45 protein-coding genes and 2 tRNA genes (2 of these 47 only partly in view) are annotated in these 57671 nt (G+C 41.3%); 31 read left to right on the top strand and 16 right to left on the bottom strand.

Annotation, left to right across the window (positions count from 1 at the left end):
- A protein-coding gene (locus EZ437_RS01000; protein ID WP_131592289.1) for a hypothetical protein crosses the window boundary here: on the bottom strand, window positions 1-473 show its 5' portion. Its footprint begins 97 nt before the window's first position; only the first 473 of its 570 coding nucleotides appear in the window; its start codon is at window positions 471-473; its stop codon lies off the left edge, out of view.
- A 10-nt stretch (window positions 474-483) separates the two neighbouring features.
- Window positions 484-1290, bottom strand: coding sequence for an N-acetylmuramic acid 6-phosphate etherase (gene murQ, locus EZ437_RS00995; protein WP_131592287.1), 807 nt, complete (start codon window positions 1288-1290; stop codon window positions 484-486).
- 184 nt (window positions 1291-1474) lie between these two features.
- On the opposite strand from murQ, the gene EZ437_RS00990 reads away from it, so the two are divergent.
- Window positions 1475-3052 (top strand): S41 family peptidase, encoded by a 1578-nt coding sequence (locus EZ437_RS00990; protein WP_131592285.1) that lies wholly within the window; start codon window positions 1475-1477, stop codon window positions 3050-3052.
- Window positions 3053-3072: 20 nt separating this feature from the next.
- Here EZ437_RS00990 and der read toward each other — a convergent pair whose 3' ends face one another.
- Window positions 3073-4374, bottom strand: a complete 1302-nt coding sequence (gene der / locus EZ437_RS00985; protein ID WP_131592283.1) for a ribosome biogenesis GTPase Der — start codon at window positions 4372-4374, stop codon at window positions 3073-3075.
- A gap of 108 nt (window positions 4375-4482) precedes the next feature.
- The gene (gene era / locus EZ437_RS00980) at window positions 4483-5373 is read right to left on the bottom strand and encodes a GTPase Era (RefSeq protein ID WP_131592281.1); all 891 of its coding nucleotides are present in this window, start codon (window positions 5371-5373) and stop codon (window positions 4483-4485) included.
- 111 nt (window positions 5374-5484) lie between these two features.
- Here era and EZ437_RS00975 point away from each other — a divergent pair.
- The 10 genes from EZ437_RS00975 (at window position 5485) to EZ437_RS00930 (ending at window position 16334) form a co-directional block, all read left to right on the top strand.
- A tRNA-Met gene (locus tag EZ437_RS00975) sits at window positions 5485-5560 on the top strand.
- A gap of 42 nt (window positions 5561-5602) precedes the next feature.
- A tRNA-Glu gene (locus EZ437_RS00970) sits at window positions 5603-5674 on the top strand.
- A 391-nt stretch (window positions 5675-6065) separates the two neighbouring features.
- Entirely contained in the window at window positions 6066-6983 is a 918-nt protein-coding gene (locus EZ437_RS00965; protein WP_131592279.1) for a dihydrodipicolinate synthase family protein, read from the top strand.
- A 14-nt stretch (window positions 6984-6997) separates the two neighbouring features.
- The gene (locus tag EZ437_RS00960) at window positions 6998-8584 is read left to right on the top strand and encodes an aldehyde dehydrogenase (NADP(+)) (protein ID WP_131592277.1); all 1587 of its coding nucleotides are present in this window, start codon (window positions 6998-7000) and stop codon (window positions 8582-8584) included.
- Window positions 8577-9578 carry a 4-hydroxyproline epimerase gene (locus EZ437_RS00955; protein ID WP_131592275.1) on the top strand — a complete coding sequence of 334 codons (1002 nt, stop codon included), beginning with the start codon at window positions 8577-8579 and terminating at the stop codon, window positions 9576-9578. Before EZ437_RS00960 ends, EZ437_RS00955 begins: the two co-directional genes overlap by 8 nt.
- Before the next feature lie 18 nt (window positions 9579-9596).
- A complete protein-coding gene (locus tag EZ437_RS00950; RefSeq protein WP_131592273.1) occupies window positions 9597-10841 on the top strand; it encodes an NAD(P)/FAD-dependent oxidoreductase in 1245 nt (414 codons plus the stop codon).
- 134 nt (window positions 10842-10975) lie between these two features.
- Window positions 10976-11860 carry an AraC family transcriptional regulator gene (locus EZ437_RS00945; RefSeq protein WP_131592271.1) on the top strand — a complete coding sequence of 295 codons (885 nt, stop codon included), beginning with the start codon at window positions 10976-10978 and terminating at the stop codon, window positions 11858-11860.
- Between the two features lie 165 nt (window positions 11861-12025).
- Window positions 12026-12835: an acetolactate decarboxylase gene (budA, locus tag EZ437_RS00940; RefSeq protein ID WP_131592269.1), complete on the top strand. Its 810-nt coding sequence runs from the start codon at window positions 12026-12028 to the stop codon at window positions 12833-12835.
- A gap of 8 nt (window positions 12836-12843) precedes the next feature.
- Window positions 12844-13821: a GlxA family transcriptional regulator gene (locus EZ437_RS00935; RefSeq protein WP_131592267.1), complete on the top strand. Its 978-nt coding sequence runs from the start codon at window positions 12844-12846 to the stop codon at window positions 13819-13821.
- Window positions 13822-13829: 8 nt separating this feature from the next.
- Window positions 13830-16334, top strand: a complete 2505-nt coding sequence (locus tag EZ437_RS00930) for an ATP-binding protein (protein WP_131592265.1) — start codon at window positions 13830-13832, stop codon at window positions 16332-16334.
- Here EZ437_RS00930 and EZ437_RS00925 read toward each other — a convergent pair.
- Window positions 16319-17647 (bottom strand): sigma-54-dependent transcriptional regulator, encoded by a 1329-nt coding sequence (locus EZ437_RS00925; RefSeq protein ID WP_131592263.1) that lies wholly within the window; start codon window positions 17645-17647, stop codon window positions 16319-16321. The genes EZ437_RS00930 and EZ437_RS00925 overlap by 16 nt on opposite strands.
- A gap of 85 nt (window positions 17648-17732) precedes the next feature.
- Between EZ437_RS00925 and EZ437_RS00920 the strand changes: the two genes are divergently transcribed.
- From EZ437_RS00920 to EZ437_RS00905, 4 genes are all read left to right on the top strand, one after another.
- Complete coding sequence (locus EZ437_RS00920; protein WP_131592261.1) at window positions 17733-18170, top strand: RrF2 family transcriptional regulator; 438 nt, start codon at window positions 17733-17735, stop codon at window positions 18168-18170.
- Window positions 18171-18265: 95 nt separating this feature from the next.
- A complete protein-coding gene (locus EZ437_RS00915; protein WP_131592259.1) occupies window positions 18266-19867 on the top strand; it encodes a S8 family peptidase in 1602 nt (533 codons plus the stop codon).
- Between the two features lie 168 nt (window positions 19868-20035).
- Window positions 20036-20623 (top strand): GAF domain-containing protein, encoded by a 588-nt coding sequence (locus tag EZ437_RS00910; RefSeq protein WP_225869462.1) that lies wholly within the window; start codon window positions 20036-20038, stop codon window positions 20621-20623.
- 61 nt (window positions 20624-20684) lie between these two features.
- On the top strand, window positions 20685-21056 hold the full coding sequence (locus EZ437_RS00905; RefSeq protein ID WP_131592257.1) for a hypothetical protein: 372 nt from the start codon (window positions 20685-20687) through the stop codon (window positions 21054-21056).
- 1 nt (window position 21057) lies between these two features.
- Here the strand turns inward: EZ437_RS00905 and EZ437_RS00900 are convergent, their stop codons facing one another.
- Window positions 21058-21834: a T9SS type A sorting domain-containing protein gene (locus EZ437_RS00900; protein ID WP_131592255.1), complete on the bottom strand. Its 777-nt coding sequence runs from the start codon at window positions 21832-21834 to the stop codon at window positions 21058-21060.
- 125 nt (window positions 21835-21959) lie between these two features.
- Between EZ437_RS00900 and EZ437_RS00895 the strand changes: the two genes are divergently transcribed.
- Window positions 21960-22139 carry a PID-CTERM protein-sorting domain-containing protein gene (locus EZ437_RS00895; protein WP_131592252.1) on the top strand — a complete coding sequence of 60 codons (180 nt, stop codon included), beginning with the start codon at window positions 21960-21962 and terminating at the stop codon, window positions 22137-22139.
- On the opposite strand, the gene EZ437_RS00890 is transcribed toward EZ437_RS00895, so the two are convergent.
- Genes EZ437_RS00890 through EZ437_RS00875 form a run of 4 tightly spaced genes read right to left on the bottom strand, consistent with a single transcriptional unit; the run spans window position 22129 to window position 28534 of the window.
- Window positions 22129-22983: an N-acetylglucosamine kinase gene (locus tag EZ437_RS00890; RefSeq protein ID WP_131592250.1), complete on the bottom strand. Its 855-nt coding sequence runs from the start codon at window positions 22981-22983 to the stop codon at window positions 22129-22131. The two genes, EZ437_RS00895 and EZ437_RS00890, sit on opposite strands and share 11 nt — an antisense overlap.
- Before the next feature lie 18 nt (window positions 22984-23001).
- A complete protein-coding gene (locus EZ437_RS00885) occupies window positions 23002-24342 on the bottom strand; it encodes a TolC family protein (protein ID WP_225869461.1) in 1341 nt (446 codons plus the stop codon).
- Window positions 24326-27442: an efflux RND transporter permease subunit gene (locus EZ437_RS00880; RefSeq protein WP_131592248.1), complete on the bottom strand. Its 3117-nt coding sequence runs from the start codon at window positions 27440-27442 to the stop codon at window positions 24326-24328. Before EZ437_RS00880 ends, EZ437_RS00885 begins: the two co-directional genes overlap by 17 nt.
- Before the next feature lie 9 nt (window positions 27443-27451).
- Window positions 27452-28534, bottom strand: coding sequence for an efflux RND transporter periplasmic adaptor subunit (locus EZ437_RS00875; RefSeq protein WP_131592246.1), 1083 nt, complete (start codon window positions 28532-28534; stop codon window positions 27452-27454).
- 207 nt (window positions 28535-28741) lie between these two features.
- On the opposite strand from EZ437_RS00875, the gene EZ437_RS00870 reads away from it, so the two are divergent.
- Window positions 28742-30484 (top strand): M61 family metallopeptidase, encoded by a 1743-nt coding sequence (locus EZ437_RS00870; RefSeq protein WP_225869460.1) that lies wholly within the window; start codon window positions 28742-28744, stop codon window positions 30482-30484.
- 118 nt (window positions 30485-30602) lie between these two features.
- Here the strand turns inward: EZ437_RS00870 and EZ437_RS00865 are convergent, their stop codons facing one another.
- Window positions 30603-31079, bottom strand: coding sequence for a hypothetical protein (locus EZ437_RS00865; protein ID WP_131592242.1), 477 nt, complete (start codon window positions 31077-31079; stop codon window positions 30603-30605).
- 131 nt (window positions 31080-31210) lie between these two features.
- Here EZ437_RS00865 and EZ437_RS00860 point away from each other — a divergent pair, with 131 nt between their 5' ends.
- The 9 genes from EZ437_RS00860 to EZ437_RS00820 all read left to right on the top strand — a co-directional run bounded on the left by EZ437_RS00860 (window position 31211) and on the right by EZ437_RS00820 (window position 42014).
- The gene (locus EZ437_RS00860) at window positions 31211-31912 is read left to right on the top strand and encodes a 3-keto-disaccharide hydrolase (protein ID WP_131592240.1); all 702 of its coding nucleotides are present in this window, start codon (window positions 31211-31213) and stop codon (window positions 31910-31912) included.
- A gap of 173 nt (window positions 31913-32085) precedes the next feature.
- Window positions 32086-32694, top strand: coding sequence for a GIN domain-containing protein (locus EZ437_RS00855; protein ID WP_131592238.1), 609 nt, complete (start codon window positions 32086-32088; stop codon window positions 32692-32694).
- Window positions 32695-32800: 106 nt separating this feature from the next.
- Entirely contained in the window at window positions 32801-34570 is a 1770-nt protein-coding gene (locus EZ437_RS00850) for an AMP-dependent synthetase/ligase (protein WP_131592236.1), read from the top strand.
- A gap of 137 nt (window positions 34571-34707) precedes the next feature.
- Window positions 34708-35166, top strand: coding sequence for a MarR family winged helix-turn-helix transcriptional regulator (locus EZ437_RS00845; protein WP_131592234.1), 459 nt, complete (start codon window positions 34708-34710; stop codon window positions 35164-35166).
- Window positions 35144-37507, top strand: coding sequence for a 3-hydroxyacyl-CoA dehydrogenase/enoyl-CoA hydratase family protein (locus EZ437_RS00840; protein WP_131592232.1), 2364 nt, complete (start codon window positions 35144-35146; stop codon window positions 37505-37507). The genes EZ437_RS00845 and EZ437_RS00840 overlap by 23 nt, the downstream gene beginning before the upstream one ends.
- A gap of 4 nt (window positions 37508-37511) precedes the next feature.
- Entirely contained in the window at window positions 37512-38690 is a 1179-nt protein-coding gene (locus EZ437_RS00835; RefSeq protein ID WP_131592230.1) for an acetyl-CoA C-acyltransferase, read from the top strand.
- Between the two features lie 40 nt (window positions 38691-38730).
- Window positions 38731-40521: an acyl-CoA dehydrogenase family protein gene (locus tag EZ437_RS00830; RefSeq protein ID WP_131592228.1), complete on the top strand. Its 1791-nt coding sequence runs from the start codon at window positions 38731-38733 to the stop codon at window positions 40519-40521.
- Between the two features lie 124 nt (window positions 40522-40645).
- Window positions 40646-41131, top strand: coding sequence for an FKBP-type peptidyl-prolyl cis-trans isomerase (locus EZ437_RS00825; RefSeq protein ID WP_131592226.1), 486 nt, complete (start codon window positions 40646-40648; stop codon window positions 41129-41131).
- A gap of 1 nt (window position 41132) precedes the next feature.
- A complete protein-coding gene (locus EZ437_RS00820; RefSeq protein WP_131592224.1) occupies window positions 41133-42014 on the top strand; it encodes an FKBP-type peptidyl-prolyl cis-trans isomerase in 882 nt (293 codons plus the stop codon).
- A gap of 4 nt (window positions 42015-42018) precedes the next feature.
- On the opposite strand, the gene EZ437_RS00815 is transcribed toward EZ437_RS00820, so the two are convergent.
- Together EZ437_RS00815 and EZ437_RS00810 are read right to left on the bottom strand one after the other, a co-directional pair.
- A complete protein-coding gene (locus tag EZ437_RS00815; RefSeq protein WP_131592222.1) occupies window positions 42019-43323 on the bottom strand; it encodes a cryptochrome/photolyase family protein in 1305 nt (434 codons plus the stop codon).
- The gene (locus tag EZ437_RS00810) at window positions 43320-44228 is read right to left on the bottom strand and encodes a TIGR01777 family oxidoreductase (protein ID WP_131592220.1); all 909 of its coding nucleotides are present in this window, start codon (window positions 44226-44228) and stop codon (window positions 43320-43322) included. The genes EZ437_RS00815 and EZ437_RS00810 overlap by 4 nt, the downstream gene beginning before the upstream one ends.
- A 186-nt stretch (window positions 44229-44414) precedes the next feature.
- Here EZ437_RS00810 and EZ437_RS00805 point away from each other — a divergent pair, with 186 nt between their 5' ends.
- From EZ437_RS00805 to odhB, 4 genes are all read left to right on the top strand, one after another.
- On the top strand, window positions 44415-45704 hold the full coding sequence (locus EZ437_RS00805) for a DASH family cryptochrome (protein ID WP_131592218.1): 1290 nt from the start codon (window positions 44415-44417) through the stop codon (window positions 45702-45704).
- A gap of 97 nt (window positions 45705-45801) precedes the next feature.
- The gene (locus tag EZ437_RS00800) at window positions 45802-46680 is read left to right on the top strand and encodes a MerR family transcriptional regulator (RefSeq protein ID WP_165500316.1); all 879 of its coding nucleotides are present in this window, start codon (window positions 45802-45804) and stop codon (window positions 46678-46680) included.
- 65 nt (window positions 46681-46745) lie between these two features.
- Window positions 46746-49541: a 2-oxoglutarate dehydrogenase E1 component gene (locus EZ437_RS00795; RefSeq protein ID WP_131592214.1), complete on the top strand. Its 2796-nt coding sequence runs from the start codon at window positions 46746-46748 to the stop codon at window positions 49539-49541.
- A 19-nt stretch (window positions 49542-49560) separates the two neighbouring features.
- The gene (gene odhB, locus EZ437_RS00790; RefSeq protein ID WP_131592212.1) at window positions 49561-50802 is read left to right on the top strand and encodes a 2-oxoglutarate dehydrogenase complex dihydrolipoyllysine-residue succinyltransferase; all 1242 of its coding nucleotides are present in this window, start codon (window positions 49561-49563) and stop codon (window positions 50800-50802) included.
- Between the two features lie 55 nt (window positions 50803-50857).
- Here the strand turns inward: odhB and EZ437_RS00785 are convergent, their stop codons facing one another.
- Window positions 50858-52513, bottom strand: a complete 1656-nt coding sequence (locus tag EZ437_RS00785; protein WP_131595064.1) for a M1 family metallopeptidase — start codon at window positions 52511-52513, stop codon at window positions 50858-50860.
- 74 nt (window positions 52514-52587) lie between these two features.
- Between EZ437_RS00785 and lpdA the strand changes: the two genes are divergently transcribed.
- Window positions 52588-53994, top strand: coding sequence for a dihydrolipoyl dehydrogenase (gene lpdA, locus EZ437_RS00780; protein WP_131592210.1), 1407 nt, complete (start codon window positions 52588-52590; stop codon window positions 53992-53994).
- Window positions 53995-54064: 70 nt separating this feature from the next.
- On the opposite strand, the gene EZ437_RS00775 is transcribed toward lpdA, so the two are convergent.
- Together EZ437_RS00775 and EZ437_RS00770 are read right to left on the bottom strand one after the other, a co-directional pair.
- On the bottom strand, window positions 54065-57259 hold the full coding sequence (locus tag EZ437_RS00775; protein WP_131592208.1) for an efflux RND transporter permease subunit: 3195 nt from the start codon (window positions 57257-57259) through the stop codon (window positions 54065-54067).
- A 6-nt stretch (window positions 57260-57265) separates the two neighbouring features.
- Window positions 57266-57671: the 3' end of an efflux RND transporter periplasmic adaptor subunit gene (locus EZ437_RS00770; protein ID WP_131592206.1), read on the bottom strand. It continues 662 nt past the right edge of the window; 406 of the gene's 1068 nt are visible here — the last part of the coding sequence; the start codon falls outside the window, past its right edge; its stop codon occupies window positions 57266-57268.

The raw sequence follows: 57671 nt of genomic DNA, 5'->3' as shown, positions 1-57671 counted from the left end.
AAATTGATGTAATAATCAATATTGCTGTTGCGGAATTCGCTGATCACATGCTCCTGGAAATTGATCCCTGTGATCCATCCGTCTTCTACTTCCTGAAACCACTCTTCATAATAGCTGTCTTCATCAGCATGAAAGTTCAGGATATTTTCGCCGATCAGGATGAATTTGTTGATGCCTTCGTCCATCATCAGTTCGAGGATCTCGCGTTTGAGCAGCATGATGTCATTGCCTATGGCATCATTCCATTCGCCGATGAGTTCTATGATGGCATATTTTCTGTCGTAGTCGGCATACAATACTTTTAAGTACATGGTGCCTGAGCCAAAGTCATCCCATTGGGGATGAATGAGAAAGTTGTAAAGCTGCTTGTCGAAGTAAAACTCTGAATACTCGGTATTGTAGAAAGGCGAACGTTCGTCCTCAGCTGCTATATAATCATCCCTCCAGAGGTAGAACGGTTCTATTTCGTGCATGTGCCTGGTGTTATTTGTGACTGGCTTCTACTGCTTTGCGGACACTTCCATAACGTAGTAACAGATCGGCAGCCTGGTTGTAGTCAATATTCAACTCCTCCATTACCATCTGTGTGCCGCGGTCTACCAGTTTATGGTTGGTAAGCTGCATGTCTACCATTTTATTTCCTTTTACTTTGCCTAGTCTAATCATTACAGTGGTACTGAGCATATTTAATACGAGTTTTTGTGCGGTTCCGGATTTCATCCGGGTAGATCCGGTAAGAAATTCCGGGCCTACTACAACTTCCACTGGGAAGTCTGATTCTTTGGCTATGGGGCCACCTTCATTGCATACAATGCAGCCGGTGAGTACACCATTTTTCCGTGCAGTAATTAGCCCGCCTACCACATATGGTGTGGTGCCTGAAGCGGCAAGGCCTACCAGGCAGTCCCTGCTACTGATTTTGTATTGCTGCAGGTCTGTCCATGCCTGTTCTGCGTTGTCCTCTGCATTTTCCACTGCCCTCCTGATCGCTGTATCTCCACCGGCTATTATACCGACCACATAGTCAAATGGTACGCCAAAAGTAGGCGGACATTCTGAGGCATCCACCACCCCCAGACGGCCACTTGTACCTGCGCCTATATAGAACAACCGACCACCGTTTTGCATTCTTTCTGCAATTGCAGCGGCTAGTTTTTCAATTTGCGGAATTACTTTTTCAACGGCAAGCGGTACCAATTTGTCTTCATTGTTTATGCCTTTTAGAATGTCGTATACAGACATCTGGTCTATATTGCTATATGCTGATTCCTGCTCGGTTACTCTGATCATTGATTATATTTATTTGAATTAAAACGCACTGAAATTTAGAATGATTTGCTAAAATTGGTGAATTTCTTTTTGATTTTAGGTGAGGGTGGCGAACTATTTAAATTTTTACTAAACAATTAAAAATGACGGGGGTTATTTTATTAAAAAACGCTGTAAATTTGTAACTTTACGGGGTCATAACCTAATGAAAAAGAATACCCGAAATAATGTCATGATTGCGCTTACTTATTCTGTCACCTTAATAGGCGGCATGTTTGTGGGCTATAAATTTTTAAAGGACCAGGGGTATCAATTTCAAAGGCCGGTTAGTTACGCTGATAACAACGCCGAGAAGGTAGATGAAATTATCCACATCATTAATAAAAAATATGTGGATGATGTAAATGCGGATAGTCTGAACCATTTACCTATTGATAGCCTGCTTCACCGGCTGGATCCCCATAGTGTGTATTTGCCCCCTGCCAAAGCTGATAAATTTGCTGAATCGATGAGTGGAAATTTTGAGGGGATTGGTATAGAATACTATATCCTTAAAGATACATTGCTGGTCACAAATGTGATAAAAGACGGACCTGCATTTCAGGTGGGCATAAGAAGGGGTGATAAGATACTTAAGATAGATACTATTTATGTAAGTGGAAAGGCTTTGCCAAGAGACCAAATGATCGGCAAGATTAAAGGAAAGAAGGGTACTCCGGTGCAGCTGACCATTGTTCATCCTGGCAGTAATGAAGCTGTGCTGCTGACTGTAAAGCGCGATAGGGTAAAAGTGAGTACTATTGATGCAGCTTATATGCTGAATGCAGAGGTCGGTTTTGTACGCATAGGTAAATTTGGTGCCGATACGGATAAAGATTTTGTAGATGCAATCAATGAGCTAAAAACAAAGGGAATGAAGAAGCTTGTGCTGGACCTGCGCGATAACGGAGGTGGATACCTTACGGCTGCTACCGGACTGGCCAATCAGATTCTTGAAGAAAATAAGCTTATCGTATATACAGAGGGCAAGCATCAGCCACGCACGGACTATATAGCAACCGGCGGCGGAGCCTTTGAAAATGGGAAGCTGGCTGTGCTGATCAATGAAAACTCAGCTTCGGCAAGTGAAATACTGGCGGGTGCGGTGCAGGACCTGAACAGAGGGGTGATTATAGGCCGGCGTTCTTTTGGCAAGGGCCTGGTGCAGGAGCAGTTTCCATTTGGCGATGGTTCGGCATTGAACCTGACCATTGCAAGGTACTATACCCCATCGGGCAGGAGCATTCAGAAATCTTATAAAAATGGTTACACCGCGTATCAGGATGAAATAGATAATCGTTTTGACGATGGCGAACTGACTACTAGAAGGAGCCTGAACAAAGACAGTTTGAAAAGGAAGGCATTTTTGGGTGGGGGCATACAGCCTGATATCTATATAAAAATGGATACAACGGGTTATAATAAGCTGTATACTACACTGGCATCGAAAAAGATCTTATTTGATTTTGTATACGATGTGCTTGCCGTTAGGTATACATCGGCATTTATAGAGCAGAACATCAATACTTTTAATATCACCGATACGGATTATAAGGATTTTTTGAGATACGCGCAAAACATGGATGTCGTGCTGGATCCAAGGCAGCTTGCCGCTGCAAAGCCTGTTATATATAACGATATTAAAGTGTTACTGTGCCGGTACCATTTAGGTGATGCTGGGTATTATAGAGCACTTAACCTAAGCGATACCATGGTAAAACAGGCGTTAAACAGCCTGCAATAAGCTGCTTTTTCTTCTGATGGTTATTTTTGTCTGAAATAGATCTGGATCGGCACTCCGCTAAAATCAAAATTCTCTCTCAGCTTGTTTTCTATAAAGCGCTTGTATGGCTCCTTGATATATTGAGGCAGATTGCAAAAGAAAGCAAACATTGGAGAGGTGCCACTGATTTGTGTAATGTACTTAACTTTGATGTACTTACCTTTTAATGCAGGTGGCGGATATTTTTCGATAATCGGCAGCATCACATCATTCAGTTTGGAGGTAGGAATTTTCTTACCCCTGTTTTTATGAACCTCCAAAGCTGTTTCTATAGCCTGGAAGATACGCTGCTTGGTGATCACGGAAGTAAATACGATCGGTACATCGGTAAAGGGCTGCAGTTTATGACGGATCTGGTCTTCAAATGCCTTTACTGTCTTATTGTCCTTTTCTATAAGGTCCCATTTGTTGACAAGGATCACAATACCTTTTTTATTCTTCTCGGCAAGGTGGAATATGTTGACGTCCTGCGACTCCAGGCCTTCGGTGGCATCTACCATTAAGATTACTACATCTGCTTCCTCAAGGGCCTTAATGGTACGCATTACAGAATAAAATTCGATGTTCTCCTTTACCTTGGTCTTTTTTCTTAGACCCGCAGTATCGATGAACATAAATTCATGGCCGAACTGGTTGTAATGGATGTGAATAGAGTCCCGGGTGGTGCCGGCTATGGGCGTAACGATGTTTCTTTCTTTGCCGATCAGTGCATTGATGAGCGATGACTTACCTACATTGGGACGGCCTACGATGGTGATCTTAGGCAAGGCATTTTCTTCTTCCGGAATGTCTTCGAAGTGAGCGATGACCTCATCGAGCAGATCGCCTGTTCCTGAGCCTGTCATTGAAGATATTGGATATATTTCTCCGAGGCCAAATCCGTAAAATACAGCTGCTTCGTTTTGTAGCTGGGTGTTGTCTACTTTGTTTACAACTATAAATACCGGTTTTTTGCTCCTTCTGAGTAATTGAGCTATTTCGTCGTCCAGATCTGTAATCCCTGTGGTTACATCGACCATGAACAACAAAACTGTGGCTTCTTCAATAGCGATGACCACCTGTTCGCGGATGGCCGCTTCAAATACGTCTTCAGAATTGGCAACATAACCACCGGTATCGATTACGGTGAATTGTCTGTTGGTCCACTCTGCTGAGCCGTAATGTCGGTCGCGTGTAACGCCGCTAAAATCATCAACAATGGCTTTACGACTTTCAGTTAAGCGGTTAAAAAGGGTAGATTTGCCTACGTTTGGTCTTCCGACAATTGCGATAATATTACTCATTTTTATTTAAGATTGCAGATGTACGATAGTAGTGCTATCGTAATCAATTTGGGTATCAACTAAATAGCAAAAAGCCATAGAGTTTTATTTCAGTGTGCAAAGGTAAGCTTAATTTTCGTACCCGAAACTTTTTAAGTAGTTCTTTTTACTACGCCAGTCGGGGATCACCTTTACAAAGGTCTCGAGGAAGACCTTTTGATCAAGAAATTTCTCGATATCCTTGCGTGCTTCCATACCAACTTTTTTGAGCATTGCGCCGCCAGTTCCGATCAGGATGTTCTTTTGCGAATCACGTTCTACTACGATCTCGGCGGTAATGCGTACCATTGGTCCGTTTTTGCTTTGTTCTTCTTTAAAGGTGGTAATGATAACCTCGGTACTGTACGGGATTTCTTTTTTGTAGTTGAAGAATATCTTCTCTCTTATAATTTCCGAAATGAAGAAACGCTGACTGCGGTCGGTAAGATCTTCTTTGTCATAAAAAGGCGCATGTTCAGGAAGGTAGTCTAATACGATCGACATGATGCCATCCAGATTGTACTGATGCAATGCGGATATAGCAAAGATGTGTTTAGGATTTAATTTTTCCTGCCAGTATGCTGATTTTTCATCCACTTGTTCCTGGGTTGCATTGTCAATCTTATTGATCAGCACGATCATAGGAATGGTTGTATTGATGATCTTTTCCAGTACATCTTCTTCATCATGCTGCTCGTTAATGTCTGTAACAAAGAGAATTAAATCGGCGTCTGTGAGCGCACCTTTTACGGAGCTCATCATAGAATCCTGCAGTCCGTAGCGCGGTTTTATGATGCCGGGCGTGTCTGAAAAAACAATTTGGTAGCTTTCTTCGTTGACAATTCCTAATATACGGTGACGTGTAGTCTGTGCTTTAGGAGTGATGATGCTGAGCTTTTCACCCACCAGGGCATTCATCAGGGTTGATTTACCAACATTTGGCTTACCTATAATACTTACAAAACCTGCTTTATGGGACATGGAAAATATTTTTTAAAATAAATTTGCACCGCAAAGAAACGAATTATATCTTTGCATTCCAATTCGGAAGAAGAGTTAAGGATTTAACAGAAGCTTTCAAATTGTATAAAGTGCGGGGTGGAGCAGTTGGTAGCTCGTCGGGCTCATAACCCGAAGGTCATCAGTTCGAGTCTGGTCCCCGCTACCAAAAAGGTTCGCAGTTTTGAAAGAAGCTGAGGCAATCTTAAATGGCCCGTTCGTCTAGGGGTGAGGACGCCAGATTTTCATTCTGGAAACAGGGGTTCGATTCCCCTACGGGCTACGATCCCGCTTTACGATAAGTAGAGCGGGATTTTTGTTTTTAGGTAAAATTTAGGCACTCTCGAAAGTATTTTAAGTCGATATTTTGATTCGATTCCCTCCAAAAAACTTATAAAAGAAATTATTGATCAAACAAAGAGTGCCTTAATGTCAGCAAAGTTAATATTGGATAAGTCTTAAATTCGATAAATAATCGTACTGCATCAACATGAAATGTCAATCGGCCTATTTTTAGCTAGTATCGGTTAAAATCGACTAAGGTCTGCTGTAAATGCGAGCCTATCTTTGTATCCGATTGCGATACACACGGATGCTGTTTATAATAATCTGAATGCTGTTGACTGATCTTGAGCAGTCTGGCTGGCTAAAATTTAAATTATAATATATTTAATATGAAAATGAAATGGACCGGGGTTTTTCCTGCTGTTACTACCAAGTTTACGGAAAACGATGAATTGGATTTTGAAACTTTTGATTTAAATCTTGAGGCGCAGCTGGAAGCAGGGGCAGAAGGCATTATTTTGGGTGGATCGCTTGGAGAGGCCAGCGTACTCAGTGACGATGAAAAATTCGAATTGCTATCGCATACGTTAAGTGTAGTAAATGGGCGGGTGCCTGTATTGTTGAACATTGCAGAGAGTACTACTAAAAAGGCAATTGAAGTTGCCAGAAAGGCTGAATCACTTGGAGCAAATGGCCTGATGCTTTTGCCGCCGATGCGTTATTATGCATCACCCGAGGAAACACTTGTTTTTTTTGGCGCTATTGCCGAAAGTACGGATTTGCCCATCATGATCTATAACAATCCGGTTGATTATAAGATCGAGGTAACATTGGATATGTTTGCTGCCTTGACCAAATATGATAATATCCAGGCGATAAAGGAATCGACCAGGGATGTATCAAATGTAACCAGACTGATCAACCGCTTTGGTGACCGGTTTAAGATTTTTACAGGAGTAGATCCACTGGCAATGGAGAGTATTGTGATGGGAGCTGATGGATGGGTAGCAGGTTTGGTTGATGCCTTCCCGAGAGAGACTGTAGCCATTTTCAGATTGATTAAACAAAACCGGATAGCAGAGGCCTTAACTATTTACCGTTGGTTTTTGCCGGTTCTGGAACTTGATGTTCATCCGAAATTGGTACAATATATAAAAATGGCCGAAGCAGCAACAGGGCTTGGAACTGAGAACGTTCGTGCACCGCGTCTGGCTGTTGAAGGTGCTGAAAGGGAAAAAGTATTAAAAATTATCAATGATGCATTAGCTGTTCGTCCAGTATTACCTGTTGGCAGTTGGGGAAAATAGTTTAGAAAATAGATATGAACGGTAGAAATATTGTAGCAAGTGCATATATAGAGGTGAATGAGAAAAGCCTGAAAGCTATAAATCCAGCAACGGGGCTGGAGTTAGACGGAGATTTCTTCAAAGCCAGCAAAAGCGTAGTCGATGATGCTTTGACATCGGCTGCAATAGCTTTTAAAAGCTATAGAATACTGAGTAAGGATCTAAAAGCTAATTTTTTGAATACCATTGCCGATGAGATTACCAATATCGGAGAAGAGCTGGTTAATAGGGCATCTGTAGAAAGTGGTTTGCCTCTGGGCCGGCTGCAAGGCGAATTGGCCAGAACAACCGGGCAATTAAGGTTGTTTGCAAACATGGTGGCTGAAGGCTCATGGGTTGACGCCATTATCGATACAGCAGAAGCTGAAAGAAAGCCTTTTCCAAAGCCAGACATCAGGAGAATGCTAATCCCGATCGGACCAGTTGTTGTTTTTGGTGCGAGTAATTTTCCATTGGCATTTTCTGTAGCAGGTGGTGATACCGCATCGGCATTGGCGTCTGGCTGCCCTGTGGTGGTAAAGGTACATCCCGCACATTATGGTACGAGTGCGCTGGTAGGTGGGGCGGTGATGAAAGCTGTTGAAAAAACAGGTATGCCTAAAGGTGTTTTCTCCTTACTGTATGATGATGGATACACCATTGGTGCAAGTCTGGTACAGCATTTTTTAACTAAGGCAGTAGCTTTTACTGGTTCATTTAAAGGCGGTATGGCCTTGATTGATCTGGCAAAGCAGAGGGAACAACCTATTCCGGTCTTTGCAGAAATGGGTAGCATCAATCCGGTTGTTTTTCTTCCGAAAGCAATAGAGCAGCAAGCAGAGGAACTGGCAAAAAAATATGCTGCATCTATTACCCTGGGAGCAGGGCAGTTTTGTACTAAACCCGGCTTAATGCTGGCTGTTCAATCGCCAGCACTTGAAAAATTTAAAGACCTGTTAAAAGAGATAATTTCCGAGATTCCTTCGGCTACCATGCTCACAGAGGGAATTGCTAATCACTATAGAAAACTTTCTTCAGAACTAATTAACGAAGATGGTGTAGCACTTTTGGCTGTTTCTAAAGTTAAAAACAGCGAATTACAAAGTCAATCTGAAGCAAGAATTGCACAGGTTAGTGCAGTTGATTTTATCACTAATCCAAAGCTTCGTGAAGAAATATTTGGGCCATATTCGCTTTTAGTAGTGGCTAATGATATGTCTGAACTAGAGGCGGCCGTTTCGGTATTAGAAGGGCAACTGACCATAACGCTGATGGCCGAAAAGGATGAGCTTAACGATTATCAATCCCTGTTAAATGAGTTAATTGACAAAACCGGAAGGATCATTTTGAATGGCGTGCCCACCGGGGTAGAAGTTTGTGCAGCAATGCAGCATGGCGGCCCATTTCCTGCAACCAGTGATGGTCGTTTTACTTCTGTAGGTTCTGCTGCCATTTACCGGTTTGTAAGACCTCTGGCCTATCAGGACTGGAGCCAGGAATTATTGCCGGATGAACTGAAGGACGGAAACCCATTGCGCATTTTTAGAACGGTTGACCAAAAATTAACAACAGAACATGAGTAAAACTTTTTTTTGTATCGATGCGCATACCTGCGGAAACCCGGTCAGGCTGGTGGCAGGCGGCGGCCCGCAGCTGAATGGAGTAAACATGAGCGAAAAGCGGCAGCATTTTTTGAGGGAATTCGATTGGATCAGAACGGGGTTAATGTTTGAGCCCCGTGGCCATGATATGATGTCGGGCAGTATTCTATATCCGCCCCACAATCCGGACAATGATGTAGCTGTTTTGTTTATCGAAACGAGTGGCTGCCTTCCTATGTGCGGTCATGGTACAATCGGAACCATTACAATTGCTATAGAGGAAGGGTTACTTCAACCCAAAATACCGGGTGTGATCCGTATGGAAGCCCCTGCCGGTCTGGTCTTGATTGAATACAAGCAGGAGGGCAAAAAAGTTAAATCAGTGAAGTTAAAAAATGTAGCCTCTTACCTGGCTGCCGAAGATATGAAAGTCGAATGCCCGGACTTGGGTTTGCTCACTTTTGATGTATCGTATGGGGGAAATTTCTATGCCATTATTGACCCGCAGGATAATTTCCCCGGCCTCGAAAACTATACCGCTTCGCAGCTGATTACCTGGAGTCAGGTCATCAGAAAGCGCATCAATGAGCAGTATACTTTCGTTCATCCCCTTGACGCAACCATAAATGGATGTAGTCATGTTCTATGGACAGGTAAAACCCTAGATCCAACTTCTACAGCCAGGAATGCAGTTTTTTATGGTGATAAAGCCATAGACCGATCACCATGTGGGACCGGAACTTCTGCCCGCATGGCCCAATGGTATGCCAAGGGAAAGTTAAAGCAAGGAGAAGATTTTATCCACGAAAGTTATATTGGCAGCAAGTTTACTGGCCGGGTGGAGGAAGAGGTAGATTTAAGAGGAATCAAGGCTATTATACCAAGTGTAGAAGGCTGGGCTAAAGTGTTCGGTTACAATACCATTAAAATCGATGCAGAGGATGATCCCTATGCACACGGGTTTCAGGTAATCTAACTGCCAAACAAGATAAGAATGACAAAGATTTTAATAATAGGAGCCGGAATTGTTGGATTAAGCTCAGCTTACTACCTCCAAAAAAAAGGTTATCAGATCACAATTTTGGATAAAGGCGACATCAGCGACAATTGTTCATTTGGTAATGCCGGTATGATTGTTCCGAGCCATTTTGTGCCTTTGGCTGCGCCAGGTATGATTAGGCAGGGTATCCGCTGGATGTTCAATAGCAAAAGCCCTTTTTATGTCCGGCCAGCTTTAAATGGAAGCCTTATTAACTGGGGTATTCAGTTCATGAAACATGCTACTGCAAAACATGTCAGCGAGTCGGCAGTGCCATTGAGAGATCTATCTTTGCTTAGCAAAAAGTTGTATGAAGATCTGGCCAAAGAACCAGGTTTTGATTTTGAATTTACAAATAATGGTATTCTGGCTTTCTATAAAACTGAAAAGGCAAGAGAGGAAGAGGTACACCTGGCACAAAGAGGAACAGAGCTTGGCCTCGATATGACCGTTTTAAATGCTGATGCATGCAAAGCACTGCAACCTAATTTAGATCTGGATGTTTTGGGCGCTGTGCATTATCGTTGCGATGCCCATCTTTATCCTGTTAAGCTGATGAATTCTTTGCTTAAATATTTAACAGATAATGGGGTTAAGATTGTAAGGGGTAAAGAAGTAGATAAGATAGAAACCTCGGCCAATAGTATTGCAAGGGTCTTTACCGGCAATACATCCTGGGAAGCCGATCAGTATGTAATTGCTACAGGATCATGGTCTCCGGCTGTTGCCAGGATGGCTGATACAAGGATATCATTGATGCCGGGTAAAGGCTATTCTTTCATGGAGCCGGAGCCTCAAAACCGTTTGACCATTCCAGCATTGCTTTGTGAGGCCAGAGTCGCCATTACACCCATGAATGGAAGCATCAGATATGGGGGAACGATGGAGCTGGATAAGATCAATACCAGGATAAACATGCAAAGGGTTAAGGGCATTGTTGAATCCGTACCTGCTTACTTTCCTGATCTTAAGCCATCCCTTCCGGCAAAAAAAGATATTTGGTATGGTTTCAGGCCGTCATCGCCTGATGGTTTACCTTACATCGGAAGAAGCTTAAAGAAACAAAACTTGGTTATAGCTACCGGACACGGTATGATGGGACTTAGTTTAGGTCCGGCAACAGGCTTGCTGGTCAGCCAGATAATTTCTGGTGGGCCTGTTGATTTAAAATTGGAACCTTTCTCCATAATAAGGCGATAGTCTAGAGGGGGATTCTGTTATATATTAGCAAAATATAGCAGGATTTTAACTTTTTTTGGTTATTTGTTGTGTTATTGAGTTAAAATCCTTAAATTAACTCTGTAATCAACATATGTAGAAACCAAAACTATTCAATGAAAGTATTACCATTTACCATTTTTGTGCCCGACGATAAGAGCGTGATATCGGAACAGGTCGAGTTACCGTATTTCTATCAATATCTGCACAGACATGATGAATGGCAAATTACCTATGTTGAAAAAGGAGAGGGGACACTTATTGCAGGCAATGAAATGCATACTTTTCGTTCAGGAGATGTATTTGTTATTGGAGCAAAGTTACCACATCTCTTTAAGAGCAACCCAGAGTATTTTACAGATAACGGGAGTAAGTCTATCAAAGCATGTTCTATCTATTTCAATCCTAAAGGGGCCTTAGGAGCTTTGTTTAGCCTTCCTGAGATGAAAAAGGCAAACTCATTTCTGGCGAAAAACAAGCATGGTTTTAAGGTTCCTGACCTTTATTCCAAAGCTATTGTAGAGAAGCTATTCAATCTGCACCATTCATCCAATATTGACGTACTATTCAATTTTTTAAAGCTCATCAATGGTATTCAGGAATTAAACGAGGATGTAGAACCGTTATGCTCAGATATGTATTCGTTAAATGTGACAGAAAACGAAGGAATCAGGTTGAGCAGGATCATCAATTTTATTACTGAAAATTATAATAACCAGATCTCACTAGAAGATGTTGCAAATGCTGCTTTCATGACGCCACAGGCATTCTGCAGGTATTTTAAGAAGCATACCGGCCATACATTTATATCATTCCTGAATGAGGTAAGAATAAATGATGCCTGCAAAAGCCTGATTTCAGGAGAAAAGGCTGATTGTATTTCGCTTGTAGCTTACAAAGCTGGATTTAACAGCATTACCAATTTCAACAGAGTGTTCAAGAGTATCATAGGCCAGTCTCCCAGACAATATATTGGTTCTTATGCCAACCTGGCAGGATAGATACTTTAGCACTGATTTCTGAAGGTTTCAAGACAGCGAAACACCCAGGGGGTAGATAAATAAACTCATCTGAACCCCTGCTTCGGCAATCATGGCAATCAGGATCCCTTCCTGATCATAAATTTAATTTATATGCTGTATATTTAATGCTTTAATTAACAATTAATGAAATATTATAAAATATACAGCACCGCTTTAGTTCTCTTGTGCCTGTGCAGACCTACGCTACATGCACAGCAGCAAGCCAATCCCAAATCAAGTAATACTTTGTTTACCGCTGGGCATGCCAGCGCATTCATCGGTGGTTTGTATAATGCTTACTATCCTTATAGTAAATTAAAACTTCAGGGTGATTTTGGTCTGGGCGCACCTGATAAACTGGATGGAGAATTATTAATCGTACGCGGAAAATTATACCAAACACAGGCCACTGGTAAAACTTTTGAGATACCGGATACTGGCCGCACACCATTTTCTGTAGTTAATTTTTTTCATGCAGATCAGGTGGTCAAGACAGCTGTCCGTATGACAAAAGACAAGCTATATGCTTACCTGGATAGTATACTTCCAAATCAAAATGGTATTTATGCCATACATGTTAAGGGAGTTTTTGGTGCTATAAAGACCCGGGCGTTCCCAGAGGTTAAGCAAAAGCCTTATACCCCATTGGCTGGATTACTGCCGCTGCAACGATTTTTTGATTTTAGTAATATTAAAGGAGAACTTGTCGGTTATCGTATACCTGGTTATATGGAAGGTCCAAATATAACAGGTTATCATTTTCATTTTCTATCTGATGATAAAAAAGGAGGCGGACATATAATTGATCTGCTAACGGATGAGATACTAATTGAAATTGATGAGCTACATAGTTTCACAGTGGATATTCCCCAAACAAAAGATTTTAATAGTTTTGACTTTAAAAAGGACCGTAGGGAAGAAGTCAGACAAGTAGAAAATGGAAAGGCGAATTAAGTAAAAATATGAAGCACATATCAATCCTGGTTCCGAAGGGAGCTATTTTGGGAAGTCTAGAAGGCTCCCGTCAATTATTTAGTCAGGTAAATGAGTTTTTTAAGATGAAAGGCCTGCCACCGATTTTTAAAGTACAACTGATAGGCCTGGACAAGGAAACCCCTGTCAGCGGGGGCTTGTTTACGGTAAATACTGATTTCCTGATTGCGGATATTGAACAGACAGACCTGATTATAATTCCCGCTATTGACGGAGAAATAACAGGTGCAATAGAAAATAACCGGGATTTTATTCCATGGATTATTAAACAACGTGAAGGTGGAGCAGAAATTGCAAGTCTTTGCCTCGGTGCATTTCTGCTCGCTTCTACCGGATTGGTGAATGGGAAGAAATGTGCTACTCACTGGCTAGCAGAGAACGATTTTAGGAAGATGTTTCCCGAAGTGAGCCTGGTAACAGAAAAGATCATTACCGATGAACAGGGTATTTATTCCAGTGGCGGGGCTTTCTCCTATCTTAACCTAATCCTATACCTGATTGAAAAATATGCGGGCCGTGAGATAGCTATCCTCTCTGCTAAGGTGTTTGCTATTGAGCTAAACCGTGAGAATCAATTGTCATTCACTATCTTTCAAGGTCAGAAGGAACATGAAGATGAGCCTGTTAAGAAAGTACAGGAGTTTATTGAAAATAACTTTCATGAAAAGATCACAATTGATCAATTAGCTTCTATGCTGGCACTGGGAAGAAGAAATCTCGAGAGAAGGTTTAAAAAAGCTACATCCAATACCATTGTGGAATATATACAGCGGGTAAAAATGGAAGCGGCAAAGATCAGTCTGGAATCATCAAGAGAAAATGTAAATGAAGTGATGTACAAAGTGGGATATACAGATAATAAAGCTTTTCGCACAACATTTAAGCGAATTACGGGTTTATCTCCTATACAGTACCGAAGTAAATATAACCGGGAAATGGCCATGTAAAAAAATAAATGAAAAGCATCCCTAAAAATAGGTTCATAAAAACAATAAAAAGTAAAGTCATTATAGCACTGTTACTTGCATGCTTTGCATTGTTTATGGCCTGGGGGGTTAGTAAAGTCGCCTTTAATGAGATGCTCAGTACAGTAGAGAATATCTCTGCCCCGAGCGAGCGGCTGCGGATGGTAAATGTTATTTCCAGGAAAATAGGGAGCCTGGACCAGGTCCAGAAAAACCAAGCTTTTAATGACCCAAATAACTACCGCAAACTTTTTAGAGAGTCTGTACAGTTACGCGCTTCACTGGATACATTAGCGATTCTTTACCAGGCAGACTCTATGCAGCTTGGCAGGATTACTACCATCAGGCGATTGCTGAGCGAAAGAGATAAGCAATTTATCAACTACCTTAAAGTCCGGGAGCGCCTGGTCAACAATAAATCTTTTTCAGAGCAGGTCCGGAATCTTAACGATATCGTGTCAAAAAGTACTGCGCAAACTGACAGCACTGTTTTGGCCACTGTAGAAAAAACCTCTACTACCACAATTTATCCTGAGGAAAAGCCCAGAGGCTTTTTTAGTAAACTGTTTGGGAAGAAGAAAAATGAGCCAGACAATTCATTCAGAATAGTAAGCCAGGAGAAAATAAAAAGAGATACCATTGCTTTGTCTTCAGAGGAACAAATGGCCGGGAGCCTGAAAAAATCTATTAGACTGATAGAACAACAGCAGCAGCAAAAAAATGCAAGCTTTCTAAACAGGGAGGCTGTGCTTGCTGAGGCAAATAGTAAACTAGTGGTACAGATGCTGGATGTTTTGAGAAAAGTAGAAATTGAGGTAGTAAATCAAATCGAAGCAAACGGTATTCAGGCAAAAAAAGTAGTAAACACGGGGATTTCTACCATTAGCGTGATCATGCTTGTTTTTATGCTTTTAACTGGGTTGCTATTGTACTTAATATTAACCGATATCACGCAGAGCAGCCGATACAGGAATGAACTCGAACTGGCAAAAGATGAGGCCGAATATCATGGCAGGGCCAAGCAGCGTTTTCTTTCAAATATGAGTCATGAAATTAGAACCCCGTTGCAATCTATCATTGGCTATGCCGAAATCATCAGGCACCAGGATCAACCCGAGCAAAAAGATATAGACGCGATTTATCATTCATCAGAGCATTTGTTGCAGATTGTGAATGAAGTGCTGGACTATAACAGGATCATATCCGGAAAATTTACCTTTTCAAATAAGGCTTTTAATATCAGTGAATTGCTGGAAGAGGTATTGTCAGTAATGCGCCCCCAGGCTGAGCTTAAATCTTTGAAAATGAGGGCAAACTTTGATACAGAGGGACTAAACTACATAGAAGGAGATCCTTTCAGACTGAAACAGATCCTTTATAACTTGCTGGGGAATGCCATTAAATTTACTGAATCAGGTGAGGTGTCGCTGTCAGTTTTTTATAAGCGCAAAAGTAGTGACCTGCATTTTACTTTTGTAGTAAGAGATACTGGTATAGGGATTTCTGAAGATGAAGGCAAAAGGATCTTTAATGAATTTGAACAGGTAAATGCTCCGGGTAATGAAGTTGTAAACGGAATGGGGGCAGGGCTGGGGCTTACGATTATTAAATCATTGGTGGAGCAGCAGGGAGGAAGAATTTATTTGAAAAGCAAGCCAAATGAGGGAAGTGTTTTTACGGTATACCTTACTTTTAGGCACTCAAGTAAATCAGAAGATGCTGAATTAAAAGTGCCTGAAAATGGTATTGTTTTTAAAGATAAGGTATGGGTGGTTGATGATGACCCGCTTATACTGGACCTGTGCGGAATTATTTTTAATAAAAACAGTATTGACTACGAAAGTTTCCAATCGCCGGCTGCACTTCTTGCAGCTACATGGGACACTACGGTGAAATATGTACTAATGGATATGAGGATGCCTGAAATGAACGGCATTGAACTCTGCAGTGCCTTAAGAGAAAAAATAAATAGTGATGTTAAGATATTTGCAATTACTGCCCAGGTACTGCCAGATGAAAGAGCGTATTTATTGAAAAGTGGATTTGACGGACTGGTGATGAAACCTTTTAGAGAAAATGAGCTTTTAGCTATATTGAAAGGGGAAAAGTTTACAGGAGATCATATTGCCGGAGATGCGGAACTGGATCTGTCTTCATTAAAAAAAATGACTTATGGCGATCAGGAACAATTGACGAAAGTTCTTCTTAGATTTAAAACAGACTGCCTGGCTGATGGTGAAGAAATCAGACAGTCTTTAAAGGAGCTTAACCTTGGCGGACTTCAATTGCTCACACACAGATTGGCGGGAAGGATAGCACAGATCGGAGCTAAAAATCTTGCAGGCGACTTTAGGGCTTGTGAACTGGAATTGAGAGCTGTTAAAGCTTTAAGTGATACCGAGCGGCAGGCGCTGTTGTTACTGTTGACAAGGCTGGATCAGTTACTGATAAAAATAGACAGAGAACTACATTACCTGAATTATTCTATCTCATAACGCTCCATCTTGCTGTATAACGTCTTCCTGTCTATATTCAGCAGTTTAGCGGCCTTGGATTTATTATATTTTACCTTAACGAGGGTTTCCAGTATGATTGATTTTTCATTTATTTCATTAATCGCTTTTAAGTCAGACCCGCTGGGTCGCGGACTTTGATTGATTGCAATGATCATTTCCTCAGGAAGGGAATCTACTTCAGCAGTTTCACCAGGAGTAAGTAATACCATCCTTTTAATCACATTTTTTAGTTCTCTCAAATTTCCCGGCCAGTCGTATTGAAGCAAGAGGTCCCTTGCTTGCTGAGACATACTCAGTACATTTCGATTAAGCTCCTCATTAGACAATCTGATAAAATGACTAATGAAAAGTTCCAGGTCTTTTCCGCGGTCTCTCAAAGCGGGGAGCTGGATTTTAAATTCATTGAGACGGTGATAGAGGTCTTCTCTGAACGATCCATTGGTTACGCTGGCTTTAAGGTCGTCATTGGTGGCAGTAATAATTCTGACATCTACTTTAATGGTTTTGATACTTCCGATTGGTTGTATTGTTCTTTCCTGCAGTGCCCTGAGGAGCTTTACCTGGACTTCATAACTCAGATTTCCCACCTCATCTAAAAACAATGTGCCGCCATTCGCCACCTCAAACTGACCTTTCTTATCATTTATAGCACCTGTAAAAGCACCTTTAGCATGGCCAAACAGTTCGCTTGCAGCAAGCTCTTTGGATAGCGCACCACAATCTACCGCTATAAATGGTTTGTCATTTCTTTTGCTTTGTGTATGCAGCGTCCTTGCTGCATATTCTTTACCGGTTCCGCTCTCGCCCTGTATGATGACAGACATATCTGTCGGAGCTACCAGGTTAATGTGTTCGTAAAGCTTATCGGCTATAGCGCTTTTTCCCTTGATGGCATCAGCATGCTCAATTGATTTGTGTGGGGTGTTTTGTTCCTTTTTTCCCAATGCATTGCTGATGATCATGAGCAGTTCATCGGGGTTTACGGGTTTTGTGATATAGTCAAAAGCACCCAGCTGGATTGATCTTACGGCTGTCCTCACATCGTTAAAACTGGTCATAATGATCACCGGCTGATGCGATCCCTTCTCTCGTAAATGAGATAGGATATCAAGGCCTGTCCCATCAGGTAAACGGTAGTCAATTAACAGCAAGTCAAAGTTTTGTTGGTCCAGTAGCAGCAGGCTTTTTCTAACCTCGTGCGTTACCTGAACTTCATGGCCGTGTTTAGTTAGAAACCCTTCTAAAATCTGAGAAAAGGTTAAATCATCTTCAATAATTAATAATTTTGCCATAGGGATTCCGGACTAATTATTTGCAAAAATACGAAAGCCAAATTGAAATAAGCGTTACCTAAATCTTTTTTATTAGCTTTGTTATATGCTGTCTAAGAAAACGAAATATGCAATCAAGGCGCTGGTTGCTCTTGGTAAGAACTCGGGCAATCCCCCAATGCAAATTGTGAGGTTGGCTGAACAGGAAATGATACCTCGGAAATTTCTTGAACAAATTTTACTGGATATGCGTAACGCCGGGTATCTGTATAGTAAAAAAGGTGCTGGCGGTGGCTATAGTCTAAATAAGGAGCCCAAGGATATCTATCTCGCGGATATTCTTCGAATTACTGATGGGCCAATAGCAATGGTTCCATGTGCCAGTTTAAAATTCTACAGGAAGTGTGATGAGTGCCATGACGAAGTTACCTGCGGTATAAGAAAAACCTTTATTGACGTTAGAAACGCCACCTTAGATGTCCTGGCGCAAACGTCAATAGCTGATGTAATTGCCCGCGAAACCGATGAGACCACAGTTTCCTAGAAATGGCCTGGTTTTAGCACTCAGGTGATTATCACATATTTAATACTAACGCCCTCAACTTTAATTTCATTAACTTTGTTTAAAAATTAACTTTTATGAATAAAATAAACATGAATAAGCTCGGCGCGGCGGTGCTTGGAATTTCCTTATTTGCAATTGTCCCGTTTGTTTCTGTCGCCCAGAAACCTAACTGGCAAAACCTTGATTTAAAAACTGATTCCACTTTCGGTATCAGCACAGAAAAGGCATATAATGAATTGCTTAAGGGGAAGAAATCTACTCCTGTTATAGTTGCTGTTTTGGATGGTGGAGTAGATATTTTACATGAGGATCTTAAAACTGTATTGTGGTTAAATAAGAAGGAAAAGGCAGGTGATGGCAAAGATAATGACAAGAACGGTTATATTGATGATGTGAACGGTTGGAACTTCCTTGGTTCGGCAAAGGGCTCGGTAAATCATGAAACCCTTGAGCTTACCCGTTTGGTGCGTAGAGATAATGCAAGGTTTGCCGGCAAAGACTCTTCTTCCGTTTCAGTAGCAGACTTACCTGCATTTAAAACTTATCAGTTAAATAAAGCGGAACTTGAAAAGGAACTTGCTGAGGCAAAATTTGGTATCCAGCGTTTTGAAGGAATTAAAAATGCAATTGATGGCATTGTAAAAAAGATCGGTAAAGAAAATCCGACCCTTGCTGATTTTGAGCAATTTTCTCCAGGTAACGAGATGGAAACAAATATCAAACGCGGCATGCTTCAGCAATTGAAAGAAGGTACGTTTGAAGAATTCTATAAGGCTCAGATATTGCCTGGTTATAATCATTTTAAGTCACAGATAGACTATAACTTTAATGTTGATTACAATCCAAGGGATATTGTTGGAGATGATCCTGATAATTCCAAAGAGAAATTTTACGGAAATAATGATGTGGCAGGTCCGGACGCAAGCCATGGTTCACATGTCGCCGGAATTATTGGTGCAGACAGGACCAATGAACTGGGTATAAAAGGAGTGGCAGACAATGTAGTGATCATGGGTGTTCGTAGTGTTCCTAATGGAGACGAAAGAGATAAAGATGTTGCCAATGCCATTCGCTATGCTGTTGACAATGGTGCGAAGGTGATCAATATGAGTTTTGGAAAATCATATTCATGGGATAAGGAAGCGGTAGATGCAGCAGTTAAGTATGCAGTTTCAAAAGACGTGTTATTGGTTCATGCTGCAGGAAATGACAATAAGAACCTTGAGGTGGAGCCAAATTATCCTAATCCACAGTATGTGGCAGGCGGTACGGCTTCCTCATGGATCACCGTAGGTGCTTCAGGATGGGCAAATGATGGCACTATCAAAGCCAATTTTTCTAACTATGGCAAAACCAGTGTTGATGTATTCGCTCCGGGAGTGAATATCAACTCTACTATCCCTGGTTCTAAATATGCGAAGTTTAATGGAACGAGCATGGCTTCTCCTGTTGTTGCAGGGTTAGCTGCTCTTATCCGTTCTTATTATCCCAAACTGAAAGCTAATGAGGTAAAAGACATCATTATGAAATCTGTAGTTAAGGTAGACCAGACTGTTACTATTGCTGATGAAGGTGAAACTACGGGAAAGGCCGTGCCATTCTCTGACCTTTGTGTTACAGGAGGAATCGTCAATACTTATAATGCATTGAAATTAGCATCAGAATATAAAAAATAGGCATTAGTAATTGCCGTATTCCAGGAGGGTGTTTGAAAGGTGCGTTATGGCATTTCAACCACCCTCTTTTCATTAGATATCTCCCCGCTCAAAACGAGTAAGAATTTTCCCCTTTCCGTTTCCCGTTTTGCTGCTTATTTTACACTGAATTATGGTTGACCTTCTTGAATGACAGTAGAGGGCTTTTCCAATTACAGGTATGGAAATTGCCTGATGGGCTTGTTACGCAAAACAACGAATATGATCTGTATGGATATGATCCCCCAAAATGAAGAGGACCGTCTGCAAAACCTGAAGAAGTATAAAATCCTTTATACTAAATCTGAGCCAATATTTGATCAATTGGCTGCGATTACCGTCACTATGCTAAATACCCCCATTGCCATGATCAATTTTGTAGACAGACATAAGGTTTGGACCAAGGCTAATCAAATCGGAGAGTCAGGTTTAGAAATTGATCGCCAGTCTTGTTTATGCTCATTAGCGATACTAAATGAAAGCGTAACAGTATTTGAGGATATCACTAAAGAACTGTACCTAAATTCTAATCCTTTGCTTGCTGGCGAATTCGGCTTAAAATTCTATGCTGCTGCTCCTATTGTAACTAAAGAAGGTTTTAATATTGGTAGTGTGTGTATTATGGATAAAATAGCGAGAACATTTAGTGTATCTGAGCAAAAAAAGCTGACATGGGTAGCCTCCATGGTAAGTGTGGAGATGCATAAAAGAATTGACAGCAGGCATAAATTCGCATAAAATTTTCTAAACATTTGCTCTCGTTGGTCAATATTGTATAGCTTTTCATAAATTTTATTTTATGAGGGCAGAAAAGTTTTGCTTAAACTGTAGAGAATTAATAAAAGGTAGATCAGATAAGAAATTTTGTGGTGACCATTGCAGGAGCAATTATAATTATAACCAGACCGGTGCTGATGATTTAAATTTTGTGCGCAATGTTAACCGCACATTAAGAAGAAACAGGAATATTCTAAAGGCACTGAATAAAAAAGGCAGAACCAAAGTGCCAAAGAAGTCTTTAAGCGATAGAGGATTTAATTTTTGCTATCATACAAATATCCTCGAAACAGCTCAGCGCAACAGATACTATTTCTGTTATGAAATGGGGTATCTTACGCTTGATGATCATGAAGTGTTACTGATTAGTAGAGAGCTGATGTCTGCTAAGTAGCTCATTTTTTCAGTGTTTTGAATGTGGAGATCGTTTGATTATTGCTTTTGTCTATAAGCTGTATAAAGTATACTCCAGTAAACAGGTCTTTTACGCTTATTTCCGAGTCGTTTTGCTGTAGGTTTATTAGCTGCCTTGATACAATTACTCCCAGTGAATTTCGGATGATTACTATGGCATGCGCATGCTTGTCACTATATGTTTTTATATAGAGCTTATCTGAAAACGGATTGGGGTATATTATTTCCGTTGCGCTATTTAAATCCTGTTGAGTTTGCTGTTGCTCAAAAAGTAAACTAAACCGTTCGTTACCCTGACTCCCAGGTTCATTTAAATCAATTTGGAAGCTGTAATTTTTTTCCTCTGTATTTATGGATTCACGCTTATTCGCATGCCTGTCTATCAGCGTAATACGGGTTAGTCTGTCGAAAGTCTCTTTTCCTTTTATACGTAGCGTATAATTTCCAGTTGCCCATCCTTTAACATATAGCTTAACTTCTCTGGCCTCTTTCAAAGTAGCTCTTTGATCTATGGATAATTTTAATCCATTTATCAAGCCTGCAATGCTCACATACCCTTCCCCAATATTTAAAGCGTCCAGATCGTTTACTTCATCGGTTCCATTTTTTGTGAAGATCAGTTTGTATTCCTGCTTAAAATCATTTCTGGCAATACTCACAATTAAATGGGCTGTATTTCGTTCGTCAGGAATGGGGCCGGTTGAGGCTGATCCCGTTATCATAGTAAGCAGGAGTAATATAGATACAAGCGATTTCATATAAGTAGTATTATTTTTTACAAATATGCAGGATGAAAATGCTTATAGTCGGTGAATCTTCGGCTATGTCATGATAATTTCAAAAATCTCTTTGTTTTTTCCTGGTAATTAAATACACTTGCTGCATGAAAAGCTACAGAATACTTATCCTCTTGATTTTTTTGTCAGTTATAGCTACCGCACAAAGTAATGACCCGGGCTTACCCGGTGATGATCCGGATGTGCCTATAGATGGGGGAGTAGGCTTTTTAATTGCTGCAGGTATTGTTTTCGGAGTAAAAAAAATCAGGGAAACTAAGCCATAATGCCTTCTTTTTTTAAAATGTAGTTATAGATCCCTTCAATAGGCTTTTGGAGTATTTTTCCAACTTTTATTCCATTGGCAGCACATACTTCTCTTAAGATATCCTGATAATAAAAGGCTATTGAGCCAACGAAATGGCAATCTAGACTTTTATAATTGCTATAATCTTTGATGTTAGTATCCACAAACTCCTGAAATCCCTGGCGTAAAATCTCTTTTATAAAAGGATGATCAGTGTGGGCAGCCATAAAACGGCTGATCGAAGCCAGGTATATATTTGCAGAAGGCTTTTGATAAACATTGGTAATGACACTTTCCTTGTCGATGTGGTAGCTGTCTGCAAATTCATAACTCAGATCAGCAGGCATTTGATGGTATAAGTAAGAAGTGATCAGTTTGCGCCCAAAGAAAGTCCCTGAACCCTCATCGCCCAAAGCATAGCCCAATCCATGAAAACCATTGTGAACTTCTTTGCCATCATAATAAGAGATATTCGATCCCGTACCCAAAATACAGGTCAATCCTTTATTGTCTCCGCATGTGGCATATGCCGAACCTATGAGATCATGTTCTACAGATACGTATGCATTGGTGAAAAAGGAGGAAATGCCATTCGAGATTACTTCAATCTTGTCAGGAGAGGAGCAGCCTGCCCCAAAAAAGTAAATCTCTTTAACTTTATCGGCCAGTTGAGCAATTTCTTTCTTTTTGGAAAAGACCTTAAAGATGTCATGCGCATTTAAGAAATAAGGATTTATCCCCTGCGTACTGAAAGTGATAGTCTCATTTGGGCTATATCCCATCCAATCGGTTTTTGAAGAGCCGCTGTCTGCTACTAGAATCATCCGATAAAAATACTAATCTTATTGGATATTTAAAGTGCCGCTTATTTCTTTTAGGCTGATTTCTGTCAGCTTTGCCTGAAATTGCGCTTCCAGGAATCTGGCAATTGCATCTATTGAATTTCTTTGCGCCTCTCTCAGCTCCAGAGGAGCAATACTGCCCAGTCTGTATTTCTCCAGTGTGATGTCCAGATTCTGCTTAGCAATGTCCACATTGCTCCGTTCCACGCTAAGCAGGCTCATGCTAGTCGTATAATCCTGGTAGGCCGATAGCAACTGGGCACCAATGTCTTGCTTTGTTTTTTCTAAGTTTAACTCCGATGAATTAATCAGGATCTTTGCATTACGTTCATTTTGACGCTGTAAAAAACCATTAAAAATATTCATACTGGCAGTTAGCCCATAGGTAAACCCATTGGCGCGCTGCTGGATATTGAATCCCGTCGGACTGGCACTTTTCTGATATTCATATCCTCCGTTTATACCTATTACCGGATAGCGCTGTCCTTTTATCTGCTTTAGGTCTAGTTCAGCTATTTTTTTATTGATGAATGCATTTTGGAGATTCGGATTTAGTTGCTGCATCTGTGTAGCAAGGGCGGTATAGTCAAGACTGCTGTCAATAGCCACTATCGTATCTGTACTAAAATCGGTGTCTAACGCCCTGGCCATTACCTGGTTCAAGCTTACCTTTGCATTTTTCAGCAGGTTGATTTCCTGGAGGTAGGCGGTAGTATCGGTATTGTAATCAACTGTAGCAGCAAGCACATCCAGCTTAGAGCCTCTGCCAATAGACAATTTATTATTGGCAATCCTCAGGCGCAATTGGGATACATCAAGGGCGCTATCCCTTGCAGCAACAAGCTGCTGCTCTTTCAAAACGGAATAATAGGCATTTACTACATTGCTGATGGTTGTTAGGATCACTCCCCTGGAATTCACCTCGCCCAATTTCTGCAATTCCTTAAGCCTTTCATAATTGGTGAACATCTGCAGTCCGTCAAATATGGTCCATCCCAAAGCAACACCATAACTCATGTTAGTGTTTCTCACGTTATTCAATGTCTGCTCATTTCCGCTGCTTTGTGTCCTCGTGGTATTCTGTATGCCTCCACCTTCGCTAAAGCTTGCATCAACTCTTGGCAGGATACCTGCATTTCCCAGATTCACATTGTTTTTAGCAATTTGTACATCATTGCCTACCAGTTTTATATCGTAGTTATTTTGCAGGGCAATGGTTATTGCCTGCTGCAGGGACAACTTCTCCTGTGCCATGAGATCTGTCGCGTTATAACCCAGTAACACCAATAAAGAAAATAGGATCTTTTTAGACATCATTTTGTGCTTATTTAGCGTTTTCATTTTTTTCACCATCCAATGCCGTTTTTAAAGATTCATTCAAATCTGCGTTTATCTTATGTTCTTTAGACCAGTATGAATAAATGGCTGGAATAACAAATAGGGTAAGCACCAAAGAGAAGGTAGTGCCGCCTACAATAACAATACCCATGCCCATTCTGCTTTTTGCTGCGGCACCTAGCGCCATTGCGATAGGCAATGCGCCAATGGCAATGGCCAGACTGGTCATTAAGATAGGCCTTAGCCTGGATACCGAGGCTTCCCTGATCGCATCATGGATATTTGCCCCTTTTTCCTTTAGCTGATTGGCAAATTCTACAATCAGAATCCCGTTCTTCGTGACCAGTCCAATCAGCATGATCGTACCGATCTGGCTAAATATATTCCAGCTTTGCCCAAACAACCAAAGCGACAAAAATGCACCGGCAACCGCCATAGGAACAGTGATGATGATGATGATGGGATCAATGAAACTTTCAAACTGTGCAGAAAGAATTAAATACACCAATAAAAGCGCAAGTCCGAAAGCAAAAAGTGTATTAGAAGAACTCTCTTTAAAATCCCTTGATTCCCCGCCCAGATCTGTAGAAAAAGATTCATCCAGTATTTTGGCTGAGATCCTGTCCATGGCATCAATGCCTTCGCCAATACTTCTGCCGGGTGCCAAACCAGCCGAAACTGTGGCTGCCGTAAAGCGGTTATTCCTGTACAATTGCGGTGGACTGCTTTCTTCTTTTGCCGTTACCAGGTTATCCAGCTGTATTAGTTCGTTTTTGTCATTCCTTACATATACAGAGCTTAGGTCCAGTGGATCTTTGCGGTCAGCTACTTCAAACTGTCCGATCACCTGATATTGCTTTCCATTCATAAAGAAATAAGAGAAACGTTGCCCGCTTAATCCCAGTTGCAGTGCAGAGCCGATATCTGCTGCAGATACACCAAGATTTTTAGCCTTGTCCCGGTCTATTGTTAGGTTGATTTCGGGTTTATTGAATTTCAGGTTTACATCAGAAGTAGTAAATGTCGGATCTTTGGCCACTTCATCCATAAACAAGGGTACTTTCTCCCTTAGTTTTTCAAAATTTTGCGCCTGGATGATGTAGTTTATTGGCAGTCCGCCCCGCCGGCCCACAGAAATGGTAGGCTGCTGGGTTACAGTAACTTTCCCTTCCGTATATTTTCTGCTAAGGCTGGTCAGCTTTGCAGCAATCTCCGCCTGCGAGCGTGTTCTGTCACCTGGATCTACTAAGCCCATTCTCACAAAACCACTGTTGGTAGAACCTGCCCCTCCAAATCCTGGTGAGGTGATGGTGATATTTACCTTCTTTTCAGGTACAGAATCTGTAATCATGTCCTGTACCTTCATCATGAAGCGGTCAGTATAGGCAAAAGAAGAGCCTTCAGGAGTACTGATGTTCATATTGATTGCACTACGGTCGTCATAAGGTGCCGTTTCTTTAGGGATGATGATCCAAAATAAAGCAATCAATCCAATGCAGACCGCTATTATCGGAAACGCAAGCCATTTTCTGTCTAAAAACTTATTCAGGTTTTCGGCATAGCCTTCATTTAGCTTTACGAAATAGGGTTCAGTAAAATTATAGAACTTAGATTTCTTGCTTCCTGTTTTTTTCATCAGATACGCATTCAGCATCGGTGTCAGGGTAAGCGATACAAATGCTGAGATGAGCACGGCTGCGCCTATCACTATACCGAACTCTCGAAAGAGCCGTCCCACAAAACCCTGCAGAAAGATCACGGGTAAAAATACAGCCGCCAACGTAATAGAAATAGATATTACGGCAAAGAAAATTTCATTTGAGCCCTTTATTGCGGCCTCAAAGGGCGAATAACCTTCTTCCACCTTCTTGAAGATATTTTCCGTCACCACGATCCCATCATCCACCACCAGTCCGGTAGCCAGCACAATGGCCAGTAAGGAGAGTACATTTATCGAAAATCCAAAAATGTACATGATAAAAAAGGTGAATATCAACGATACCGGGATGTCTATCAAAGGCCTGATGGCAATTGCCCAGTCCCTGAAAAACAGGTAAATGATCAGGATCACCAGGATTAAAGAGAGAATAATGGTTTCCGCAACTTCCGTAACAGAAGATTTAATGAATTTAGTAGTATCCAGGGAAATATTCAGTTTGATGTCTTTTGGGATATCTTTTTGTAGCTGCTCAAATCTTTTGTCAAACTCTTTGGAGATGTCCAGGTAGTTGGCGCCCGGCTGTGGGATCAGGCCTACAGCAACCATGGGTTTGCCAGATTCTCTCAATACAGTTTCCTCATTTTCCGAGCCTATTTCTGCAAAGGCTACATCCTTTAGCCGAACTACCGTATTGGAGTCTGATTTAACGATCAGGTCATTGAATTGCACCGCGTCGGTTAGTTTTCCGAGCGTTTTTACAATCAATTCTGTATTTGCTCCCGTGATCTTGCCCGATGGCAGCTCTACATTCTCACGCTCAAGAGCAGTTACTATATCCTGCGAGGTCAGTCCGTAAGCTGCCAGTTTTCCAGGGTCTATGCGAATCCGCATTGCGTATTTTCTTTGTCCCTGAATCTGTATACTGCTCACCCCTGAGATGGTCTGCAAGCGCTCGGCAATTACGTTTTCCGCATAGTCGCTCAGTTCCATTACATTGCGCTTGTCACTCTGAACAGTCATCGTAATTACGGCGTCTGAATTAGCATCAGCCTTACTTACAATCGGATTTCCGTCGATGTCTTTTGGTAAGCTCCTTGCTGCTTGCGATACCTTGTCACGCACATCATTGGCAGCATCGTCAATATTTTTGTTCAGGTTGAACTCAATGGTTATGTTACTGGTTCCCTGGTTGCTGGAGGATGAAATGTTGCGGATACCGTCAATACCGTTTATGGATTTTTCGAGTGGCTCGGTAATCTGCGATTCTATGATATCCGAATTGGCACCCGGATAGGAGGTGCGTACAGAAACTACCGTGGGGTCAATATTAGGAAACTCCCTTATGCCAAGGAAATTATACCCGATCACCCCAAACAACAAGATCATCAGGTTCATTACGATGGCCAGCACCGGCCGTTTTATACTCGTGGTTGAAATACTCATAGGGGAAATTTAATTTTTAACCACTGTTACTTTCACAGGAGAGTCCTGTTTTACGGCCATTGCTCCGGTTGTTAATACAGTGTCGCCAACTTTCAAGCCGGATGTTATCAATATATTATCGGCCGTTCGTGTTCCCGCTTCAACGGGAACCTGTTGTGCCTTGCCATTTCTGGTCACAAAAACAGTTTTCCCTTTTAAAACAGGTATTATGGCCTGATTGGGGATCAATATGGCATCTTTAATAGTACTGAGAGACAATTTAACTTTTGCAAAAGAACCCGGCAACAGCTCGTTGTCCGGATTGGGTACCAAAGCTTTAATCTGCAGCGTTCGTGTCTGTGTATTGATGCCGGGCTCAATAGCAAATACCTTGCCGCTAAAAGTTTTAGAAAAGCCGTCGGTGGTAAAAGTGATATCAGAGTTTAGTTTTATCTGACCGATGTATTTCTCGGGAACAGAGAAACTTATTTTTAGCGGATTGATGCTTGACAGATTTGCAATAGTTGTGGACGGTGTTAAGTATTCACCAACAGAGATAGACCTTAAACCGATTTTACCGCTAAAGGGGGCATAAATAACTGTTTTGGCAAGTTGCGCACGGATCAATTGTGATTGGGATTTTAATGATTGCAGATCGGCCAGAGAAGTATCATATTCTTCCTGACTGATAGCCCCTTTGTCAAGTAATTGCCTTGACCGGTTTTCATTGGTTGCAGAGAGCTTCTCTTTGGTCAGTGCATCCGCCAGCTGCGCCTGGATGTCACGGTCATTTATCTTCACCAAGAGCGTCCCTTTGGTCACGTTAGAGCCCTCTGTGAAATTAATTTTGGTTACCAGTCCTGATACCTCACTGAGCAGTGCAACAGATTCATTGGCTTCTAAAGCACCGGTTAGCTCCAGACCGTTGGTAAAATCAATTGCACTGACCACAACGCCCTCTACCTGCAGGCCTTTGCCAGGCCCGGCACCTTTTCCTACCGCAGCACCGCCCTGGCCGGAATTTTCCAGTTTTTTATTGGCTGAGATCCTGTAATAAATTAAATAAGCAAGTCCTAATACGATCAGTGTGTAGAATATATATCTTAATTTCATGCAGATAATTATCAATGTTAATGTGTAAAATTATTCAAATATAATGCCCCGAGCCCCTTGTATTAAGGATGTTACAGCTTGTACATAATCTTGTTACTTTAGGTGAAATTGGTCATTAGCGCAATTTTATCTAAGTTTGGGGCAATTAAAATATGTATTATGTTGAGAAAATCATTAGCCGGATTATTACTATTACTAACAATAAGCATGACAGTTAAATCACAGATAAAGATAGGATTTGAGATTAGTTTTAAAGAACCTCAAGCACATTATGCTGAAGTAGAAATGAATATTTCCGGATTGGCAAAGGACTATGTGGATGTAAAAATGCCCGTATGGACACCGGGATCTTATCTGGTGCGTGAATTTGCTAAAAACATTGAAGGATTTACTGCGACTGCCGGTGGTAAGTCTATTAAATTTGAAAAGATAAGAAAGAATGCCTGGAGGATTTATCATGCAAAAGCAAAAGACATTAAACTAAATTACCGTGTGTACGCAAATGAAGTCTCCGTACGCACCTCTTTCATAACAGATGAGCACGCTTTCCTGTCAAGTACAGGTATTTTTATGTATCCTGATGGGATGCTTAATCTGCCAAGTACTGTAAAGATCCATCCATTTAATGGATGGAATAAAGTATCTACAGGATTAGAACCAGTAACAAATCAGCCTTTCAGTTATACTGCCCAAAACTTTGATATTTTATTTGACAGTCCAATAGAAGTTGGAAACCAGGATGTGTTTGAGTTTACAGCATCCGGGGTAAAGCACGAGGTGGCGATGTTTGGCGGCGGCAATTATGATAAAGAGAAATTGAAGGTAGATATGGCCAAAATTGTGGAGCAGGGTACCGCCATTTATGGTGAAAATCCGAATAAACACTACACCTTTATTGTACACAATTTTGAGGCTGGTGGTGGTGGTCTTGAGCATTTAAACTCTACCGTATTGGGTGCCACCCGTACTGCTTATACTTCTGAAACTGGTTATAAAAGTTTCCTTAACCTGGTAGCGCATGAATATTACCACCTATGGAATGTAAAGCGGTTGCGCCCCGCAGCTTTAGGGCCCTTTGATTACGACAATGAAAACTATACAACCAGTCTTTGGGTAGCTGAGGGTTTTACCTCTTATTATGAAAACAAGCTGATGTTCAGGGCTGGATTTTTTACTTTGGAAGAAACGGCTCAAACGCTTGCAACAGCAATAGCAGGAGTAGTAAACACACCAGGTTCCAGGGTACAATCGGCCGCAGAAGCTAGTTACGATGCCTGGATCAAAGCATACAGGCCAAATGAGAATTCAAACAATTCAACCATTTCGTATTACAGCAAAGGTGAAGTGATGGGTTTGCTGATGGACCTTGAAATTACCCATGCCACAAAAGGGGCCAAAAATCTGGATGATGTGATGAAGGCCATGTATACAGAATATTATAAAAAGCAGGGAAGAGGATATACCGATGCGAAATTTAAGGCTATGGTTGAAAAGATCAGCGGAATCAGTTTTAATCCTTTCTGGGAAAAGTACGTGAACGGAACCGGGCCTATCGACTATGCAAAGTATTTTGGATATGCAGGTATCCTGGTTAAAGATGAAAATGCTGGTATGAAAGTTCCCTATCTGGGCGTAGCATCCAAAAAAATTGAAGGTGGTATCATTGTCTCTGCAGTATCCCGTAATTCTGCCGCATGGGAGGGGGGATTAAATGTGAACGATGAAGTGATCAGTGTAGATGGTATCCCTGTTGAGGCTGCAATAGAACGTATGCCAACCATTACAGGTAAAAATATTGGAGATGAAGTAACTATTATGATCAGAAGAGATGGAATAGTTAAGGACATTAAAATCAAGTTAAAAGCCGCAACGAGCGTAAAGTTAGTAACGCAACTTGACGAAAAAGCAAGTGCTTCGCAGCTGAAAGTAAGAACGGCTTGGCTGAAGTAAGATAGATGGCTAGCGGAGGTAGTATAATCTTAAACCGATCGTCATCCTGAATTTGTTTCAGGATGACGATCGGTTTTTTATCACTCCGGCTTCCCGGAAATGGAATTGTTATTCTTTTTTAAAAAGTGAAACGTACACCTAAGCCAACATCACCACCATAAAAACCCGTATTAGGAGTTAACTGCAATGCAGGAACCCAATCAATTGATAAGTTGATAGGTGCGTCCTTAAATTTATAGTCTAATCCCAATACACCATTTGCTGACAAATAAACATCACTTGCCACCCCTTTTACTTTGTAAGAACCGATGGTAGCACCTGCACCATAGTACCAGTTAAGGCCCGCAGCTCCGCCTATCGGGTTATATACTTCATATAAACCTGTCAGGTTAAAATAAGAAACACCACTGTTACTCCTGAAATTACCAATTAATTCCAGCATCGCTTTATTATTTAGTCCAGTTTTAAAACTTACACCATTAGCAGATCCAAAGCGGCCACCAATAGCATTTTTGTAGTCTTGTGCCTGAGCATCAGTTAGGTTAGCGATAAAGAGCGCGCCAATTGCAATAAAAGTAAAAAGTAATTTTTTCATACGTTATAATTTAAATTTTTAAGATAAAACTATAGAAGCAAGTATTGTGCCGAAAGAACCGGGTAATATTTGTAAATTCATCTATAAATTAAAAGAATGGAATTGTCAGGTTTAAAAACGATTGAATTGATATGAAAAGGAGCATTTGTGTTTTAATAGTATGGATGAGTCTTGCGCTGGTATTAAAGGCTCAGTCTGTTAATAAGTTAACCCGTTCGGAAAAGAAAGATGGCTGGATGCTTTTGTTTGACGGTTTGAGTACTGATGGCTGGTCTGCTACGAGCGGACAACCGGTGCCTGCAGGTTGGAAAGTTGAAAATGGAATCCTTACTACGGTGGCGGGAGGTAAAGGTGGTGATATAATTACCTTAATGGATTATGCTGATTTTGATCTAAAACTGGACTATATGATCGATACTGCATGCAACAGCGGGGTCAAGTATCTCTTTGCAAAATATGAGAGCGGGGGTAATCTTGGTATGGAGTACCAGATCCTGGACGACAAGCTTGCAGAGGACAATAAAGAAGCCGATCATCTCGCCGGATCGCTGTATGACGTGTTGCCGCCTGTAAAGCTCAGGAAGAAAGTAAATCCACCTGGAAAATGGAATTCAATTCGGATTGTTTCTAAAGGCGATCATATTGAGCATTGGCTGAATGGCTTTAAGATCCTTGAATATACCCGGGGCAGCAAGAAATTTACAGCTTCAGTAGCACAAAGTAAATTCAGTAAGGCAGTGCCTGGTTTTGGTTCGGTCAAAAAAGGGCGTATCCTGCTCCAAGAGCATGGAGGTGTAGTGTCGTTTAGAAATATCAGGATCAAAGCAATGTAGTTTTATGTCTTTGTGTCCGTTTGTTATTACATCGTGTTCGTCGAAAATTTTCGGGTGTTTGTCGTGAGTTAGCTTATGCTGGTATAATACAGCATAATGGCGTGCAACGTTTTTATCTCAGTTGCGTCTTAATTACAAAACAACAAGAAAATTAAAACGAAAACAACACCATTATGAAAACTTTGACTAAAACATTATTCGCCACTTTATTAACTGCTATCGTATTAACCGGTACAGCATTGACCAGTTCAGCGGCCCATAACTATAAAAACTTTGATACCCCGATCAGCGGGATCAACAAGATCTGGGTGAGCGGAAATGTAAAGATCGTACTCACTCAAAGTGATGTAGAGGCTGTATCAGTAGATGATCAGTTCAATTCAGAGAACACCAGCATACAGAGCAAAGGCCAGACCTTGTATATCAATTCTTCAGAGTCGCACCAGGTGACCATCAATATATCGGTAAAAGATCTTCAGCGGATTGAGGCTGCGGGTGGTTCATCAGTAGTGACAACCGGGAATTTTGATGTAAAATATCTTCAGATATTTTTAAACCAATGTGCTACTGCAAAAGTAAAAACTACCACCGGCAGTCTTTACACAGTGATTACAGATGATGCGGTATTGAAAATGAGCGGTACTGCAGACGAGCATATCCTGGTAGCTGATAATATGAACAATGCTAAGTTGAGGAACTTTGTAAGCCAGAGAACAGAAAGCACACTTTCGGGAGCATTGGCGATGAAAGCTGAGCGTTTGAGTGCAGAACTTGTAAAATAACAACACACAACATATATAATGCAAAAGGCGGCAGATGTAAATCTGCCGCCTTTTTATTCACGCAGATATTTGTTAGATTTGGTTAAATCCATTTATAAGTTTGCGTATGGCCACCATGATCACAAGAGTATTTGATTTACTTCAATACAATCTGGAAAATTTTCCTAAAGAAGAATTTGTAAGTGGCAAGGTGCATGGTGAATGGAATAAATATAGCACCAGGGCATTTTGTGAGAAGGTGGATGCAATGAGCAGGGGCTTAATCGGTATTAACGTAGGCAAAGCGTCCCGGGTAGCGGTGATGTCTGCCAACAGACCTGAATGGAACATTGCGGATTTTGCAATTATGCAGATAGGCGCGTATCAGATCCCTCTTTACCCAACCCTGGCTGAACATGACATCAAGTTTATTTTAGAAAATGCTGAGGTTACTGTTGTTTTTGTAGCCGACGAATTATTGTATGCCAAAATCACTGCGGTTACTAAATCAATAGAAAGGCCGATAATGATCTATACTTTTGAAAAAGTGGCCGGGGCCAGCCATTGGGGAGAACTCATAGCCGACGGAATAACTCAAGCTCAGGTAAATCTGGATGAATACCGGAATAAAGTAACGCCGGAAGATATATTAACCCTTATTTATACATCTGGCACCACAGGGACCCCAAAGGGGGTAATGCTGACGCATGACAACCTGGTGAAAAACTTCGAAAATTCGGCAGTGCTTTTGCCTGATGGAATAAGTGCTGGGCTGAGTTTCCTGCCGCTTTCCCATATTTTTGAGCGGATGGTAGTCTATCTGTATATGTATTGCAATACTGCGGTTTACTATGCGGAAAGTATGGATACCATAGTGGCCGATATCCAGTTTATAAAACCAAATGTTTTCTCTACTGTACCAAGACTGCTGGAAAAGGTGTATGAGAAGATCATGGAAAAAGGTAAAGCGCTGACAGGGATCAAAAGAGGGATATTTTTCTGGTCTGTAGCGCTAGCTGAAAAGTATGAAATAGAAAACGGCTGGTTTTATAATTTGCAGTTAAGCATAGCCCGCAAGCTGGTATTTAAAAAATGGAAGGAGGCCCTGGGTGGAAATGTGGTGGTCATTGTTTCAGGCGGGGCCGCATTGAACCAGCGGTTGGCAAGAATATTTTGGGCAGCAGGTATGCCTGTGTTTGAAGGTTATGGGTTGACAGAAACCTCCCCTGTAATCACAGTAAACCATTTTGGAAATACTATGTTTGGTACAGTGGGCCCAGTAATAGAGGGTGTAGAAGTAAAAATAGCAGAAGACGGGGAAGTATTGGCGCGCGGCCATGCCATCATGAAGGGTTATTATCTGCGGGATGACCTGACAGCCGAAACTATAGATCATGATGGCTGGTTTCATACTGGTGATATCGGTGAGATTGTTAATGGTAGGTTCCTGAAGATTACTGACAGAAAGAAGGAGATATTTAAAACAGCAGGAGGTAAATATGTATCTCCGCAGATGCTGGAGAATAAATTTAAGGAAACGCCATTGGTAGAGCAGGTAATGGTGATAGGTGAGAACCGTAAATTCCCGGCCGCACTGATTGTCCCTAATTTCGTCGCGTTGAAGGCATGGGCCGATAAAAAGGGAATTGTTTATACTACTAATGAAGAGATGTGTGGAAATCCGCAGGTGCTTGATAAGTTTCAACGTATTGTGACAGATACTTGTAAGGATTTTGGTAAATGGGAACAGGTGAAGCGGTTTGCACTCCTGCCTAAGCAGTGGAGCATAGACGGCGGAGAGCTTACACCTAAACTGAGCCTGAAAAGAAAAATCATTCTTGAAAAAAATGGGGATATTGTAGAGAAGATCTATAAGGATGCTGAAAGCTATAATTAATAAGTCTAAAATAGTTTTCAGTTTAAAATCAGCGATTGATATGGTTTAAGGGCTTTTTTTTGCGCTCAAAATTTTATATAATATGTTTGCATTATAATTTTAATTTCAATAGCTTTGTTATGCAAGCATAGTAATTAATGAAACAACAGGAAACAGTAGATTATTTTTTAAAGGTTGTATGGCAGAACATGGCCAATACGTATAATCAGATTGCTTCTGGTTTTGGCATAACCCAGGCAATTGGATATGTGCTGATCAATATTGATAAGGAAGGGACAGCTGTTTCGCAACTGGCAGGCTTGCTTGGGGTGAAAGCTACCAGCTTGTCCAGAATGCTAAATAATATGGAAGAGCAAGGACTCATCTATCGGGAAACTTCTCTGGGAGATAAGCGTTCTGTTAAAGTATTCCTTACTGATTTTGGTGTGGAAAAGCGAAAGCTTGCCAAAGAAGTCGTGATTTCATTCAATGAATTTCTAAACAGGAATCTCAGTATTTCTGAAAAGAATAACCTCATATCTACCTTGCAGAAACTAAATAAGCTCACTTTATCATATACAAGTCTTATCGAACATGTTGAACAAAAAGATAAATAAGGTAGCTGTACTGGGCTCGGGTATTATGGGCTCAAGGATAGCCTGTCACTTCGCAAATATTGGTGTGGAAGTATTGTTGCTCGATATTGTACCAAAAGAAGGTGCAAGAAACAGTATCGTGGATATGGCATTGCAAACGGCTGTTAAAACTAACCCCTCCCCAATATATTCGAAGAAAGTACTGAATAAGATCAGTACTGGTAATTTTGAGGATGATATGTCTAAAATTGCTGCGGTAGACTGGATTATCGAAGTGGTGGTAGAAAACCTGGACATCAAGAAAAAGGTTTTTGAACAGGTAGAACAATACCGCAAAGCAGGTACTTTTGTTACTTCCAATACCTCGGGAATTCCTATTCATTTGATGGCCGAGGGCAGATCTGATGATTTTAAGGCAAACTTCTGCGGAACTCACTTTTTTAATCCGCCACGCTACCTAAGGCTGCTGGAGATTATTCCGACACCGCATACCAAACCGGAACTGGTAGATTTTCTAATGCATTATGGTGATAAGTTTTTAGGTAAGACTACAGTTTTATGTAAAGATACGCCTGCTTTTATAGCCAACAGGGTTGGGGTATATTCAATTATGGCCTTATTGCACCTGGTACAGAAAATGGACCTAACGGTAGAGGAAGTTGATAAATATACCGGTCCTGCACTGGGCAGGCCTAAATCTGCTACTTTCCGTACCACTGATGTAGTTGGATTGGATACCATGATCAAGGTAGCAAAGGGTTTGTATGACAATTGTCCGGATGACAAAGCACACGACTTATTTAAACTGCCGGAATATGTAGAAAAAATGGAAGCCAACAAATGGCTGGGCGATAAAACCAACCAAGGCTTTTATAAAAAAACTAAAAATGCCGAAGGCAAAACGGAAATACTGGCGCTGGACCTGAAAACCCTGGAGTACAAGCCGCAGGCAAAAGTGAAATCAGCCACGCTGGACCTGACCAAATCTATTGAAAAAGTAAAGGACAGGATGAAAGTTTTTGCTGCTGGTAAGGACAAGGCGGGAGAACTTTTCAGGGCTTCATTCTTTGGCTTGTTTGAATATGTTTCTGACAGAATTCCGGAGATTTCGGATGAACTTTACAGGATAGATGATGCCATGCGGGCAGGTTTTGGCTGGGAACTTGGGCCTTTCGAGGTCTGGGACGCAGTTGGGGTGGCAGAGGCGGTAGAAGGTATGAAAAAATATGGCCACGAGGCTGCCACCTGGGTGCATGAAATGCTGGCAGCTGGCAATACTACCTTTTATAAAGTGGAGGATGGGGTCAGGAAATATTACGACATTCCTTCTAAAAGCTATAAGGTTGTTCCAGGAACGGATGAGTTTATTATTCTTGATAACCTGAGGACTAATAAAGTGATCTGGAAAAACTCCGGTGCTTCTATTATTGATCTGGGCGATGGCATACTGAATGTAGAGTTTCATTCTAAAATGAACACGATTGGCGGAGATACGCTACAAGCTATTAATAAGGCCATAGATATGGCAGAGAAAGAGTATAGAGGGGTAGTGATTGGCAATGAGGGTGCAAATTTCTCGGCCGGTGCTAATGTAGGAATGATTTTTATGATGGCAGTGGAACAGGAGTGGGATGAACTGAATATGGCGGTAAGGTTGTTTCAAAACACCTCGATGCGGATCAGGTATTCGGCTATTCCTGTGGTACTGGCGCCTCATAACCTGACTTTAGGCGGTGGATGTGAATTTAGTCTGCATGCAGATCATGTTCAGCTGAATGCTGAGACCTATATGGGACTGGTAGAATTTGGTGTAGGGGTAATCCCTGGGGGAGGGGGTACTAAAGAATTTGCCCTTCGCGCTTCGGATGAATATAAAGATGACCAGATTGTACAAAATGCATTGAAAGAAAGGTTTTTGACGATAGGTATGGCAAAGGTATCTACCTCTGCAGTGGAGGCATTTGAACTGGGCTACCTGCAAAAAGATAAATATTCGATCACAATGAACAGGAGCAGGCTGATTGGTGATGCAAAAGCTAAAGCGATTGAACTGGCTGATGCAGGATATACAAAACCTGTGCAACGTAAAGATATCAGGGTATTGGGAAAGCAGGGACTGGGAATTGTGTATGCCGGGGCAAACACGATGTATTCAGGCCATTATATCTCAGAACATGATAAAAAAATTTCTGAGAAACTGGGATGGGTAATGTGTGGCGGCGACCTTTCCTCACCTACAGAAGTAACGGAACAATATTTACTGGATCTGGAAAGAGAGGCATTTTTATCGCTTTGTGGTGAACGGAAAACTTTAGAGCGTATTCAAAGTATTGTAACCAAAGGTAAACCTTTAAGAAATTAATGACATGCAGGAAGCATATATTATAGCAGGATATCGTACAGCTGTGGGCAAGGCCCCGCGGGGTGTGTTTCGTTTTACCAGGGCAGATGATCTGGCGGCTGAGGTGATCAGGCATCTGGTGGCTTCGGTGCCTTCTTTAAACAAGGAGGAGATTGACGATGTCATTGTAGGAAACGCTACTCCCGAAGCGGAACAAGGCCTTAATATAGGCCGTATGATTTCTTTGATGGGACTGGATACAGACAAAGTACCGGGTGTAACGGTTAACAGATACTGTGCCTCAGGACTGGAAACCATTGCCACTGCAGTTGCTAAAATCAAAAGTGGTATGGCAGATTGCATCATTGCCGGGGGGGTAGAAGTAATGTCGGGCATGCCATTTGGTGGCTGGAAGGTAGTACCCAATGCAGATGTAGCAAAGAATAACCCTGACTGGTATTGGGGAATGGGCTTAACTGCTGAGGCTGTGGCCAATGAATATAAAGTGAGCAGGGAAGATCAGGACGAATTTGCTTATCAGTCTAATATGAAGGCGGTAGAAGCGATTAAAAATGGTCATTTAGCGGCTGGTGTATTGCCCATCACGGTAAATGAAAACTACCTGGATGCCAATATGAAAAAGCAAACGCGAAATTATGTAGTGGATACAGATGAGGGGCCGAGGGCAGATACCTCTTTAGAGAAGCTGGCCAAGTTAAAACCCGTTTTTGCAGCAGATGGCAGCGTTACAGCAGGTAATTCCTCGCAGACTTCAGACGGTGCGGCCTTTGTATTGGTGGTTTCTGAAAAGAAAATGAAAGAACTGGGTGTTGAGCCAATAGCCCGTTTGGTGAGTTATGGTGTAGCGGGCGTACCTCCAAGGATCATGGGGATCGGGCCTATTTATGCCATCCCAAAAGCTTTAAAGTTGGCAGGGATGACTTTAGACCAAATTGAGCTGATTGAGTTGAACGAGGCCTTTGCTTCGCAATCGCTGGCTATCATCCGGGAACTCGGTATCAACACAGATATTTTGAATGTCAATGGTGGGGCTATCGCGCTTGGGCATCCATTGGGATGTACAGGGGCTAAGTTGTCCGTACAGTTGTTTAATGAATTAAAAAGAAGAAATCAGAAATATGGAATGGTGACGATGTGTGTGGGAAGTGGACAGGGTGCCGCCGGTATTTTTGAAATGCTATAACAGAGTTATAAGTGAACTTAAAATTTATTACTTAGTAAAGATGGAAACTACAGACAAAAAAACAATTAAGGGTGGAGAGTTTTTGATAGCAGAGACCAGTTATCAGGATGTATTTATTCCTGAGGAATTTGATGAAGAGCAAAACATGATTGCACAAACCTGCAGGGACTTTTTGGCCGCAGAGGTATACCCAAATCTTGATCGCATAGATCAGCAGGAGGATGGATTGATGCAGTCGCTAATGGATAAAGCAGGTGAGCTGGGAATTCTGGGTGTTTCCATACCGGAAGAATATGGCGGATTTGGAAAGAACTTCAATACCTCTATGCTCGTAGCAGATATTATAGGCGCCGGCCATTCCTTTGCTGTTGCACTTTCTGCGCACACAGGTATTGGTACTTTGCCAATACTATATTACGGAAATAAAGAACAAAAAGATAAATACATACCCAAGCTTGGAACGGGGGAGTGGAAAGCCGCTTATTGTCTGACTGAGCCCAACTCAGGTTCTGATGCAAATTCTGGAAAGACAAAAGCAAAATTGTCTGGCGACGGCAAACATTACTTGATCAATGGTCAGAAAATGTGGATCACCAATGGGGGCTTTGCAGATGTTTTTATTGTATTTGCGAAGATCGATGATGACGCCAACCTTACCGCTTTTATTGTAGAACGTGAATTTGGGGGAATCACCATGAATCCTGAAGAGCATAAAATGGGTATTAAAGGTTCTTCTACCAGACAGGTGTTCTTTAATGATTGTCCTGTGCCTGTGGAAAATATGCTTTCTGAGCGGCAAAATGGATTTAAAATAGCAGTTAATATTCTGAACATTGGAAGGATCAAGCTGGCGGCTGCGGCAATAGGTGCGTCAAAATCAGTGATAGATACAGCGGTCAACTATTCAAATGAGCGGATCCAGTTTGACAGGCCAATTTCTAAATATGGTGCGATAAGACATAAAATAGCAGAGATGGTGGCAAAGGTATATGCTGTTGAGTCGGCAAATTACCGTGCGGGGCAGAATATCGATGATGCTTATGATACGCTTGTAGCGGGAGGGATGGATGCCGGTAAGGCAAAACTGAAATCTACTGAGCAGTTTGCGGTGGAGTGCGCTATATTGAAAGTATGGGGTTCTGAGGTGTTGGATTATGTAGTGGACGAGGGTGTTCAAATTTACGGAGGTATGGGATTTTCTGCCGAGGCACCTATGGACCGGGCGTATCGTGATGCGAGGATCAATAGGATCTTTGAAGGGACGAACGAGATCAACAGGTTGCTGACAGTAGACATGATGCTAAAAAGGGCAATGAAAGGTGAACTGGACCTGATGACGCCGGCAACCGCGGTAGCAGGGGAGCTAATGTCAATTCCTGATTTCGGAGAAGAAGATGATACCCTGTTTGCAGCAGAAAAAAAGATTATTACTAACCTGAAAAAAGCTGCTTTAATGGTGGCAGGTGCCGCTGTACAGAAGCTGATGATGAGCCTGTCTAAAGAACAGGAGATACTGATGAATATTGCAGACATGGCAGGCTATGTTTATGTGGCGGAATCTGCAATGCTGCGGACCGAGAAGTTGGTGAGTTTGAAAGGTGCGGAAGCCTGTGAAGGTCAGCTTAATTTGATGAGGATCTACTTTATGGAGGCGGTTGAAGCTGTTCAGGGAGCAGGTAAAGAAGCACTATGGGCATTTGCAGAGGGGGATGAGTTGCGTATGATGATGGTGGGCTTACGCAGGTTTACCAAGATGGAGCCTTTTAATGTCAAGGAAGTCAGGCAGAAAGTAGCGCAGCAGGTGATTGCTGCTAATAAATATTGTTATTAGATAACATTTTCATAATTAAACTGGAACGCCCGTGATTATTCATGGGCGTTTTTTATGGTGGTTATAATTGTTAAAATTGGTTAAAAATTGCGCTATCCCTAATAAAAGAGTATTTTTGTCAATTATGTTGAAAAATAGCCTGTTGTTGGGATTCTTCTTCTTGTTAGTTGCTTTCTCTGCCTGTCAAAAAAAGACGGTTTATGATGGGGAAGCACAGCTTGCAGTTGACGAGGCACGGATCAAAAAATGGGCAGATTCCACTGATGTCACTTTGTTGAGGGATGAAAGTGGACTGTATTACGAAATCCTCAGTGAAGGGACAGGAGAAAGACCTGATTTGAGTGATAGTTTAGTAGTGGAATACGAAGGCAGGTTGTTAGGCGATTCCCTGACCTTTAGCAGTGCTAATGACCTGCGACCTTATGGATTTGTTCTTCAGAAGTCTATAGAAGGCTGGAAGATAGGATTGCCATTAATTAAGCAGGGCGGAAGAATAAGATTGCTCATACCTTCACCACTAGGCTACAAAGATTACCTGGTGGGTAATTTGCCCAGAAATGCAGTGCTGGATTTTACAATTGATTTAAAAAAAATTTTTAAAAATAAATAGTATGTTAAAAACAATATCCTCATATACTTTGGTGCTTTTGAGTTTGATCATTTTAAATTCCTGTAAAAAGGAGTATGAATCTGTTCAAAGTATTGATGATCGTAAGATTCAAGACTATATTGCTGCAAATCACCTTACGGCAACGGCAGATCCGGGAGGTTCTGGTTTTTATTATCAGATCGTAAGCCAGGGTACGGGGGAATTTTATACCAATACCGATTCTGTCCGTTATAGAGGAGATGTAAAGTCTTTAGCTTCAGGGACTACCTATTACGGTACGCCAACTACAAATAATTTGGGTACCTTCGTAGGTTATACTGATATATTCCTTGGTAAGAAAATTCCGGGCATCATCACCGCATTGAATGCCGCTAAGCCAGGTGCTGTGATCCGCCTATTACTTCCTTCTTACCTTGCTTTTGGCAAAAATGGATCGGCAACTATAGGAGTGCCCTCCAATGACCCTATCGATTTGACGATCACAACTTATGCCCAATCACAGGCTGCATTGGACGATCAGCATATTAAAGATTTTTTAACGGCCAAAGGAATTGTCGCAACAAAAGATGAATCAGGTGTTTATTATCAGGTTAACGAAGCAGGTACGGGTACTGATGTGATTACCAAGACTTCTGATCTTACCGTAAATTATACTGGACGGACATTAGAGGGTGCCGTTTTTGATTCCAATACCGCCGGCACTTTTGTAACCAATCTTACAGCGACCATTCCGGGCTGGCTAATCCTTCAGAAATTTAAGAAGGGGGCTAAAGTGAGGATATTTATTCCTTCTGTCCTTGCTTATGGTAATGCAGCACAGCCGAGTTTTTCAGCGAATACCTGTCTAGATTTTGATGTTGAAATTGTGGAAGTGACAAATTAGCCGCTTATTCATTTAAAGCTTCTTTAAAGACTTTTAATACCCTTTCTCTTGCGAAGGCATGATCAACTATGGGCTTGACATGGGTTTGTAGTTTGTATTCAGGTACCCAGTGGTCGATATATTTATTTTCAGGGTCAAATTTCCTTGCCTGAAGTTCCGGATTGAATACTCTGAAATAAGGTGCAGCATCATTTCCACAACCGCATGACCATTGCCAGCCTCCGATGTTACTGGCCATTTCATAGTCCAGTAATTTTTCAGCAAAATAAGCTTCGCCCCATCGCCAGTCTATCAACAGGTGTTTCGTCAGAAAGCTTGCCACTACCATCCTTACCCGATTGTGCATATAACCTGTTTCATTTAGCTGCCTCATACCTGCATCTACCAAGGGATAGCCAGTATTGCCTTCGCACCAGGCTTTAAATTCGTCCTCATTATTTCGCCAATGGATATTGTCATAAGCAGGTTTAAATGATGACTTTATAATATTTGGGAAGTGCCACAGGATCATCATATAGAAATCCCTCCATGCTAGTTCAGAAAGCCACTTATGTGCTTTTTGTTTTAAGGCCTGCGCTGCCGCATGCCTGATGCTTACTGTTCCAAATCTGAGGTGAAGGCCAATATGTGTAGTCGCGTCATCTCCTGGAAAGTCCCTTTTGGCCTCATAGCTATTTAATTTGCTTACAAAATCCTTTTTAGGGAATTTTTTAGAGGATGGTTTAAATCCCATATTTTCTAAAGAAGGAATGTTGAACGGACTGGTCTGAAATAGATTCCCAAGGTATTTATTAACAGGATAAGAGCTGATATAAAATTCATTGAGCTTTTGCTGCCATTGCCGGAAATAAGGGGTGAATACGGTGTATGGTTTGCCGTCGGCTTTGAGAATCTCCTCTTTATCAAAGATAACCTGGTCTTTGAAAGTCTTAAAGCCGATGTTTTCAGAGGCCAGGTATTCTGCAAGTGCATCATCCCGTTCTTTTGCATAAGGCTCGTAGTCGTGATTGGTGAAAACTGATTTTACAGTGTAGGTGCTTAGTATTTCATTCCAGCATGCTTCTGGTTTTCCATATTTTATGACTACTGATGACTGATATTCCTTTACTTCTGTATGTAGTTCTTCAATTGCCTGGTATATAAAAGTTAACCTTGCGTCATGTGGATCCCTTAGTTTTCCGAGAATGTTCTTGTCGAATATAAATAAAAGCAAAACAGGATGAGGGCTTTTCAATGCATGATAGAGAGCTGCATTGTCCTGCAACCGCAGATCTCTTCTAAGCCAGCAGATACTGATTTCTTGTTTCATTTTTGGTAAATATCGGCCAAAGCGTCTTCAAGATGGGTAAATTTGAACTCAAATCCAGTATCCAGTATTTTTTGTGCGGAAGTATTTGTGCTGTTAAGCACTACAGCACTCATCTTGCCAAGGATCATCTCGAGTACTTTTTCCGGTACGTTAAATGGCCATACCGGTCTGTGAAGTTGTTTGGCAACTACTTTGGTCAATGTGGCATTGGTGACAGGAAATGGTGCACACGCGTTATAGGTGCTGTTGAATGCACTATTTTCTACAGCGTTTTTAAACATGGCCGTTATATCGTCGATGTGGACCCAGGGCATCCACTGAGTGCCGCTACCAAGTGCTGCTCCGGCAAAAAACCGTATTGGTTTTTCTAAGGAGGCCAGTGCACCTTCACCTTTGGCTAGGATAACCCCTATCCTAAATTTTACGATCCTTAAACCTAAGGAAGTTCCTTCATCTACAGCATCTTCCCAAAGTTTACAGCAAGTAGCCATAAAGCCTGTACCGCTGCTAGCATCTTCAGTCAATATTTCATCTCCTCGACTTCCATAAAAACCAACCGCAGAAGCAGAAATAAAGGTTTTTACAGGAGCATTAGTTTCCTTTATTGCTTTGTAGAGTAATGCCGTAGAGAATGTTCTGCTTTCTATAATTTGTTGCTTCCTTTCTTTAGTCCATTTTTTCTCTGCAATGTTTTCTCCCGCAAGGTGGATAACTGTGTCTACACCCGTCAGGCAGTTTAAATCTATTTGTTGCTTATATACGTCCCACACATATACTTTGGCATTCTTAATTGCACTCGGTTTCCTGGATAGGATGGAGATAGTGTGGCCACTCGCATGTAATTCACTTATTAGTTTTTTGCCTACTGTACCGGTTGCCCCTGTAATCAGGATGTGCTTCTTCATTCGAAATGTTGTTTTTTATGTGACAGTTTCTTTTTAGACAACCCAAACCTTCTGCTAATGGTTTTAAAAAACAGGCTTAATGTCATATTTTTTGTTTTGCTTATGTAAATATTGCCTGAGCAATTCTTATTAAGATAATAAATCGTATATTTTTGTTTGATATAAACAAAACGCAGCAGCAAGTTAATGAAATCTAAGAGAATACTAGTTTGGTTTAGGAATGACCTTCGCTTACATGATAATGAAATGTTAGTGGAAGCTATTTCAAAATCCGACAGTGTCCTGCCTGTTTATTTTTTTGATGAAAGGTATTTTGAGACCACCAGGTTTGAAACCTTAAAAACGGGAATTAGCAGGGTTCAGTTTTTACTGGAAAGTGTATTGGCTTTAAGAAAAGCTTTTCAGTTGTTAGGAGGTGACATGCTAATTGTTCATGGCAAACCAGAAGACAATATGTTAAAATTGGTATCACAATTTGACATCTCTGAAGTATACCATCACCGTGAAGTAGGGCCAGAAGAAACGTTAATATCTGCACATGTGGAAGATGTTTTATGGCAGCAAAAGGTTAATCTGAAGCATTTTATAGGGCATACACTTTACAATAAAGAAGATTTGCCATTTCCAATAAAAGACATCCCGGATATATTTGCTCAGTTCAAAAAGAAAACAGAACGTGATTCAATAGTAAAATCATGTTTTGAAGCGCCGGAGAAAATTGAATTTGTAGAAAATGAACAGTGGGGGGAACTTCCGGAGATTACTGATCTTGGGTTTACTTTTGATGAGGGGGTAATGACAGATCGGTATGCTGCTGGAGGTGAGGCTGCAGGGCTCAGGCATCTTACAGAACTGGTTGAAGTTGGATCTGATGTTTATTTGAAACCTGCGAAAAGTACGGCTGACAGGCCAGGTTTTTCTTCAAGACTCTCTGTCTGGCTGGGATTGGGTTGTTTGTCGCCCAGAAAAGTATATTGGATGATCAAAGAAGCTGAAGGTAAATTTGGCTCAAATTCCAATTTCAATCATATTCTTTTAGGCTTACTTTGGCGGGACTATTACAGGTTTATGTTTAAAAAGCATGGAATAGGATTTTTTGATGAAGCAAGCCTGAGCGAGTTAATTTCTAATCCGGATACGGTTGACGATCCGCAGCTGTTAAAATGGAAAAATGGTGCTACAGGACATCTGCTGGTAGACAGGTATATGCTTGAGTTAAATACATCGGGCTTTATAAATCATTCAGGCAGATTGTTAGTTGCTACATTCCTGATCTACGTGTTAAAGATTCATTGGACAAAGGGAGCCATATATTTTGAAGAAAAGTTAATTGATTATGCGCCAGCAAGTAATTGGGGTAACTGGGCCAACGTGGCGGGAGCTGGGCTTGATCATAAATCAAAAAATACCTTTGACCTTGAAAAGCAAATCAAAATACTTGATGTTGCAGATTTTAGTATACCTTCCCTGACTTAATTTATTCAGCTTTTTAAACGCTAACCAGTTTTGTTTGAAGAAATATTGAACAATAATTGTTTTTTAAACAAAGTTGTTTAACATTTGTTGTCTAAACGTGAAAAAGTTCTCCATAAGTGATATAGAAAACCTAATAGGAATAAAGGCCCATACTATCAGGGCCTGGGAGAATAGGTATGATCTGGTTCCGCCAAAGAGAACACCCACAAATATCAGATATTATGATGAAGAAGATCTGAAGGTATTGCTGAACATTGTAGCATTAAATGAAAATGGCTATAAAATCAGCAAGATAGCCAGCATGAGCCGTGAACATATTTCTACCCTGGTAAAGCAATTTAAAACGGATTGGAAAAACGATTCTGTTCAGATACTCAATTTATCAAATGCTGCAATTGAGTATAATGAAGATAGTTTTTCGGAAACGCTGGGGGGCTGCATTAAGGAAATGGGGCTGATCAAGGCTATGGATATAGTATTGTTTCCATTCATGAAGAAAATAGGGATGCTGTGGCAGACAGGTACAATCGATCCTTCCCATGAACACTTTGCGTCTAATCTGATACGTGACCGTATAATTGTAGAGATTGATAAGGTCAAAAAGCCAAAACGCAAAGACCCTAAAAGATTCCTTTTGTTCCTGCCGGAAAAGGAAATGCATGAGACAGGTCTTTTGTTTGCAAGGTACCTGCTGAAAAAATGCGGACACGAAACATTGTACCTGGGTGCTGAAATACCTTATGCAGATTTAAAAAAAGTAGTCGATTCTTATAAGCCTGATTATGCATTTATTGTGCTGACCTCCTTAAATTTAGGCAGAGATCCCAATAAAGTTATCAGTAAAGTAATGGATACGCTCAATGTTCCATTATTGGTGGCAGGAAGTTTGATATCAGAATTTGATGTTCTGGTAAAGGATCAGCTAAAGCCACTAAAGAACGTTTGTGATATGGTGGAATTTCTTGAAGATTTATAACCAGGTTACCTGTTTTTTAAGGTAAAAAATCCTTAATTTTGCAACACTTATAGCAATTAAACATAATGGATAATTTATCTTATCTCAACGGCGCTAACGCAGAATACATAGAATCATTATACCAATCTTATAAAGAAGACACAGGTTCGGTTGAATTTGGCTGGCAAAAATTCTTTGAGGGATTTGACTTTGGCAGAGGGTCTGCCGGGGCGACTGTCAGTTCAGAAACACCGGAGCATTTTTTGAAGGAAATTAATGTTTTAAACTTAATTAATGGTTACCGCCAGCGGGGTCACCTTTTTACCCAAACCAATCCGGTAAGGGAGAGACGCCAGCACATGCCCACACTTGATTTGGAGAACTTTGGTTTGAATAAATCGGATCTTCAGACCGTTTTTAATTCAGGTGTTGAGATAGGGATAGGTGCAGCAACGCTTGCTGAGATCATCGCATTTTTAAATCAGACTTATTGCCGGTCAATTGGGGCAGAGTATAAGTATGTCCGTACACCTGAGGTGCTTAAGTGGATTGAGAATAAGATGGAAAGTGCACGCAATACGCCCAACTTTTCACTGGATGAAAAAAGAAGGATTTTAAAGAAACTAAACGAAGCGGTAAGTTTTGAGAATTTCTTAGGTACCAAATTCCTGGGTCAAAAGCGTTTTTCTCTTGAAGGTGCTGAATCACTGATACCGGCACTTGATTCTATAATTGAAATAGGATCAGAGCTGGGAATAGAAGAATTTGTAATTGGTATGGCACATAGAGGGCGTTTAAATGTGCTTGCCAATATTATGCAAAAAACGTATAAAGATATATTTGCAGAATTTGAAGGAAAAGGATACAGTGCAGAATCGCCTTTTGGCGGAGACGTTAAGTATCATCTGGGTTATTCTACTGATGTTACTACCAATAATGGGAAAAGTGTTCACCTGAGCCTTTGCCCCAATCCTTCTCACCTCGAAACAGTAAATGGGGTGGTAGAAGGTATGACCAGGTCTAAAATTGATTTTAAATATGGTGGGGACAATGCCCGTATTGCACCAATATTAATTCACGGTGATGCTTCTGTCGCCGGACAGGGCATTGTATATGAAGTAATACAGATGGCCGGATTGGACGGTTATAAGACCGGCGGTACCATTCACTTGATCATTAACAATCAGATCGGTTTTACTACCAATTATAAAGACGGACGTACAAGTACTTATTGTACAGACATTGCGAAAGTAACTTTGTCTCCTGTATTCCATGTAAACGGAGATGATCCTGAGGCTTTGGTATATGCCATTAACCTGGCAATGGAATACCGTCAGAAATATAAAAATGATGTGTTTGTAGATATTTTATGCTATCGAAAGTTTGGTCATAATGAGGCCGATGAGCCTAAATTTACCCAGCCTTTGCTGTATAAAAGTATAGAAAAACATGCCAATCCACGTGATATCTATGTGCAGCAACTGATAGGTGAAGGTAAGCTTGAAGCAAGCCTGGCCAAGGAAATGGAAAAAGAGTTCCGGGGTATATTGCAGGAAAGACTGAACGAAGCAAAAGAGATTACATCTACTTATCAGGATGTGAAATTTGGCGGAGCGTGGTCTGACATGCGTTTAGCCACTCCTAAAGATTTTGAATCTTCTCCAAATACCTCAGTTAAGAAATCTACCTTGCTGGAAGTAGCCAAAAGGATAAGTACCCTGCCTTCTGAAAAGAAGTTCTTCAAAAAAATAGAGAAATTATTTGATGAGCGCAGTAAGATGGCTACCACAACCCATGTCTTTGACTGGGCGATGGGTGAACAACTTGCTTACGGGACATTGCTGGCAGAGGGTAAGCGTGTACGCTTAAGTGGACAGGATGTTGAGCGCGGTACTTTTTCTCACCGTCATGCAGTAATAACACTTGAGGATTCTGAGGAGGAATATATCCCGCTTTGCAACATTTCAGAACAACAAGCACCCTTTGATATTTATAACTCTCATTTATCTGAGTATGGTGTGCTCGGTTTTGAGTATGGTTATGCAATGGCAAATCCAAATGCGCTTACTATATGGGAAGCGCAGTTTGGTGATTTCTTTAACGGCGCACAGATCGTGGTAGATCAGTATATCGCCAGTGCGGAAACCAAATGGCAGCGTGAAAATGGATTGGTGCTGTTACTCCCGCACGGTTATGAAGGGCAGGGGCCAGAACATTCGTCAGCGAGAATAGAACGTTTTATGGAGCTTTGTGCAGATTACAATATGCAGGTTGTTAATTGTAGTACTCCCGCAAATTTTTTCCACGCTTTGCGCCGACAATTTAAGCGCGATTTCAGAAAGCCGCTAGTCGTATTTACTCCTAAAAGTTTATTGCGCCATCCACAATGTGTTTCTAAACTGGAAGAGTTTACGGATAACAAGTTTCAGGAAGTAATAGCAGATTTAAATGTTAAGTCTTCAGACGTAACAAGAGTCTTGTTCTGTAGCGGAAAAATCTATTATGAGTTGTTAGAGAAACAACAAAATGATCAGATTAAAAAGGTGGCTATTGTTAGGGTAGAACAGCTTTACCCCACTCCACTCGCTCAAATGGAAGCAGTTTATAAAAAATATAAAAATGCTGAAGAAGCGGTATGGGTACAGGAAGAGCCTGAAAATATGGGTGCATGGCCTTATTTATTACGTAGGCTTAGAAAGACAATTTTTAACGATATTGAAGTGATCTCGAGATCGGAAAGCAGCAGCACTGCTACCGGATATGCCAAACAGCATGCAGATCAACAAGCTTATATTCTGGCCAAAGCGTTTGAAATGCCGGTTACTGAAAAGGAGCAAAAGATCGCCAAAAAATCGGTGAGTAAAGTATATAATGTAGATTAGAAAAAATAATACATCAGTTATGAGTATAGAAATAAAAGTTCCACCGGTTGGCGAGTCGATCACCGAAGTTGTTTTATCACGTTGGGTAAAAAATGATGGGGAAGCAGTAGAAATGGATGAGGTTATCGCTGAGTTAGAGTCTGATAAAGCAACCTTTGAATTAACTGCAGAACAAGCCGGAACTTTGAGGACTGTAGCTGCCGAAGGTGATACACTTGCAATAGGTGCTGTGGTTTGTAAAATTGAGAATGGAGGTGCTGCTGAGGCTCCTAAATCTAAAGAAGCAGTAGCTCCTGAGGCTGAAAAGGCCGCTGTAGCTGCTGATAAAACTGCTGTTCCGGTAGCAGAAAAATCAGGTGAAACTTATGCCACCGGAACACCATCGCCATCAGCTGGCAAAATACTTGCTGAAAAAGGCATTGATGCAGGTGCTGTAAAAGGAACTGGTGTGGATGGCAGAATTACCAAGGAAGATGCTGTGAATGCTGAAAAATCTCAGCCTAAAGCCGCTGCTGTCCCTGCTGCAAAAGCTGCTCCTGCAGTTGAAGCTGTAGCTGGTTCAAGAAATGAGCGCAGAGAAAAAATGTCGCCTTTGCGCAAAACGGTAGCTAAACGCTTAGTTGCAGTTAGGAACGAGACCGCTATGCTGACTACTTTTAACGAGGTCAACATGAAGCCGATCATGGATCTGCGTGGAAAATATAAAGATCAGTTTAAAGAAAAATATGGCGTTGGTCTGGGCTTTATGAGCTTTTTTACCAAAGCGGTATGTGAGGCTTTAAAAGATTTTCCTGCAGTGAATGCACGTATTGACGGGGAGTCTGTTATATTTAATGATTTTGCTGATATCTCCATTGCGGTTTCTGCTCCCAAGGGCCTTGTAGTGCCAATTATCAGAAATGCGGAAAGTATGAGCCTTGCGCAAATTGAGAAAACTGTAATTGAACTGGCTACGAAAGCACGCGATAGTAAATTAACTATAGAAGAGATGACAGGCGGTACATTTACCATTACAAATGGGGGAGTATTTGGATCTATGATGTCTACCCCGATCATCAATGCGCCTCAGTCTGCAATTTTGGGCATGCACAACATCATTGAGCGTCCCGTTGCTGAAAAAGGTGAGGTGGTGATCCGTCCGATGATGTATCTGGCTTTATCTTATGATCACAGGATCATAGACGGAAGAGAGTCTGTAGGTTTCCTGGTTAGGGTGAAGCAATTGTTAGAAGATCCTGCCAGATTACTTTTGGGAGTATAACTATTCAACGATATAAATAAATAGGGCCTCAATGCAAAACATTGAGGCCCTATTTTCATGAGCCTTCTTTTATGCGGATATAAAAATTGGGATCTGCTTTAAACGACTTATTTGTAATGTCTTTGTCTACCTGGATCGTTTTCCAGGATGCAGATGGATGGATCACGGCAAAGCTGCCGGGCTTTAGGGTTACCTTTAGCGGCATGTCAAAGTCCTTTACATCAGCAATCCAGCGGTAGCTCAGTTTACCTTCTTTTATCTGGTATTGAAAAGTTGGAATATCTTTATGACGCAGGTACTGATCAAAAATCTTGTCCAGTTTTAGCCCGCTTTGTTTAGCAATATAGCTTTCCACCTGCTGAGTGGTTACGGTCTGATGATAAAAGGTTTTATTTAGCCCTCTCAGGATACTTCTAAATTTTTCATCATCATTGATCAGTTGCCTGATCAGGTGAACAAGGTTTGAACCTTTGTAGTACATATCTCCGGAACCTTCCTTATTTACCTGGTAGGGGCCAATGATTGGGATGTCATTATCAATGTTTTTTCTGATCCCTTCCACGTAGCTTTCGGCTGCCGGCTTTCCATGTTCCGATTCTGTAAACAATGCTTCTGAATAGGCCGTAAATCCCTCATGAACCCACATATCGGCCACATCTTTAGTGGTAATATTGTTTCCAAACCACTCATGTCCGCTTTCATGGATGGTGATAAAATCAAACTTCAATCCCCAGCCCGAACCAGAAAGATCATTGCCCAGATAGCCCATTTTAAACTGGTTTCCATACGCCACAGCACTTTGATGCTCCATTCCCAGGTGCGGGGCCTGCACCAGTTTATATCCGTCTTCGTAAAAAGGATACGGCCCAAACCAGTGTTCAAAAGATTTGAGCATGGGTTTTACATCCGCGGCCCAATGCGGCCTGGCTTGGGTACTGTCTTCTTTTAGCGACCAGAAGTCAAGGGTCAGCAGGCCTTTCTCGCCCTGGTAAGTATCCTTCCAGTGCGCATACTTGCCAATATAAACGCTCACGTTGTAGTTGTTAATAGGACTGCCAACAAACCAGTTGTATTGGGTATAACCCCCGGATTTTTTAAGGATACTGCGCAGCCGCCCGTTAGAAATGTCCTGTAGCCCCTCGGGCACGCTTACACTGATCAACAGACTATCCACCTCATCACTCTGATGATCTTTGTTTGGCCACCAGCTGCTTGCTCCAAAACCCTGGCAGGCTACAGATACCCATGGGTTGCCGGATTTGTCCTTCTTAAATATAAAGCCTCCATCCCAGGGTGGATTTTTGGCAATAACCGGATTCCCGGAATAAAAAACCGTGAAACTATCTCGTGTGCCCGTTTTTATGGAAGCCGGAAATGCAATAAATACGGCATTAAATTCTCTCTGGTAAGGAAGCTCAGCTCCTTTGTAAAGGACCTTGTCTATTTTAAGGTTACTAAACAGGTCAAATTGGAGTTTGTCAAAATCACGCGTGGCAGTAAACCTGAATTCATTACTTCCGCTGATAAATTTTTGGTCCACATCGATCTTCACATCCAGATGATAATAATTGATGTCATAGCAGCTGCGCATTGGGCTAAGCGTCCCTCTCAAAGAATCCGCACGTGAAAATGACGACTTATTCGTCATCAACTGCGCATCAGCAGAAAAAATGCATAATATAAAAAAGCAGCAAATCAGGAATTTCTTCATCATATAAACATACGAATTTGATACAGAATTTAACTGGCTTTTACCTAACTTTGTGCTACAAAAAAACCTTTAATATGCAATACGATGTAGTTGTGATAGGCTCGGGTCCGGGCGGTTATGTTGGCGCTATCAGATGTGCCCAGTTAGGCTTAAAAACAGCAGTTATAGAAAAATACAAAACCTTTGGTGGTACCTGCCTTAACGTAGGATGTATCCCTTCCAAGGCGTTACTGGACTCTTCAGAGCACTTTCATAATGCCGGACATACTTTTAAGACCCATGGTATAGACCTTAAAGATTTAAAGGTAGATATGCCGCAAATGATTGCGCGCAAAGACGATGTCGTAGCTCAGAATACTGCAGGAATACAATATCTTTTTAAGAAAAATAAAATAGATACTTTTGAGGGCCTAGGTTCATTTGTTGATAAAAACACCATCAAAATAACCAAAGGTGATGGCACATCCGAAGCCATTACTGCCAAAAATGTGATCATTGCTTCTGGTTCCAAACCAACAGCACTTCCGTTCCTTCCAATTGATAAAAAAAGGATCATTACTTCTACAGAAGCTTTAAATATTAAAGAGGTACCTAAGCAGATGATCGTGATAGGCGGTGGTGTGATAGGGTTGGAGCTTGGGTCTGTGTATGCCCGTCTTGGTACTAAAGTATCTGTTGTTGAATTTATGCCTTCTATCATCGCAACTATGGATGCAGGGTTGGGTAAAGAACTTCAAAGGGTATTGAAAAAATCGCTGGGTATGGAGTTTTATATGAACCATAAAGTCACCGGTGCAACTGTAAAAGGGAAAAAAGTAACTGTGACGGCTGATAATGCAAAAGGCGAGAAGGTAAGCCTCGAAGCAGATTATTGCATAGTAGCAGTAGGACGTACTGCGTATACTCAGGGTCTTGGCCTGGAGAATATAGGTATTACCACAGAAGAAAGAGGAAATAAGATTCCGGTAAATGAGCATTTGGAAACTTCCGTGCGGGGAGTATACGCCATAGGCGATGTGATCAAAGGTGCGATGCTTGCCCATAAAGCAGAAGATGAAGGAATATATGTTGCTGAAATACTTGCAGGACAAAAACCGCATATCAACTACAACCTCATCCCGGGTGTGGTATACACCTGGCCTGAGGTGGCTTCCGTAGGATACACAGAAGAGCAGCTCAAAGAAAACGGAACTCAATATAAATCAGGTTCATTCCCTTTCAAAGCAAGCGGCAGGGCCAAAGCAAGCATGGATACCGATGGATTTGTAAAAGTACTGGCCGATGCCAAAACTGACGAAATTCTGGGTGTACACATGATCGGTCCTCGTGCGGCAGACATGATTGCAGAAGCTGTTGTTGCAATGGAATTTAGGGCTTCCGCCGAGGATATTGCCAGGATCTGCCACGCGCACCCTACCTATACCGAAGCACTAAAAGAAGCAGCTATGGCCGCTACTGAAAACAGGGCGATCCATATCTAGGATCTACAAATACAATACAAACAAAAAAGGCTGCAAATAATTTGCAGCCTTTTTTGTTGAACAGGATCAGTTAATGACCATGATCAAGGTCATATTCCAAAACATCTTTATGATCGTATGGCTCGACCAGCAATTCATCTATTGTTTTTCCTTTTTTGTTAAAACCTAACTTGTCCAGCATCATGTCAAAGATCAGGTAAACTACAGGTACCACAATCAAAGTCAGGAATAACGAACTCGTTAAACCACCTACAATTACCCATGCCAAACCATTTTTCCATTCAGCACCTGCACCACTTGCCAGGGCGATAGGCAACATACCAAAAATCATGGCAATGGTAGTCATCAAAATTGGGCGTAAACGCGCATGGTTTGCTAAAATCAATGCTTCTATGGTTGATTTTCCTTCTGCTTTCATGTGATTGGTAAAATCGACCAGGATGATCGCGTTCTTGGCTACCAGACCCATGAGCATAATAAAACCTAACATGGTAAAAATACCGATAGAGTTATTGGTTAAGGCAAGCGCCAGGAAAGCCCCGATTAAGGCCAATGGCAGAGAGAACATAACCACTAAAGGATAAACAAAACTATCATACAAGCCCACCATAATTAAGTAAACTAAGATGATCGATGCCATCAGGGCGATACCTAAAGTACCAAAACCTTCTGCCTGGTTTTCCTGATCTCCTCCCCAGGAATAACTTACGCCTACAGGAGCTTTTAACTTCCCGTTTTTTTGCAGGTCCTCTAGTTGCTTTTGAAAATCAGCCACTACGGTTCCGGTTGGTCTGCCTATAGATTGTGCTTTAACTGACACTGAAGTCGATTTATTTAAACGTTCCAATTGACTTGGTCCTGAACCTTCAGTAATAACCGCAAATTGGGATAGTTTAATTTGTGCCCCCTTATCATTGATAAAGATCAGGTTGCGTACATCGTCCACATTTTTTCTGTTGAAATCCTGGTACTGGATGTTAATGTCGTATTCGTACTCCCCTTTTCTGTATTTACCATCAGTGTTACCAGCAAAAGCGGTTTGCATGGTAGAACCTACAGTTGACAAAGTCAGGCCAACAGCGGCCATTTTATCGCGGTCTACCTGAACGTTAATCTCCGGAGTTCCTTTTTCTACGGATAACTTAATCTCTGTAGCACCTGGAATGGCTGCCAATACTTTTTGCGCGCCTTCAGCATATTTTAATGCACTATCCAGGTCGGAACCCATGACTACCAATTGTATTGGGGCATTTTCTGCAATACCCAGGATACTAATTGGAACGGTTTTAACTTTTGCACCTACCAGTTCTTTAGCAAGGGCACGGCTCATTTTGGTTGCGAAAATATCTGATGAAACACCTTCACGTTCCTTGCGGTCTACCAGTTTTACGTTAATCTCAGATTTGTAGGCCGTTGCCTGAGTTCCACCAAAATCTCCACTGGCCTGACCCACTGTGGTGATCAATTGTGTAATTTCCGGTTGTTTGTCTAAGAACGCTTCAGCTCTTTGTGTGTAAAAATTGGTTTGTTCTAAAGGTGCATCTTTTGGCAATTCAATTTGAATTAAAAACTCACCCTTGTCAGATTTAGGGAAAAACTCCGATCCGATAAAGCCGGCTCCAGCCAACCACATTGCCGCAACAAATAAGGTTACAACAGCTGCAATGGTACGCCTTTTATGGTTTAACGACCATGTCAAGATCTTTGTAACCCATAAAGTGAATTTTTTTAATTGCTTTTCAAACCAAAGGATGAAACGCCCGAAGATGTTTTTTCCTTCAATATGTTCCAGTTTACCATATCTCGAGAAAAGTAGCGGTACAATGGTAAATGAAGCCAGTAAGGAAAGCATTGTGGCTATAATTACCACCACGCAGAACTGACGTAAAATGTTGGACACCAGGCCTGAACTTATCGCAATAGGGAAGAATACGACCACAATTACCAGGGTGATAGATACCACGGTAAAGCCAATTTCTCTTGTCGCATCAGATGCAGCTCTCACCTTATTCTTGCCCATCTCCATGTGGCGCTGGATGTTTTCCAATACCACAATCGCATCATCCACAAGAATACCAACCACCAGCGATAAGCCCAATAAGGACATCAGGTTTAAAGTAAAACCAAATAAGCTGATACCAATAAAGGTTGCAATCAATGATGCCGGAATAGATACCATCACAATTAATGCATTTCGTAAACTATGCAGGAAGAACAGCATCACAAAGGCTACCAATATAACCGCAAGCATTAAATCATGGATAACTGCATCAGCAGATTCTAACGTGAAGATAGAACTATCGTTAACAATTTTGATGTCGAGGTTATTGGCAGCGTATTCTACCTTTAGTTTTTCGATGATCTTATGTACACCCTTACTTACCTCTACTGCATTTGCATCACTTTGTTTAATAATCTGAATCGCAATAGCGCCCTTTCTGTCAATACGGGCTAGCTTTTCGGTTTCTTTCTGAGAATCCTGTACATCAGCCACATCACGCAGACGGATTTGTGTGCCGGATTTGGAGGTTGTTAAAACAAGGTTTCTTAACTCATCCAGGTTTCTGTATTTACCAGATAAACGAATTAAAACATCCTGATTTTCCGTTTTAACACTTCCGGTAGGGAAATCTAGATTTGAGGTCAGGATCATTTGTTGTACCTGAGGTACAGAAAGATTGTATCCCTGTAATTTGTCAGCATCTAAAGAAACCTGGATTTCTCTTGCCGAACCACCAATCAGGTTAACCTGTGCAATACCACTAACCCTTGAAATTACCGGGGCAATCCGTTGATCAATTAAATCATAGAAGGTAACATCATCCATTTTTGCCGAAGCAGACATCGTGATCACGGGTAAATCATCCAGGGAAAATTTACTCAGCGAAGGTGTTTTTACATCTTCCGGTAAATCTGAAAGGATGGCGTTTACCTTGCGTTGCGCATCATTTAATGAAATGTCAATATTAGCCTTATCAGTTAAGGTAATGGTAACTGTTGATAAACTCTCAAATGAAACAGCGTTTATTTTTTTGATGTTTTCCATTGAGGATACCGCATCTTCAATTTTCTTGGTTACGGTATTTTCTACCTCAGCTGGTGAAGCCCCGGGGTAAATGGTTGAAATAGAGACTACATTGTTTGAGAATTTTGGCAATAACTCATAGCCCAACGAAAAGTAGCTCAATAGCCCCAGTAAAGTAAGTGCAGTAAATACTACAATTACCAAAGAGGGTCTTTTTATAGATATGTCTGTTATTTTCATTTTCTTTTATTTAACTATGCTAATAGGAGTACCTTCAGCCAGGTTGATCTGTCCACTGGTAATTACACTTTCTCCTTCGTTCAATCCTTCAAGAATTTCAACAGCATCTCCTAAAATACGTCCTGCAACCACTTTGCGAAGTTTAGAGGTGTTCGTAGCCTGATCTACCACAAATACCTGATTACTGCTTACACTGCCTACAAAAGAGCTGCGTGGAACTAAGATGCTCGGTGCTTGTTTAGGGAAGTTGAATACTGCTGTTCCATACATCCCAGCTCTAAGGCTTTTTTTAGTATTGTTATCTACCTCAACCTCGATCGGGAAATTTAGTGATGCATCAGCCTTTGCTGCAATAAAGGTTATTTTGCCATTGAATTTTTCTGTTGGAAAAACAGATGATTTAATTTCTATT

The sequence above is a fragment of the Pedobacter psychroterrae genome (assembly GCF_004331695.1).
GTDB lineage: Bacteria > Bacteroidota > Bacteroidia > Sphingobacteriales > Sphingobacteriaceae > Pedobacter > Pedobacter psychroterrae.
Note: the sequence above shows the minus strand (reverse complement) of the source record. Positions and strands in the feature narration are given on the sequence as shown.

Coding starts and splice junctions, on each gene's coding strand:
- EZ437_RS00885 (WP_225869461.1), bottom strand. CDS start 24,342: ATGAAAACGCTAAATAAGCACAAAATGATGTCTAAAAAGATCCTATTT.
- EZ437_RS00915 (WP_131592259.1), top strand. CDS start 18,266: ATGAATAAAATAAACATGAATAAGCTCGGCGCGGCGGTGCTTGGAATT.
- EZ437_RS00895 (WP_131592252.1), top strand. CDS start 21,960: ATGAAAAGCTACAGAATACTTATCCTCTTGATTTTTTTGTCAGTTATA.
- EZ437_RS00795 (WP_131592214.1), top strand. CDS start 46,746: ATGGATAATTTATCTTATCTCAACGGCGCTAACGCAGAATACATAGAA.
- EZ437_RS00875 (WP_131592246.1), bottom strand. CDS start 28,534: ATGAAATTAAGATATATATTCTACACACTGATCGTATTAGGACTTGCT.
- EZ437_RS00815 (WP_131592222.1), bottom strand. CDS start 43,323: ATGAAACAAGAAATCAGTATCTGCTGGCTTAGAAGAGATCTGCGGTTG.
- EZ437_RS00775 (WP_131592208.1), bottom strand. CDS start 57,259: ATGAAAATAACAGACATATCTATAAAAAGACCCTCTTTGGTAATTGTA.
- EZ437_RS00945 (WP_131592271.1), top strand. CDS start 10,976: ATGAAAGTATTACCATTTACCATTTTTGTGCCCGACGATAAGAGCGTG.
- budA (WP_131592269.1), top strand. CDS start 12,026: ATGAAATATTATAAAATATACAGCACCGCTTTAGTTCTCTTGTGCCTG.
- EZ437_RS00860 (WP_131592240.1), top strand. CDS start 31,211: ATGAAAAGGAGCATTTGTGTTTTAATAGTATGGATGAGTCTTGCGCTG.
- EZ437_RS00805 (WP_131592218.1), top strand. CDS start 44,415: ATGAAATCTAAGAGAATACTAGTTTGGTTTAGGAATGACCTTCGCTTA.
- EZ437_RS00960 (WP_131592277.1), top strand. CDS start 6,998: ATGAACGGTAGAAATATTGTAGCAAGTGCATATATAGAGGTGAATGAG.
- EZ437_RS00965 (WP_131592279.1), top strand. CDS start 6,066: ATGAAAATGAAATGGACCGGGGTTTTTCCTGCTGTTACTACCAAGTTT.
- EZ437_RS00950 (WP_131592273.1), top strand. CDS start 9,597: ATGACAAAGATTTTAATAATAGGAGCCGGAATTGTTGGATTAAGCTCA.
- EZ437_RS00890 (WP_131592250.1), bottom strand. CDS start 22,983: ATGATTCTAGTAGCAGACAGCGGCTCTTCAAAAACCGATTGGATGGGA.
- EZ437_RS00920 (WP_131592261.1), top strand. CDS start 17,733: ATGCTGTCTAAGAAAACGAAATATGCAATCAAGGCGCTGGTTGCTCTT.
- EZ437_RS00930 (WP_131592265.1), top strand. CDS start 13,830: ATGAAAAGCATCCCTAAAAATAGGTTCATAAAAACAATAAAAAGTAAA.
- era (WP_131592281.1), bottom strand. CDS start 5,373: ATGTCCCATAAAGCAGGTTTTGTAAGTATTATAGGTAAGCCAAATGTT.
- EZ437_RS00865 (WP_131592242.1), bottom strand. CDS start 31,079: ATGAAAAAATTACTTTTTACTTTTATTGCAATTGGCGCGCTCTTTATC.
- EZ437_RS00935 (WP_131592267.1), top strand. CDS start 12,844: ATGAAGCACATATCAATCCTGGTTCCGAAGGGAGCTATTTTGGGAAGT.
- EZ437_RS00910 (WP_225869462.1), top strand. CDS start 20,036: ATGACAGTAGAGGGCTTTTCCAATTACAGGTATGGAAATTGCCTGATG.
- EZ437_RS00785 (WP_131595064.1), bottom strand. CDS start 52,513: ATGAAGAAATTCCTGATTTGCTGCTTTTTTATATTATGCATTTTTTCT.
- EZ437_RS00900 (WP_131592255.1), bottom strand. CDS start 21,834: ATGAAATCGCTTGTATCTATATTACTCCTGCTTACTATGATAACGGGA.
- EZ437_RS00835 (WP_131592230.1), top strand. CDS start 37,512: ATGCAGGAAGCATATATTATAGCAGGATATCGTACAGCTGTGGGCAAG.
- EZ437_RS00925 (WP_131592263.1), bottom strand. CDS start 17,647: ATGGCAAAATTATTAATTATTGAAGATGATTTAACCTTTTCTCAGATT.
- EZ437_RS00825 (WP_131592226.1), top strand. CDS start 40,646: ATGTTGAAAAATAGCCTGTTGTTGGGATTCTTCTTCTTGTTAGTTGCT.
- lpdA (WP_131592210.1), top strand. CDS start 52,588: ATGCAATACGATGTAGTTGTGATAGGCTCGGGTCCGGGCGGTTATGTT.
- der (WP_131592283.1), bottom strand. CDS start 4,374: ATGAGTAATATTATCGCAATTGTCGGAAGACCAAACGTAGGCAAATCT.
- EZ437_RS00880 (WP_131592248.1), bottom strand. CDS start 27,442: ATGAGTATTTCAACCACGAGTATAAAACGGCCGGTGCTGGCCATCGTA.
- EZ437_RS00840 (WP_131592232.1), top strand. CDS start 35,144: ATGTTGAACAAAAAGATAAATAAGGTAGCTGTACTGGGCTCGGGTATT.
- EZ437_RS00830 (WP_131592228.1), top strand. CDS start 38,731: ATGGAAACTACAGACAAAAAAACAATTAAGGGTGGAGAGTTTTTGATA.
- EZ437_RS00870 (WP_225869460.1), top strand. CDS start 28,742: ATGACAGTTAAATCACAGATAAAGATAGGATTTGAGATTAGTTTTAAA.
- EZ437_RS00810 (WP_131592220.1), bottom strand. CDS start 44,228: ATGAAGAAGCACATCCTGATTACAGGGGCAACCGGTACAGTAGGCAAA.
- EZ437_RS00955 (WP_131592275.1), top strand. CDS start 8,577: ATGAGTAAAACTTTTTTTTGTATCGATGCGCATACCTGCGGAAACCCG.
- odhB (WP_131592212.1), top strand. CDS start 49,561: ATGAGTATAGAAATAAAAGTTCCACCGGTTGGCGAGTCGATCACCGAA.
- EZ437_RS00855 (WP_131592238.1), top strand. CDS start 32,086: ATGAAAACTTTGACTAAAACATTATTCGCCACTTTATTAACTGCTATC.
- EZ437_RS00905 (WP_131592257.1), top strand. CDS start 20,685: ATGAGGGCAGAAAAGTTTTGCTTAAACTGTAGAGAATTAATAAAAGGT.
- EZ437_RS00850 (WP_131592236.1), top strand. CDS start 32,801: ATGGCCACCATGATCACAAGAGTATTTGATTTACTTCAATACAATCTG.
- EZ437_RS00820 (WP_131592224.1), top strand. CDS start 41,133: ATGTTAAAAACAATATCCTCATATACTTTGGTGCTTTTGAGTTTGATC.
- murQ (WP_131592287.1), bottom strand. CDS start 1,290: ATGATCAGAGTAACCGAGCAGGAATCAGCATATAGCAATATAGACCAG.
- EZ437_RS00845 (WP_131592234.1), top strand. CDS start 34,708: ATGAAACAACAGGAAACAGTAGATTATTTTTTAAAGGTTGTATGGCAG.
- EZ437_RS00990 (WP_131592285.1), top strand. CDS start 1,475: ATGAAAAAGAATACCCGAAATAATGTCATGATTGCGCTTACTTATTCT.